This is a genomic window from Actinomyces acetigenes, assembly GCF_031296635.1.
GTDB classification, from domain to species: domain Bacteria; phylum Actinomycetota; class Actinomycetes; order Actinomycetales; family Actinomycetaceae; genus Actinomyces; species Actinomyces acetigenes.
Map to the genome: position 1 here is coordinate 1 of NZ_JASPFC010000002.1, position 57,671 is coordinate 57,671.

The following is a 57,671-nucleotide window of genomic DNA, read 5'->3' on the forward strand; positions in this document are numbered from 1 at the left end:
GTGCTGGCCGGCTCCATGACGACCGCGCCGGGCGCCGACCCGCGCCCCGCCGTCGAGCTGCTGCGCACCAGCGCCCGGGTCGTTGACAGGCCCGGGCGCGTCGGTGAGGTGGCGAGCATTGAGGAGACGAGCCTGCTGGCCGACTGGGTCCTGGACGAGGGCGCCCGCATCGTGGAGGTCGACGGCGACCCCGCGGTGCTCACGTGGCCGATCGGCGCAGCTGCCCGCCACCGCAAGGTCCTGGCCTCGCAGGAGTGACGACGCCGCACGTGAGCAGGTCACCTCCGCGCGGCCGACGCCCGGCTCAGCCCGCGGGGGTGACGGTGCCGCGGCGCGCAGTGAGGGCCTTGGCGACGCCTTCCTGGAGGCTCAGCGGGTCCAGGGGGCGGGGCACGACGACCTCCGCCTTGGCCCAGGCGGCCAGCCAGTCGTCCTGGGGGCGAGCGGTCAGCAGGACGACGGCGGGGCGCTCGTCGAGCTCGATGAACAGCTCGTGGGCCAGCCCCATGCCGCCGAGCTTCTTGGCCTCGGCGTCCAGGACCAGTGCGTCGAAGGGCGGCTGGTCCTCCTTCTCGCGGTCCTTGATGGCCATGCGTACGCCCTCGGCGGTGGCCGCCTCGGTCCAGCTCACCAGTGGCAGACCCTTGGCCGGTCGGCGTCCGACACCGTCGATGACCTCCTGACGCACGGTGGTGTCGTCGGAGAAGACGAGAAGCTCGAGGCGGGCGGAAGCAGCCTGGTCGGTCATAGCGGATCCTTCGTGGACGGGTACGGACGGCAGTGTTTCCGCGGTCAGTGTAATCACACGCAGGCTCACTATCCCTCTTCCAGCGCCGCGTCTAGCATGAACCATGTCCAGGACTTCAGTCCTAACGAGCCCTGTTGAGACGGAACTGAAGCCACCTCCACCCACCGAAAGGCAGTCCTTGATGGCCGTGTACACCCTTCCCGAGCTCCCCTACGACTACGCCGCCCTGGAGCCCCACATCTCCGGCAAGATCATGGAGCTCCACCACGACAAGCACCACGCCGCCTACGTCGCCGGTGCGAACGCCGCCCTGGAGGCCCTGGCCGCCGCCCGTGAGGCCGGCGACCTGGCCGCCATCAACCTGTGGGAGAAGAACCTCGCCTTCAACCTGGGCGGCCACACCAACCACTCCATCTTCTGGAAGAACCTCTCCCCCAACGGCGGGGGCCAGCCCGAGGGCGAGCTCGCCGAGGCCATCAAGGACTCCTTCGGCTCCTTCGAGAAGTTCCAGACGCAGTTCACCGCCACGGCCCTGGGCATTCAGGGCTCGGGCTGGGCCGTGCTCGCCTACGACTCCCTCTCCGGAAAGCTCGTCACCTTCCAGCTCTTCGACCAGCAGGGCAACGTGCCTGTGGGCACCATCCCACTGTTCATTGTGGACATGTGGGAGCACGCCTTCTACCTCGACTACCTCAACGTCAAGGCCGACTACGTCAAGGCCGTCTGGAACATCGCCAACTGGCAGGACGTCTCCGAGCGCCTGGCCGACGCCGTCGCCAAGACCCAGGGCCTCATCGTTCGCTGACACTCAGCCCGGACACGCGCCGCACAGGCTTGTGGCCCGCGCCCCTTCACGGGGTGCGGGCCACAACCATGTCCGGTAGGTGCCGAGCAGTCTTGCTAGAGGACCTTCTCAACGTCCATGACATAGGCCGACGCCGGGACCCCCTGCTGCTGCCCCGTTGCCTGGATCGGAGGCATGAGCACCACGATCCGGGAGCCCTCCGGCACGCCGATCAGTCCCGGCAGGGACTGCTGCGCCTGAGCCATGTTGATCGGCTCGGCGGCGTGCTGCTCCCAGGTATTGGAGGGGTGGGAGCCGTCCCAGTAGTTTCCGGCAATGTTCATCACGGCCGTGGAACTCTCCTTGATGGCCGGACCAGAGCCGCGGGCCAGTACGATGACCTCGGACTTGGTCGGCTGGGTGGCGTCGGCCCCGATGGAGAGCTTCGCCGGTTGGCCGAGCTCCCCACTGACTGTGATGCCGCGCTGACTAACGGCCTCCTCGCCCTCCATCGTGGCCGAGGCCGAACCGCCGGAGATCTTGCCACTGACGCCGTCGACGATCTCGACGACGAACACGAGCGTCCCGGCCGGCTTCTGCTGCCCCTGCTGGGCACCGCCGGCCTGGGCGGCCTGAGCGTCCTGGGCCGCCTTGTTGCCGTAGGCCAGCTCCGGGGGGATCGACATGACGACCCGGTCACCCACGTGGTGGCCGGCCAGGCCGCACTTCCACCCCTGGATCACGTTCCCCAGCGGGAAGGTCACCGGAGCACCGCTCTTGAAGGAGGTGTCGAAGGGATCGGTGCCGCCCCACTGCCAGCCCGTGTAGTTGGCCTTGACCACGCCAGCGGCGTCGATCTCGGCCCCGTTGCCCTTCGTCAGCGTCTTGACAGTGAGGTTCTTAGGCGCCTGCGCACCCTCCTTCCAGGTCACAGTGGGTTGCTTGCCTGCGTCACCACCGATGGTCGGCAGCGACGCGGAGTCGGAGTCGATCGTCACAGTGGAGCAGTCCACGGGCGCTGTGGCCGCCGGCACCGGTGTCTCGGAAGCCGCAGCCCTGGAGGCCGACGACGTGGCAGAGGTGTTCTTGGACGCCCCCGAGCAGCCGGCCAGCGCGAGGCAGGCGGCCGCAGCCAGGGCGGTCAGGGTCAGGGATGTGCGGCGCACATGAGCTCCTTGCGTGAGGGAGGGCCTGCGCGGGAGGGATCAGTGGAAGGACTCGCCGCAGGCGCAGCTTCCGGCGGCGTTGGGGTTGTCGATAGTGAAGCCCTGCTTCTCGATGGTGTCGGCGAAGTCGATGGTGGCGCCCGACAGGTAGGGCACGCTCATGCGGTCGACAACCACCTCAACGCTAGACATCTCGTCACTGCCGGTGGGGAAGGCACGCACGGCGTCGCCGTCCAGGAGACGCTCATCGAAGTAGAGCTGGTAGACCAAACCGGAGCAGCCGCCGGGCTGGACGGCCACGCGCAGGCGCAGGTCGTCGCGCCCCTCCTGGGCCAGGAGGCTGGCGACCTTCGCGGCGGCGGTCTCGGTGAGGATGACCTCGTGCTCGGGGGTCTGGGTGTCAGTGGTGTCGGTCAGGGCGGTCTCTGCCATGGTCATCTCCTGGTCTGGTATGCCTACGTTCGTCTGCGGCGCTCCGGGTGGCACCGCTGAAGGTCCTGCGGCGGCTCTCATGACGGGAGCCCTCAGGATCCACTGGAGCCAACACTCCATCCGGACGCCTTGTTCCTGGTGACAACCCTACGCGGTCCCCACCGCGGAGCCGGGGTGAGGGGACTCACTGTGTCCGACGGCATCGCCCAGGGCCGTGAGGGAGGGTGACGGTCTCACCCTCAGGCCAGGGCCACCAGCTCGAGGTACTCCGGCCCCCACAGGTCCTCGTCGCCGTCGGGCAGCAGGAGGACCCGGTCCGGGTTGAGGGCCTCGACGGCGCCCTCGTCGTGAGTGACCAGGACGACGGCACCGGCGAAGGTGCCCAGCGCCCCGAGGATCTCCTCGCGGCTGGCGGGGTCGAGGTTGTTCGTCGGCTCGTCGAGCAGGAGGACGTTGGCGCTGGAGACCACGAGCATGGCCAGGGCCAGGCGGGTCTTCTCCCCGCCGGACAGGACCCGGGCGGGCTTGTCGGCGTCCGCGCCCGAGAAGAGGAAGGAACCCAGGACGCTACGCACCTGGGTGTCGTCCATGCCGGGGGCGGCGCGGCGCAGGTTCTCCACGACGCTCGCCGCGGTGTCGATGGTCTCGTGCTCCTGGGCGTAGTAGCCGATCTTGAGGCCGTGGCCGGCGATGACCTCACCGGAGTCGGGCTCCTCCACCCCGCCGAGCAGGCGCAGGAGCGTGGTCTTGCCGGCGCCGTTGAGGCCCAGGACCACGACCCGGCTGCCGCGGTCGATGGCCAGGTCCACGCCGGCGAAGACCTCCAGCGAACCGTAGGCCTTGGACAGCCCGGCGGCGCGCAGCGGGGTCTTGCCGCAGGGGGCGGGGTCGGGGAAGCGCAGGTGGGCGACCTTCTCCACGGCGGTCTCGTCCTCTAAGTCGGCCATGAGGCGCTCGGCCCGCTTGAGCATCTGCTGGGCGGCCACGGCCTTGGTGGCCTTGGCCCGCATCTTCTCCCCCTGGGCGCGCAGGGCGGCGGCCTTCTTCTCGGCGTTGGCGCGCTCCCGACGGCGCCGGTGCTCGTCGTCGGCGCGCTGCTTGAGGTAGGCGTCCCAGCCCAGGTGGTAGACGTCGAGGACCCCGCGGCCGGCGTCGAGGTACATGACCTGGTTGACGGTGTCGCGCAGGAGCTCGACGTCGTGGCTGATGACGATGAAGCCCCCGGAGTAGGTGCGCAGGTGGTCGCGCAGCCACAGGATCGAGTCGTGGTCGAGGTGGTTGGTGGGCTCGTCGAGCAGGAGCGTGTCGGGCTGCTGGAACAGGACCCGGGAGAGCTCGACCCGACGGCGCTGACCGCCGGAGAGGGTGCCGATGGGCTGGTCCAGGATGCGGTCGGGCAGGCCCAGGGCGGCGCTGATGCGGGCGGCCTCGGAGGCAGCGGCATAGCCGCCGGCCATGGTGAACTCGTGGTCCAGGCGCGTGTAGCGGTCCAGGGCCTTGGCCTGGGCCTCCCCCTCGGTGACGGCGATGCGCTCCTCGGCCTTGCGGATGCGGGCCAGGAGCGTGTCGATGCCGCGGGCGGAGAGGATCCGGTCCCGGGCGATCTCGCTGAGGTCCCCGACCTTGGTGTCCTGGGGCAGGTAGCCCACCGAGCTCGTGCAGGTGATCGTGCCCTCGTGCTCAACGGCCTCCAGCCCGTGGCGCTCATCGGCGTCGTTGACGGCGCGGCCGGCGCCCTGGGCCACGGAGGCGGCGGCGAGCAGCTTGGTCATGGTGGTCTTGCCGGCGCCGTTACGGCCCACGAGGCCGATGCGCATCCCCTTGTCGACCCGGAAGCCGGCGTGAGCGACGAGCTGGCGGGCACCGATACGCATGGTGAGGTCCTGGACATTGATCACGCGCGCCATGGTACGGGCCCGCCGATGCTGCCCGCCGCAACGGACCTATCAGTCCCACCACATCCACCAGCCGACGGCGCCGCCGGCCCACTCGGGGCGGGTGCGCACGATGTCGTCGGGCACGCACCCGGCGTCGAGCTCGTAGCGCTCCTTGACCCGCTCCCACAGCGCGGAGCACTGGCAGTCCCGGCTGTGCTCGGCGAGGACCTCGTAACCCTGCAGGTCGGCGTCGGCGACCCACAGGGCCTCGACGCTCAGACGCTCGTCCTCCCGCTGGGGACCAATGCCGTATCCGCACAAGCGCACCTGCCCGTCCGCCCCAGCGCAGGCGGTCAGCAACGTCTTGAGGCTCGGGGCGAGGTTCTGATGGTCGCTCAGTGCCGCAGCCGGCAGCCGCAGGAGCAGGTCGGCCGCCGTGGCGGCGTCCATCCCGCGGAAGGGCACGTAGTCGCTCACCGGGGCGCCCAGAGCATCCAGTCGCAGTGGACTCTCCCCCGGCAGGCAGCGCGGGGCGTCGAGCCACGGCTCAAGCAGGCGCCACAGGCCGATACGCACCGTCCACCCCGGCGGGCCATAGAGCCGCGGCGAATCGGGTACGGCGGTCGGGGACGGGGCGGGAGGCGGAGTCGTGGTGGGCGGGCGAACCGGGATGTTCGGTAGGACCGGCAATGCGGGCTGTGCGGCCAGGGAGGTCTGCGCACTCATGTCGAGCTCCTTCGCTTGAGGCGGGGTCGGTGCTCCTCAAGCGTGCAGAACCCGCTCCGCCGATGCACCCACTGCCCTGAGCGCCTGTGCGCACAACCCTCCTCAACTGCGCAAACACCTGGCGGTGGATACCGGGGTCGCGCAGATTCGCGGCCACTGGCCGTCTTGAGAAGGGCAGCGGCACCATCCAGACGGGCTGTTCCCTTTTAGTTCTGAGCCATAAGACAGTACCCTCGTCCTCAACCACCTTCTTCGCGCCCACGTGGCGCAGGAGGTGTCAGATCCCACCACCGAGAGCGAGCTCGTCGGGGACTCGGAGCGCACTGGGGTGCGTTCACCGTCCGCGTCACCCTCGCTCAGTAGGAAAGGGCCCGAATGGCAACCACGACCTCAACCCCTGAGGCAATCCTCGACGCCGTGGGCGGCGCCGACAACATCATCCATTTCACCCACTGCGCCACCCGACTGCGCTTCGAGCTCAAGGACGCCTCCGAAATCGACAAGGCGGCCGTCGAGGCCATCCCGGGCGTCATGGGCGCCGTCCCCCAGTCCGGGGACCGCTACCAGATCGTCATCGGTGGTGCCGTGCAGAGCGTGTACGACGAGATCAACAACCTGCCGGCCATGAAGAGCCAGGGCGGCTCCTCCGGCTCCGGCCAGTCCGACGCCGACGTCAAGGCCGCTGTCCGGGCCAAGGCCCGCGGCAAGAACGCCTACGTCGACGCCTTCTTCGAGTACCTGTCCGACTCCTTCCGCCCCCTGCTGCCGGTGCTGCTGGGCGCCTCCCTCATTATCGCGGGTGAGGCGATCTTTGAGGCCTTCGGCCTCATCAACACCCACGCGGAGAACGCGGACAAGCCGGTCACGCTGCTGTTCGTCGATGCCATGTTCCGCAGCGTCTTCTACTTCCTGCCGATCATGGTGGCCTACAACGCCTCCAAGAAGCTCAAGATCGACCCCTGGGTCGGCACAGCAATCATGGCAGCGCTGCTCACGCCGGAGTACATTTTCCTGAGCGACAAGGTGCTCCAGAAGAAGGGCGTGATTGACTGCGTCCACAACGCCACGTTGGACAAGGACCTGTGTGTCGCGCATGTCGCGGGCATTCCCATGCAGCTCAACGACTACGGCGGTCAGGTCTTCGTCCCCCTCATGATGGTGGCCATCCTGGCCCTGGTCTACAAGGGACTGGTCAAGGTCGTTCCGTCCAACGTGCAGATGGTCTTCGTGCCCTTCCTATCCTTCGTCATCATGATGCCGGTGACGGCCTTCCTCATCGGCCCCCTGGGCGTGTGGATCGGTACCGGCCTGGGCACGGCCCTGTTCTGGCTGAACTCTCACGCCCCGATCATCTTCGCGATCCTCATCCCCATGGTCTACCCCTTCCTGGTGCCGCTGGGCCTGCACTGGCCGCTCAACGCCCTCATGCTGGCCAATATCGCCTCCGAGGCCACGCACCACACCGACTTCATCCAGGGTCCCATGGGCGCCTGGAACTTCGCCTGCTTCGGCGCCACCGCCGCCGTCCTCGTGTGGTCCATCCGCGACAAGGACAACGAGATGCGCCAGACCGCCACCGGTGCTCTCTTCGCCGGTCTGCTCGGCGGTATCTCCGAGCCGAGCCTCTACGGTATCCACCTGCGCTTCAAGCGCATCTACCCGTTCATGCTCGTCGGCTGTGCCGTCGGCGGCCTCGTCGAGGGCATCGGCAGCATGCTGGGAGGCATCGATGGTGTCACGACCACGACCTTCGCCTTCACCTCGCTGCTGACCATCCCGGTCTTCAACCCCATGTGGCTCTACGGCATCGCCGTCGCCGCGGCCTTCGCCACCTCCTTCTTCCTCATCGTCACCTTCGGCTACCGCACCAAGGAGGAGCGGGCCGAGGCACTCGCCGCAGCGGGCACCACCAAGACCGGCAACGCCACTGCCTCCGCTCCGGCCGAGGCCTCTGAGGCACCCAAGGCCGCCGCTGCGGCTGCTGCGCCCGTGGAGGAGGGTGACCGGGCTGCGAAGGCCCCCACACCCAAGCCGGCTCTCGTTCCCGGCGCGGTCACTGAGATCGCCTCACCGCTCAAGGCCACGACCATGGACCTGGACAAGGTCCCCGACCCGGTGTTCTCCTCGGGCGCCGTCGGTCAGGGCGTGGGTCTGGAGCCCCAGGGCGACATCGTCGTCACGGCTCCGGCCGACGGCACCGTCGTCGTGGCCCCGTCCTCGGGGCACGCCTTCGGCATCACCCTGGACAGCGGCGTGGAGATCCTCATCCACGTGGGTCTGGACACCGTCAACCTGGAGGGCAAAGGCTTCGACGTCAAGGTCTCCCAGGGCGACCACGTCAGCGCGGGCCAGGAGCTCGTCCGCGTGGACCGCTCCGTCATCGAGCAGGCCGGTTACCCGCTGACCACGCCGGTGCTCGTCACCAACACCGCCTCCTTCGCCTCGGTCGAGGTCGTCGGCGGCGACTCGGTAGAGCCCGGCGAGGCCCTCATCAAGGTCACCGCGCCCGAGGCCTGAGCCTGACCTGACGCCGCCGACCTGATCGGCTGCTGACACAACCGTGGGGGCCGGATCCGTCAACGGACGGATCCGGCCCCCACCGTGTTTGCTCACCTGCTGCTCGTCCGGCGTTCACCGGCGGCCCCGGACCGCGGGGTCCAGGTCAGGGCAGACGCAGCGCCCAGAAGGCCACGGCGGCCGCTGCCGCCACGTTGAGGGAGTCCACTCCCCCGGCCATGGGGATGCGCACCACCTCGTCGGCTGCGGTGATGGCCCGGTGGGACAGCCCGTCGCCCTCCGTGCCCAGGACGACGGCGACCCGCGAGTCCGGGGCCGTACAGGCCGGTGAGGCCGCGAACTCATCCAGGGTCACGGACGTGTTCGACAGTGCCAGGGCAGCCACGGTGAAGCCCTGCTCGTGGAGCTCGTCCATGGCGGGCCAGTGCTCGATCCGGGTCCAGGGGACCTGGAAGACGGTGCCCATGGAGACGCGCACGCTGCGCCGGTAGAGGGGGTCCGCGCAGCGCGGAGTGACCAGGACGGCGTCGATCCCCAGGGCGGCCGCACTGCGGAAGGCCGCCCCCACGTTCGTGTGGTCCACCAGGTCCTCCAGGATCGCGACCCTCCTGGCCCCCGCTCCCCCGCGGGCGGCCGCGAGGAGCTCGGGAACACCGGCGAGCTCGGGCCGGTTCATGGCGGCCAGCGCACCGCGGTGCAGGTGGAAGCCCGTGATGGACTCCAAGACCTCCTCGGGGGCGACGAATACGGGGACCTCACCGCCGTCGTCGCTGCCCCCGCAGCCGGCCGCGGAGGCGATGACCGGCCGCATCTCATCGAGGTGGCGCGGGGCCATGAGGAAGGAGCGCGGGGCGTGCCCGGCGGCCACGGCGCGCGTGATGACCTTGGAGGACTCGGCCATGTACAGGCCCCGCTGGGTCTCCAGCCGACGGCGCAGCGCCACGTCCGTCAGCCTGGTGTAGTCCGCCAGGCGCTCATCGGCGCCGTCGGACAGCTCAATGATCATCGCTTCGTCACCTTCTGGGGCTTTCCCCGTTCAGTACAGCAGTACGGCGGGAAGAATAGGCCGATCACTGTGGATCGCCCACTCCTCCCGCCGCAGCGAGTGCCCTGGGGCCCCTGTGGTTCCCAACGGGCGTCAAGGAAGCCGGCTCAGGCGCCGTAGGGTCCCTGGGGCGCGCCGGGAGGCGTGCCGTAGCCGGGCTGGGCCTGGATGCCGTAACCACCGCGCGGGGGCACGGAACCGGGCTGGACCTCCTCGGGGTCGGCCACGTGGCTTCCGTGCGCGGTGTGAGCCCCCTCAACGCCGTCGGAGGTCGGGACGCTCACCGTTGCCCCGCCGTCGGCCTTATCCGCGGGAGCCTTCGGGGAGACGCCTGCCTTGGATCCGGGCTCCTCACTGGCCTCCTGGGAGGCCGACTCGACCTCGCCACGGGCCTGGGCGAGGGCCTCCTCGGGGGCCTGGAGACTGGTGCTGGCCAGGTCCGAGGCGATGCCCAGGTCGAGCTCGCTGCCCGAAAGGTCGACACCGGGATGAGCGGCGTCGTCGTCGGAGGCGTTCACACCGCCGCCGGGGCCGCCGTCCTTGCCACCGCCCAGGGCGCCGGCGATGCCGTCGAGCGCCGCCGTGAACTCGGTGGGCACGATCCACATCTTGGAGGAGGAGCCGTTGGCGATCTTGGGCAGGGTCTGGAGGTACTGGTAGGCCAGCAGCTTGGAGTCGGCGTTACCGCGGTGGATGGCGTCGAAGACCTGGAGGATGGCGCGCGACTCACCCTGAGCCTTGAGGATCGCGGACTGCGCCTGGCCCTCGGCGCGCAGGATCGCGGACTGCTTGTCACCCTCGGCCGTGAGGATCTGGGACTGCTTGACACCCTCAGCCGTCAGGATCGCGGCACGGCGGTCACGTTCGGCGCGCATCTGCTGCTCCATGGAGCCCTGAATGGAAGCCGGCGGGTCGATGGACTTCAGCTCCACACTGTTGACGCGGATGCCCCAACGGCCGGTGGCCTGGTCCAGGACGCCACGCAGCTGGCCGTTGATCTGGTCACGGCTGGTCAGCGTCTGCTCCAGGTCCATCGAGCCGACGACGTTGCGCAGCGTGGTGACCGTCAGCTGCTCAATGGCCTGCAGGTAGTTGGAGATCTCGTAGGTGGCGCGCATGGGGTCGGTGATCTGGTAGTAGACCACCGAGTCGATGCTCACGACGAGGTTGTCGGAGGTAATGACCGGCTGAGGCGGGAAAGAGACGACCTGCTCACGCAGGTCCATAATGTTGCGCACCCGGTCGATGAAGGGCACCAGGAAGTGCATTCCAGCGCCGTAAGCCGCCTGGAAGCGCCCCAGGCGCTCAACGATGATCGCAGTGCTCTGCTTGACGATCCGCACCGCCCGGAAGATGACGATGATGACCAGCACGGCCACGAGAAGCAAGATGATGGAGACGAAGGGCACGAGGTTCCTCCTGCAGGGTTGAACGGATGGTCAGAATGGTTGGGGCCGACGCCGGGAACGTCAGGATGCGGGCGCAGCGGCGGAGGCCGTCACCGGGGCGACCACGGCCACGGCCCCGTCGATCTGAGTCACGGTTACACTCACCCCGGCCTCCAGGCGAGGCTCACCCCCTTGGGCGGAGGGAGCCAGACGGGCGCTCCACTCCTCACCGCCCAGGCGCACCCGCCCGCCTTCACGGTCAACAGGAGTAATGGTGACGGCAGACCGACCGATGAGGGCGTCGACGTTGGTCTTCATCTGCGGGGTGGCGGCCGCCAGGCGGCGCTTGGCCCAGGGCCGCACGGCGAACAGAAGCAGGGTGGAGACGCAGGCGAAGACCACGACCTGCGCCCACACGGGCCCGCCGAGGAAGGATGTCAGGCCTCCTCCCAGCGCGCCGCCGGCGATCATGAGGAAGGTGAGGTCGGCTGTCATCGTCTCGATGACGATGAGGAGCAACGCCCCTCCGACCCAGAGCAACCATTCCATGAGAACCTCCTGATGAACGCGGTTGGTGAGTGTGTGATCGTATACCGGGCAGGGCCGATCAGGGATCGATACAGTCCAAGGCGGCCTTCTCGCCCGGAACCGGTGGTCAGCCCCTGGCCTCGGCGACGCGCCTGCCGTGGCCGGCCGGGCGCCCCCTGGCGGAGTAGCGGCCGCGGTCATGGGTAACCTCCAGCTCCATGCCGAAGGTCGTGCTGATCGTGTCCGCGGTGAGGACTTCATTCAGCGGGCCGGCGCCCACGACCTTGCCCTCGCGCAGCGTGAGCGCGTGGGTGAAGCCCTCCGGGATCTCCTCCAGGTGGTGAGTCACCAGGACCATGGAGGGCGAGTCGGGCGAGGAGATGATCTCGGTGAGCGCCGCCAGAAGCTGTTCACGGCCGGCCAGGTCCAGACCCGAGGCCGGCTCGTCCAGGAAGAGCATCTCCGGGTCCGGCATGAGAGCGCGAGCCAGCTCGACGCGCTTGCGCTCCCCCGACGACAGTGTTCCCCACGGCCGGTCGACCAGGTGAGCGCCCCCCAGGGCGCCCAGCAGGGCGTGAGCGCGCTCGACGTCGACGTTGTCGTACTCCTCGCGCCAGCGTCCGATGCGCCCGTAGGAGGCCGACAGGACCACACCGAGCACCTTCTCGCCGCTCTGGACATCGGCGGCCAGGGCCGACGACAACAGGCCGATACGGGGGTGGAGCTCGGAGACGTCCACGCGCCCGAGCCGCTCGGAGAGGATGTCCACCGTGCCGGAGGAGGGGAAGAGCCTGGCCGAGGCGATCCTGGCGATCGTGGTCTTGCCCGCGCCGTTGGACCCCAGCAGCACCCAGTGCTGACCCTCTTCCACGCTCCAGCTGACGTGGCTGAGAATCTGGTGACTGCCGCGGTGCAGCGAGACGTCGTCGAGGTGCAGGACACTGGTCATGGAGTGATCCTATCGTGGCGCCGAGTTCACACCGAGCAGATGCGCGGCAAGAGCCGCGACCCGTCTGCGGCCCGTTCTCCTCCGGGGCCCGCCTCGCTGCCATTCACTATGGTTGGCCCCCATGGATCCCCTCAACCCGCCCGTCAGCATCATGCTGGCCCTGTGGGCACCATCGCCCTCCTCCCACGGCCTGTCACTCGTGGAAGGCCCCGACGGCGCCCATGACGTCATCGACAGCGTCGTCACCGGAGGCTCGGACACGCCGACCGCCGCCGACGATCCAGGACGCGTCAGCCTGGCGCAGTGGCTCACCGCCGCCCGCCCGCTGAGCCGGGTGAGCGCGGTCCTGCCCTCACCAGCCGGCGGCACCTGGGGGCTCCTGCCCGACATCGAGGAGGGCGTCATGCTGGAGGGGGCAGCCGGCCGGGTGCTGCTGGTTCCTGAGGACTCCGGAACCTCGGTGACCTGGCGCGCCGAGCCCATGGCCGGCACGCTGCCCCCGCTGGATGCGGCGCACGCCCGCCGGCAGGTGCACGCCGCCACCGAGGAGGCCATCGAGGCGCTTATCGAGCTCGACCTGGCCCGTGAGCGCCCGGAGCTGGCCGACGCCCTCAATGACCTGCTCACCGCGGTGGTGGATCCGCGGCTCATGCCGCCGTGGCTGAAGCGCCGTGATCGGGAGCTGTTGGAGCGCTCCTTACGGCTGGCGGGGATGTGCGAGCTGGCCCTGGACGACGACGGCGCGGCCACGACCGCCCTTCAGGCGCGGCGGCGAGCCAACATCCTGCGTCCACTGCTGGCGGTGGCGCGTCACGGCGCCGCTGCGGCCACCGAGTGGTGGGCCCGGTAGAGGGGGCGCGCCACTCGGTGGCGTATCGGTGGGGTCACCGAGCGGGAGCCGTTCGGCTCAGCCTTGGGCCAGGACCCAGTTGTAGACGTCCATGGTGCGCTGGGCGATGGCCTCCCAGGCGAAGTGCTCCTCGACGCGGCGTCGAGCGGCCTGCCCCATGGTCCTGGAGGCCTCGGTGTCGGTGACCAGGGTGGTGAGGCGCTCGGCCAGGTCGGCCTCGAAGCGGGCCGGGTCGATGGGGGTGCCGGTGCCGTCCTGGACCTGCTCGATGGGCACCAGGAGGCCGGTCTCACCGTCGACGATAACGTCGGGGATGCCGCCGGTGGCTGATCCGACAACCGGCAGTCCCACGGCCATGGCCTCGAGGTTGACGATGCCCAGGGGCTCGTAGACCGAGGGGCACACGAAGACGTCGGAGGCCGCCAGCACGGCGATGAGCTCGGGGCGCGGCAGCATCTCCTCGATCCAGACCACTCCGGTGCGCTTCTCGCGCAGGCGGGCCACGAGGCCCTCGACCTCGGCCTTGATCTCGGGGGTGTCGGGGGCGCCGGCGCACAGGATGACCTGGACGTCGGCGGGCAGCTGCTCGCAGGCGCGCAGCAGGTGGGGAAGGCCCTTCTGACGGGTGATGCGTCCGACGAAGACGACGGTGGGGCGGTCGGGGTCAATGCCGAGGCGCTTGAGGGTGGCGGAGGCCGCGGCGTCGGCCTCCTGGCCCTGCGGGCGCTTCCAGGCCTCGAGGTCGATGCCGTTGTGGACGACCTTGACGCGCTCGGGGTCAACGGTCGGGTAGCAGCGCAGGATGTCCTCACGCATGCCGTTGGAGACCGCGATGATCCCGGAGGCGGCCTCGTAGGCGGTCTTCTCCGCCCAGGAGGACAGGGCGTAGCCGCCGCCGAGCTGCTCGGCCTTCCAGGGGCGCAGGGGCTCCAGGGAGTGGGCGCTGACGACGTGGGGGACGCCGTGGAGCAGGCCGGCCAGGTGTCCGGCGAGGTTGGCGTACCAGGTGTGGGAGTGGACGAGGTCGGTTCCCTCGGTGCCCTGGGCCATCTCCAGGTCGACTCCGAAGGTGCGCAGGGCGGCGTTGGCGCCGTCGAGCTCGGCGATCTCGGGGTAGCCGGTGACGCCGTCGTCGGCGCCTTCGGTGCCGGGCTCGCGGGGGCCGCCGAAGGCGTGGACGCGGACGTCGGCCAGGGGGCGCAGGACCTTGGCGAGCTCGTTGACGTGGACTCCGGCGCCTCCGTAGATAAAGGGTGGGTACTCCTTGGTCAGCAGGTCGACCCTCATGGGTGTGCCTCTCCTCTGTCTGATGGATGGACTGACCGCGCCTTCCTCGGCGCAGGACGGCCGCCTGCGGTGCGGCGGGCGCCACACCCGACGTTATACGCACATGGGCCCCGGTGGGACCGTTCAGCGCCGGTGGTTTCCACCGATTCGCATGTACGGTCCCGTCAGTTCCCTGAGCGGAGGCATGTGTAGATCAAAGGTCCGGGTTGACTCGGGAGCCGACACGGGAGCGACCCGAATTGTGATCTGTTTGGCCCCATAAGCCTCTCAAGCAACGTAAGGTGGGCCACATGGCTCAACTTCGTGTTCTCGCAATCGTCCTCGCCGGTGGCGAGGGCAAACGCCTCATGCCCCTGACCGTCGACCGCGCCAAGCCGGCCGTGCCCTTCGGCGGTATCTACCGCCTCATCGACTTCTCCCTGTCCAACATGATCAACTCCGGCTTCCTCAAGGTCGTGGTGCTCACCCAGTACAAGTCCCACTCGCTGGACCGTCACATCTCCAAGACGTGGCGCATGTCCGACATGCTGGGCAACTACATCGCGCCGGTGCCGGCCCAGCAGCGCGTGGGCAAGCACTGGTTCCTGGGGAGCGCCGACGCGATCTACCAGTCCCTCAACCTGCTCGACGACGAGCGCCCGGACTATGTGGTCATCACCGGTGCGGACAACATCTACCGCATGGACTTCTCCCAGATGCTGGAGCACCACATCGCCTCCGGTCTGCCCTGCACCGTCGCGGGCATCCGTCAGCCGCGGTCCCTGGCGGACCAGTTCGGCGTCATCGAGACCGACCCGTCCGACCGCGGCAGGATCAAGGCCTTCGTGGAGAAGCCCAAGGAGACCCCCGGTCTGCCGGACTCCCCCGATGAGGTCCTGGCCTCGATGGGCAACTACATCATGAACGCCGACGCGCTCCTGGAGGCCGTGACGGTCGACGCCGCCGATGAGACCTCCAAGCACGACATGGGCGGCAGCATCGTGCCCTGGTTCGTCAACCAGGGGGCGGCCGGCGTCTACGACTTCAAGGACAACGACGTCCCGGGCTCCTCCGAGCGCGACCGCGACTACTGGCGCGACGTGGGTACCGTGGACGCCTTCTTCGAGGCGCACCAGGACCTCATCTCGGTGACCCCCGTGTTCAACCTGTACAACGACCGCTGGCCACTGTTCGCCGGTTACCAGGCCGCAATGCCGCCGGCCAAGTTCGTCTACGGCCACCACGAGCGCCTGGGGCACGCGGTCGACTCGATCGTCTCACCGGGCGTCATCGTCTCCGGTGGTGAGGTGATCTCCTCGGTCCTGTCCCCCGGTGTGCGCGTCAACTCCTGGTCCTCGGTGCGCGAGTCCGTCCTCATGGACGGGGCAGAGGTGGGCCGCAACACCGTGGTCAACCGCGCGATCCTGGACAAGTACGTGAAGGTCGAGGAGGGCGCCATGGTGGGGATCGATCCCGAGCACGACCGCGAGCGGGGCTTCACCGTGACCGAGTCCGGCATCACGGTGGTGGCCAAGGGGCAGGTCGTCACCCGCTGACCGTAGGCTCACCGCCTTTGCAGTGCGAGCCGTCGCCCGAGCTTCCGGGCGACGGCGCAGCCGTACTCGCATGCCGGCTCACCCACTAGCATGGCGCCATGAGCGACACCTCCCGACACCGTGCCGGCGGCTCCGCGGACCTCAGCGGGGCGCTGAGCGAGGGCCCTTTAGTGACTGAGGGCCCCGGCCTGCTGGTCATGGACGTGGACTCCACCCTCATCGAGCAGGAGGTCATTGAGCTCATCGCCGAGCGCGCCGGGACCCGTGTGCGGGTCGCCGAGGTCACGGCCCGGGCGATGCGCGGGGAGCTGGACTTCGCGGCCTCCCTGCGCGAGCGGGTGGCGACGCTGGCCGGAGTCCCCCAGGGAGTCTTCGCAAAGGTCCTCGCCGAGGTGCGCCCCACCATGGGGGCGGCCGAGCTCATTGAGGCGCTGCACGCACGCGGCTGCCGGGTGGGGGTCGTCTCGGGCGGTTTCGAGGAGGTCGTGGCGCCTCTGGCCAAGCGGCTGGGCATCGACCACGTGGCGGCCAACCGCCTGGAGGTGAAGGAGGGCCGTCTCACCGGTCGGGTGCTGGGGCGGATCGTGGACCGTCAGGAGAAGGTCCGCTGCCTGCTCGCCTGGGCCCAGCAGGACGGCGTGCCCATGGAGCGCACCATCGCGGTGGGTGACGGGGCCAACGACCTGGGCATGCTGGAGGCCGCGGGGCTGGGGGTGGCGTTCTGCGCCAAGCCGGTGGTCGTCGAGCAGGCCGATGCGGCCATCCACGTGCGTGACCTGCGTGCCGTCCTGCAGCTGATCGAGGGCTGACCGGCTGCGGTTGTTCGCGGGGCCGGCCTCAGTCGCGCTTGCGGGCGGTGAAGATCTCCCGGATGCGGGCGCTCCTGGGCTCCAGGTCCGCCCAGGTGCCGGGGACGTCGATGATGACGGCGGTGGCCGTGGGCACCCCGAAGGAGATCTGGGAGGCCAGGTCGTCGTCGGTGTCGTGGAGGATGTGGGCCAGTACGGAGATCGTGGGCTCGTGGCCGACGACGACGACCGTCCTGGCCTGCGCACCCTCCTCGGCCAGGACCCTGAGGATGCCGTTGGGGCCCAGGTTGTAGATCTCCTCGCGCACGAGGGTGTCGGTGGGCTCGAGGCGGTCGCGGATGGGGCGGGCGGTCTCGCGGGCCCGGGCCGCCGGGGAGACCAGCAGCAGGTCGGTGGTCTCCAGGCGCTTGCGCAGCTCCTTGGCCAGCAGGTCGGCCAGCGCGGTGCCCTTGGGGGTCAGAGGACGTTCCAGGTCGGTGACGGCGTCGTGAGAGGCCTTGGAGTGTCGGACGAGCACGAGCCGGCGCATGGGATCCGTTGTCACGGCTCTACCCTACGGCACCACGGCACTGCCCGGATACGGTCCCCGACGACGTCTCGCGACCCGCCGTGCGCCTAGCGCCCCATGCCCAGGCCGCCGTCGACGCCGAGGATCGCGCCGGTGACGTAGGCGGCCGCGGGTGAGGCCAGGAAGAGGACGGGGCCGGCAATGTCGGTGACGTCGGCAAAGCGCCCCAGGGGGATCTGCTCGAGGTAGGCGGTGCGGATGCGGTCGGGCAGGGAGGCGGTCATCGCCGTGGTGACGACGCCGGGGGCGACGGCGTTGACGGTGATGCCGCGCGGTGCGAGCTCGCGGGCCAGGGAGCGGGTCAGTCCCTCCACCCCGCCCTTGGCGGCGCCGTAGGCGGACAGGCCCACGCCTCCGCGGGCGGCGATGGCCGAGGAGACCAGGATGATGCGCCCCTTACGGGCTCGCATCATGGCCGGTGTCACGGCGCGCACGGTGTTGAAGGTGCCGGTCAGGTCTGTGGAGATGACCTCGTCCCACATCTGGGAGGAGGTGCGGGCGGCCAGGGACTCCCGGTTGATGCCGGCCGAGGCCACGAGGACCTCGATGGGGCCGTGTGCCTCGGTGGCGGTGGTCAGGGCCTGGGCCAGGGCGTCGGGGTCGGTGACGTCGGCGGCCAGGGCCAGGGCGCCGTCGGGGGCCTCGCCGGAGCGGGACAGGCCCGCCACTCGGTCGCCCTGTGCCAGGAACGCCCTCGCAACCGCCTCCCCGATTCCCCGGGAGGCTCCGGTCACGACGACGGAACGTGATATCGACGGCTCGGTCTCTTCGTTCATCAGCACAAGCACACAAGGTAACGCGCATCAGCACTCGCCATCAGCGATTCGACATACGCCGATACCGATCCGTCCCTGTTACTTCCTTCACAAGTGGTCTATACCTGTGTCTGTTCCGGGCCGCAGGGCGGGGCCGATCACGGCCCTGGCACCCGCCGTGTGTCAGCATGTCGGGGTGACGATGAGTCAGACCTCCCTCCGCCTCCCCGACGCCTGCGCCTCGGGGCGCGCGCCCGCGCCACTGCGCATCGGACCGTTGGTGGTGCCCACACCCGTCGAGCTCGCCCCCATGGCCGGAGTCACCAACGCCTCCTTCCGCCGCCTGTGCCGGGAGATGGCCGAGGCGGCACTGCCGGAGTCGCTGAGGCCCTCCTCCCCCGGCCCGCTGTCCGCGCCCGACGGCGGCATGCTGGCCCCGGCGGGCCTGTACGTCACGGAGATGGTCACCACCCGCGCCCTGGTGGAGCGCAATGAGCGCACCCTGGCGATGGTGCGCACCGACCCGGCCGAGAGGGTGCGTTCCATCCAGCTCTACGGGGTCGACCCGGCCACGGTGGGGGCCGCGGTGCGGATCCTGGTGGAGGAGGATCTGGCCGACCACATCGACTTGAACTTCGGCTGCCCGGTGCCCAAGGTGACCCGCAAGGGCGGCGGGGCGGCGCTGCCGTGGAAGCGCGACCTGCTGGCGGCGATCCTCACCGAGGCGGTGCGCGCCAGTGAGGCCGCCGCCCGCGCCGCCGGGCGGGCGAGGCAGGTGCCGGTGACCATGAAGATGCGTCTGGGCATTGACGAGGAGCACGAGACCTTCCTCGACGCCGCCCGGGCCGCCGACAACGCCGGGATCGCGGCCGTGGCCCTGCACGCCCGCAGCGCGCGCCAGCACTACTCGGGTCAGGCCCGTTGGGAGGAGATCGCCCGCCTCAAGGAGGCCACCGACCTGCCGGTGCTCGGCAACGGGGACATCTGGCTGGGCGACGACGCGGTGCGCATGCTGGAGGCCACCGGCTGCGACGGCGTCGTCGTGGGTCGCGGCTGCCAGGGGCGGCCCTGGCTGTTCGCCGACATCGTGTCGGCCATGCACGGCTCGCCGGCGCGCACCCGACCGGACCTGGACGCCGTCATCGCGGTGATCCGCCGCCACGGGCGCATGCTGGCTGAGGAGATGGGTGAGGACCGGGGGGTGCGTGACCTGCGCAAGCACGTGGGCTGGTACCTCAAGGGCTACCCGGTCGGCGGCGCGGCGCGCGCTGACCTCATGGGGATCCGGACCCTGGACGAGCTCGACGCCGGCCTGGAGCGGATGCGCTCGCGCCTGCCCGAGGTCGTGGACTACCCCGGTGACATCGTCGAGGGTCCCCGGGGGCGGGCCGGCAGCCCCAAGACTCCCCGTCTGCCTGACGGCTGGCTGGACTCCCCCGCCCTGGATGCGGCCCACCGCGAGATGCTCAGCCAGGCCGAGTCCGACGTCTCCGGCGGCTGAGACAGCGGCACCACCGGATCCTTGAGGCCGGTCACCGGTTACTCGTCTACTCGTCGAGGACCGGGGTGACGCGGCACAGGGCCGCCGCGATCGCCGTGGTCGCCGGGATCGCCAGGACCAGGCCGATGGAGGAGATGAGGGTGCGCACGATCTCCTCGGCGATCTCGCCTGAGAGCATGGTGTCCAGCACGGCCCGGTCCATAAGGGCGGCGGCCAGGATGAGCGGCAGCGCCGTGCCGGCGTAGGCGAAGGCCAGGGTGTAGACGGTTGAGGCGATGTGGTCCCGGCCGATCCTCATCCCGCCGGTGAACAGGCGCGTGCGCGACAGCAGCGGGTTGGCGGCGTGCAGCTCCCACACCGAGGAGGCCTGGGTGATGGTGACGTCGTTGAGGACGCCGAGCCCGGCGATGACCATGCCGCAGGTCAGCAGCGTCTGCAGATCGATGTGCGTGCGCGAGGCCAGCAGGCGGGCGGTCTCGTCGACGTCGCCGGTCAGGTGGGCCGCACCGGTCCCCCACAGGGCGAGCAGCACGGTCAGCACGATGCCGGCCATCGTTCCCAGCAGGGCGGTCGTGGTGCGGATGGACACGCCGTGGGCCACGTAGACGGCCGCCAGCATCATCGCCATCGATCCGACCAGGGTCACCGCCAGCGGGTGGGAGCCGGACAGGAGCGCCGGGATCATGAAGAAGGCGAGCACGCCGGTGGCCACCAGCAGGCCCAGGACGCTCAGGACACCCTTGCGCCCGGCCACGGCGACGACGAGCACCAGGTAGACGACCGCCAGGGCGCCGACCGGGAGCTGGCGCTGGTAGTCGATGAAGGAGTAGGGGGAGCCGGACAGGATGGCCTGGGGCGAGTAGAGGACGACGAGCCGGTCGCCGGCGTGGGCGAGCTTGCGGGGCTCGCCCACCAGCTGGACCGGCATCACCAGGCCCTTGCCCTCCCCCTCGGTGATGCGGGCGCACACGTGGCCCTTGGCGAACTCCTCCTGCTTGACGCCGTTGACCTCCGTCAGGGCGCTCACCGAGCTCTGACAGCCCGACAGGTCCGTGGAGGTGATGGTGGCCTTGCCCACCGAGCCGCCCTCGGCGGTGAAGGAGCGCGAGCCGATGAGTGAGCTCTTGCCCGGCCAGAGCACGAACAGTCCGACGACGGTGGCCAGCACCAGGGCACCGACGATGGCGCCAAGCACGATCCGCACCCGGCGGGCCTCCCCCGCATCCAGGTCCAGGGGCCCGGAGTGGGAGTGACTGTGGCCGCTGCGGCTATGACGGCCGTGGCTCCTGCTGTCCCGACCCTCCTCGACCGGCGGCTCGGGAAGGCTCTCGGAGGGGACAGACTCGTTGCTCGGGGAGGTCGAGTTGGTGCTCACCGTCCCATCATGCCCGCCCCGTGTCCCTGACGTGAGCCAGGGACACGGGGCGGGACCCGGATGGTGGCTGGGCCGGCGAGACTTCAGCGAGACTGCCGACCTGTCCGGCGCGGCTCAGCAGCCGATGAGGCGCTCAGCCAGGTAACGCTCGACACCCTCGAGCGGGATGCGCTCCTGGGTCATCGTGTCGCGCTCGCGCACGGTGACCGCCCCGTCCTCAGGCGAGTCGAAGTCGTAGGTCAGGCAGAAGGGCGTGCCGACCTCGTCCTGGCGGCGGTAGCGACGGCCGACCGCGCCGGCGTCGTCGTACTCCACGTTCCAGGAGCGGCGCAGGCGTGCGGCCAGCTCCTTGGCCGGCCCGGTCAGCTCCTCCTTGCGGCTCAGCGGCAGGACGGCGGCCTTGACCGGGGCGATGCGCGCATCGAGCTTGAGCACGATGCGCTTGTCCACCCCTCCCTTGGTGTTGGGGGCCTCGTCCTCAGTGTAGGCCTCTACGAGGAAGGCCATGAGCGAGCGGGTCAGGCCGGCGGAGGGCTCGATGACGTAGGGGGTCCAGCGCTCGGAGCGGGTCTGGTCGAAGTAGGACAGGTCCTTGCCGGAGTGCTCGGCGTGGGTGGACAGGTCGAAGTCGGTGCGGTTGGCGATGCCCTCGAGCTCGCCCCACTCCGAGCCGGCGAAGCCGAAGCGGTACTCCAGGTCCACGGTGCGCTTGGAGTAGTGGGAGAGCTTCTCGGCGGGGTGCTCGTAGAGGCGCAGGTTGTCCTCGCTGATGCCCAGGTCGGTGTACCAGGCCTTGCGGTAGTCGATCCAGTACTGGTGCCACTCCTCGTCGGTGCCCGGCTCGCAGAAGAACTCCAGCTCCATCTGCTCGAACTCGCGGGTGCGGAAGATGAAGTTGCCCGGCGTGATCTCGTTGCGGAAGGACTTGCCCACCTGGCCGATGCCGAAGGGCGGCTTCTTGCGGGCCGCGCTCATGACGTTGGCGAAGTTGATGAAGATGCCCTGGGCGGTCTCGGGGCGCAGGTAGTGCAGGCCGGACTTGTCGTCGACCGGCCCCAGGTAGGTCTTGAGCAGGCCGGAGAACTCGCGCGGCTCGGTCCAGGAGCCCGGCTGGCCGGTGACGGGGTCGGGAACCATGTCGAGGGTGACGGTCTCGGGGTCGAGGCCCTTGCGGGCGGCGTATTCCTCGACGAGCTGGTCGGCGCGGTAGCGCTTGTGGGTGTGCAGGGACTCCACGAGCGGGTCGGTGAAGGCGCCGACGTGACCGGAGGCGACCCAGGTCTCACGCGGCAGGATGACGGAGGAGTCCAGCCCGACGACGTCGTCGCGCGAGCGGACCATGTACTGCCACCACTGGCGCTTGATGTTCTCCTTGAGCTCGACGCCCAGCGGCCCGTAGTCCCAGGCCGAGCGGGTTCCGCCGTAGATCTCGCCGCAGGGGAAGACGAACCCGCGCCGCTTGGCGAGGTTGATGACGGCGTCGAGGCGTGAAGGGGTGGATGCCAACGGATGCTCCTTCAGGAGTGGTCGTGGTCCCGCCTGGTTGGTGGGGACGAGTGGGAACAGTCTAGGCGGACAGGCGCCGAGCGTTGGTGAGGGGCCCGTCGCACCACGGATGCGCGCCCGCGCGCCGGGCAGGCTCGCCGGACCTCCGTTCAAGCCGGCTCTCAGCAGCGCTCACGCGGACTCGCCCCGAGTTTGACGCAGGACCGCCAGAGTATGAGAATGATTCGCATGAATGTTTCACAGGCTCGTTCCCGTCATCTCCACCGCGTCGTGGCGCTCGGAGCCACCCTGATGCTGGCTGCCGGCATGAGCGCGTGCAGCGCCCTGAAGAGCGAGAGCTCCTCGAGTGCCTCGGCACCGCACACGATCGCCCCGGGCAAGACCCTGACGGTCTCCACGTCCTTCTACCCGATCCAGTTCCTGGCCGAGGCCATCGGCGGCAAGCTCGTCAAGGTCTCCACCGTGACCCCCTCCAACGTCGAGCCGCACGACTTCGAGCTCTCCGGCAAGGAGACCGCCGAGCTGGGCAAGGCCGACCTCATCGCCTACGTCCCCGGCTTCCAGCCCTCCCTGGACAAGGCGGTCAAGGAGGTCGGCTCCGGACCCACCGTGGTGGACCTGAGCAAGCCGGCCAACCTCGTCCACCACGAGGGAGTTGAGGAGGAGCACGAGCACGGCGGGGAGGCCGCGGACGGCACCTCCGCCACGGCCAGTGCCGCCGCCACCGCACAGGCCAGCGAGGCGGAGCACGACGAGCACGGCGAGCACAGTCACGATGAGCACGGCCACGCCGAGGGCGATCAGGGGCACGACGGCGACCTCGACCCGCACTTCTGGCTCGACCCGGACCGCATGATCAAGGTAGCCGAGGCCCTTGAGTCCTCCTTCGCCCAGATCGACCCGGCCAACGCCAACGACTACAAGGCGGGCCTGGACAAGCTCAAGACGGCGCTGACCAACCTGGACAACCAGTACAAGCAGGGCCTGACCAGCTGCCAGCACAAGACCTTCATCACCTCCCACGCCGCCTTCGGCTACATGGCCGAGCGCTACGGCCTGACCCAGGCCTCCATCTCCGGCATTGACCCGGAGGCCGAGCCCAGCCCCGCCGAGATGGCCAACATCAAGTCGGTGGTCGAGAAGACGGGGGTCAAGACGATCTTCACCGAGGAGCTGGTCTCCGACACCCCCGCCAAGGCGATCGCTGCGGAGACCGGGGCGGAGACCAGCGTCCTCAGTCCCCTGGAGTCCAAGCCCGAACGGGGCGACTACACCGACGCCATGACCACCAACCTGGACCGGCTCAAGTCCGCCATGGTGTGCAAGTAGCCTCGTGCCCGAGCCGCCGAGCCCGGGATCCCGAGCAGGTGGCGTCCACTCAGATTGGCATGATCACAACCGTATGACCTCATCATCTTCACCTTCACCAGCGTCTGCGACGACGCCGTCCGGCTCACCCCGGGCGGCGTCGTCCGCGCTCGCCATCAGGGTCCGCGAGCTCAGCGTCGTCTTGGGCTCCTCCCTCATCCTGGACGACGTGAGCCTGGCCGTGGGCGGCGGCGAGTCCGTGGCGATCCTGGGCTCCAACGGCTCGGGCAAGTCCACCCTCGTCAAGGCCGTTCTGGGCCTGGTGCCCCTGTCCGGCGGCAGCATCGAGCTCCTGGGCACCCCCACCTCGCACCGCCGCAGGGTCCCCTGGGAGCGCGTCGGCTACGTTCCCCAGCGGATCGGTGCCGGCTCCGGCGTCCCGGCCACCGCCCTGGAGGTGGTGCGCTCCGGGCTTCTGGGGCCGCGCCGTCCCTGGGCCGATCGGGGGCGGAGCGCCAAGCGGAAGGCCATGGCCGCACTCGACGCCGTCGGCCTAGCCCACCGGGCCGCGGACCACGTCCAGGTCTTCTCCGGTGGGCAGGCCCAGCGGGTCCTCATCGCCCGGGCCCTGGTCCGCTCCCCCGAGCTGCTCATCCTTGATGAGCCCCTGGCCGGCATCGACCGCGCCAGCCGCGAGTCCCTGGCCGAGATCCTCCAGGGGCTGCGCGCGCAGGGGCTGACCCTGGTGACGGTCCTGCACGAGATGAGCGAGCTCGCCGACGTCGTCCAGCGGGCGATCCTCCTGCAGGACGGCCGGCTCGTCGCCGACGGCCCGGCCGACGAGGTCGCTCATCTTCGCGACAGCGGGGCCAGCACGCCGCAGGGCGACCCGCACCGCGCTCACAGCGGCACCGGCGGCGATCACCACCACCCGGACGCCGGCGGCCCTCCGGTCCACCACGCCCCCGTCCTCGACCATCGGCTGCCTGAAACGCGCCCTCATCCCGGTAGGAGCACCCGCCCATGATCGAGTTCGTCTCCGACATGCTCGCCAGCCCCCTCATCCAGCGCGCCTTCATCGTGGCGGTCCTGGTGGGGCTGGCCGCCCCGGTGGTGGGCACCTACCTGGTTCAGCGGGGCCTGGCGCTGCTGGGCGACGGGATCGGGCACATCGCCCTGACCGGGATCGCCCTGGGCTGGCTGGCCGGGGCCGCCGCCAACGTCACTCCTCACGACGCCTGGGCCGTGCCCGGGGCGATCATCATCAGCGTGCTGGGAGCCGTGATGATCGAGGTCATTCGCGCCAACGGCCGTACCCGGGGAGACGTGGCCCTGGCGATCCTGTTCTACGGGGGCATTGCCGGGGGTGTCATCCTCATTCGCGTCGCCGGCGGGACGACGACGAATCTCAACTCCTACCTGTTCGGCTCGATCTCCACGGTCTCGGTCTCCGACGCCTGGTTCACCATCGCCCTGGCCACATTGGTGCTCCTGGTGGGGCTGGGGCTGCGCGGCCCGCTGTTCGCGCTGTGCCACGACGAGGAGTTCGCCCACGCCTGCGGGCTGCCCACCGGTGCCCTCAACGTGCTGGTGGCGGTGGTGGCGGCGCTGACGGTCTCCGTGTCCATGCGGGTGGTGGGCGCCCTGCTGGTCTCGGCGGTCATGATCGTGCCGGTGGCCATCGCCCAGCTCGTCTCGCACTCCTTCGCCCGCACCATGTACCTGGCGATGGGGCTGGGCGTGGTGGCCTGTGTGTCAGGTTTGACGATCACCTATCTGGTGGCGGCCTCTCCCGGCGCCATGATCGTGGTACTCCTAGTAGGGGGCTACGCCGTCGTCGCCCTCCTGTCCGGACTGCTGCAGCTCGTCAGCCGCTCCCGACGGCACCGCATCACCTCAGGAGGCAGATCATGAGCGCAAGCAGCACGGCGCAGCGTCCCCGCGCCACGCGCCAGCGCGCCGCCGTTGCCGACATCCTCGCCCGCACCGACGAGTTCCGCTCGGCCCAGCAGATCCACTCCGCCCTGGAGGCTGAGGGCACCAAGGTGGGGCTGGCCACCGTCTACCGCAACCTGCAGACCCTGGCGGAGTCCGGGGTGGTGGACCAGGTGCGCAGCGCTGAGGGCGAGGTCCTCTACCGGGCCTGCGAGAAGCAGGAGCACCACCACCACATCGTGTGTCGCCGCTGCGGCTACACCGTGGAGGTTGCCGGCGGTGAGCTGGAGGAGTGGATTGGGCGGGTCTCGACCCAGCAGGGCTTCACCCAGATGGAGCATACGGCGGAGTTCTTCGGCCTGTGCGCCACCTGCTCGGCCCAGGACACCTCACAGGACTGAACAGGTCTGATCGGCCCGGTGCCCGAGCCGGGTTGTCGCGGACAGCTGCCTACTGACCATCGTGGTGCGGTTCCTCGTCAGCCTTGTCACCTTCCAGGGCCTCATCGCCGGTGGCCCCTTCGTGCAGCACCTTGTCCACGGCCCCGCCGTAGCGGCGCTCGCGCCCGGCGTAGGCCTCGCAGGCCTTCCACAGCTCGGTGCGGTTAAAGTCCGGCCAGGCCAGGGGTGAGAAGTAGAGCTCGGCGTAGGAGGAGGACCACATGAGGAAGTTGGAGGTGCGTTGCTCGTCGCCGGTGCGGATGAACAGGTCCACGTCCCGCATGGTGGGTGAGTAGAGGTAACGCTGGATGGTCTTCTCACTGATGGAGGAGGCCTTGAGGCGGCCGGCGGCAACGTCCTCGGCGATGGCTCGGGTGGCGTCGGCGATCTCGGCCCGCCCGCCGTAGTTGATGCACAGGTTGAGGACCAGACCCGTGTTGTCGGCGGTGACGCGCTCGGCCTCACGCAGCTCACGCAGAACGGACTTCCACAGGCGCGGGGTGCGTCCGACCCAGCGCAGCCTGACGTTCCAGGAGTTGAGGACATCACGCTGGACGCGCAGGACCTTGCGGGCGAAACCCATGATGAAGCGGACCTCGCCGGGTGAGCGCCGCCAGTTCTCGGTGGAGAAGGCGTAGACGCTCAGCTCTTTCACTCCGATCTCGATGGCGCCAGCGGCGACGTCGAGCATATTGGCCTCCCCCACCCGGTGGCCCTCGGTGCGGGGCAGGCCACGGGCGTTGGCCCAGCGCCCGTTGCCGTCCATGACGACGGCGACGTGCTGGGGCAGGGATGCGACCGGCAGCACGGGTGGGGTCAGGCCGGGTCGGTGCAGGGGTGGGGCGGCCTCGACCGTCATGTCTCTGGCGACGTCTGTCATGGTTATGCCCTTTCCACCAGTGCGAGGGAGCGCAGGCGCCGCTCCAGGTACCAGGTCGTGTAGGCCGAGACGAGTCCGGAGGCCTGGGACCGCTCGCGCTGGCCGGAGGCGTCGGCCACGGCCCAGTCGCCGGAGAGCAGGGCGCCCAGGAGCGCCATCGTGGCCGGCTCGACCTCGACGGCGCCGGCCGAGCGGCAGGACTCGCACACCGCGCCACCGGCCTGCACGTGGAAGGCCCGGTGCGGTCCGGGGGCGCCACACCGGGCGCAGTCGTAGCACGAGGGCGCCCAGCCCCCCAGGGCCAGGGCCCGCAGCAGGTAGGAGTCCAGGATGAGTCCGGGGGCGTGGCGCCGGTGGGACATGGCGGCCAGGGCCCCGGCCAGCAGCAGGTACTGCTGGGGGCTGGCCTCGGTGCCCAGGTCACCGTCGTCGGCGCTGAGTCGCTCGGCGGTCTCCACCATGGTCGAGGCGCAGGTGAACATGGCGTAGTCGGCGCTCACGGCCCGCCCGAAGGGGTCGATGATCTCAGCCTGGGTGACGACGTCGAGGCTGCGTCCGGCGTGGAGCTGGACGTCGGTCATGGAGAAGGGCTCCAGGCGGGCACCGAAGCGGGAGGTGGTGCGGCGCACCCCCTTGGCCACGGCGCGCACCTGGCCGTGGTGGCGGGTGAGCATCACGATGATGCGGTCGGCCTCGCCCAGCTTGTAGGTGCGCAGGATGATCGCCTCATCCCGGTACAGCCTGCTCGTCACGGGCGCAGTCTCTCACGCCCCTCAGCGCAGGGCGCGATTGAGGGCGGAGATGACGGCCTTGAAGGAAGAGGTGGTGATGGAGGGGTCGATGCCCACGCCCCACAGGACCTGGCCGTCAACCTCGCACTCGACGTAGCTGGCGGCCTTCGCGTCGCGTCCCTCACTCAGGGCGTGCTCGACGTAGTCGAGGATCCGCACGCTCAGGCCTGTGCTCTCCAGGGCAGTGACGAAGGCGTCCAGGGGGCCGTTGCCGGCGGCGGTCAGGTGCTTCTCCGCTCCGCCGTCGACCAGGGTGACGGTAAGGGTGGAGTCCTCGTCGTCACCGGCGGAGGTCAGGGTGGCGCCGCGCAGCTCGAAGCGGCCCCAGCGGCTGAGATCGGCCTCGGGGGCGGCCGCGGCGGGCAGGTACTCGTCGGCGAAGATCGACCACAGGCGGGCGCCGTCGACCTCGCCGCCGTAGGTGTCGGTGTGGCGCTGGACGATGCGGGAGAACTCGATCTGGAGGCGGCGCGGCAGCTCGAGCTTGCGAGTGGTGCCCAGCAGGTAGGCGACCCCGCCCTTGCCGGACTGGGAGTTGACGCGCACGACGGCCTCGTAGGAGCGGCCCACGTCGTGGGGGTCGATGGGCAGGTAGGGCATGGCCCAGGAGACGGCGATCTCCGCCTCGGCGTCGGTGAGCCCCTCGGCCTTCTTGGCGTTGACCTGAGTGCTGCGCGCGGCGAAGCCCTTCTTGATGGCGTCCTGGTGGGAGCCGGAGAAAGAGGTGTAGACGAGCTCGCCGGCGTAAGGGGTGCGCGGGGGCACGTCCATGCCGGTGGCCCGCTCGACGGTGCGGCGGACCTCGTCGATGTCGGACAGGTCGAGCATGGGGTCGACGCCCTGGCTGAAGAGGTTGAGGGCCAGGGTCACCAGGTCCACGTTGCCGGTGCGCTCGCCGTGGCCGAACAGGCAGCCCTCAACACGGTCGGCACCGGCCATGAGGCCGAACTCGGCGGCTGCCACGCCCGAGCCGCGATCGTTGTGGTTGTGCAGGGACAGGCACACGGACTCGCGCCGAGGCAGGTGGCGGCTCATCCACTCGATCTGGTCGGCGTAGACGTTGGGGGTGGCGCGCTCGACGGTGGCGGGCAGGTTGAGGATGATCTCGCGGTCTCCCTCGGGCTCCCACACGTCCATGACTGCCTGGCAGACCTCCAGGCTGTAGTCGAGCTCGGTGTCCACGAAGATCTCCGGAGAGTACTCGAAGCCGAAGATCGTGTCCTCGTCGAGGACCTTCTCGGCGCGGGCCATGATCTGGCGGGTGCCGTCGACGGCGAGCTCGCGGATCTGGTCACGGTCCATGCGGAAGACGACGTTGCGGAACAGGGGCGACAGGGCGTTGTAGAGGTGGACGGTGGCCCGCGGGATGCCGATGCAGGCGTCCAGGGTGCGGTCGATGAGCTCACCGCGTGACTGGGTGAGCACCGAGATGGTGACGTCCTCGGGGATCGCGCCATCGTCCACCAGGGAGCGCACGAAGTCGTAGTCGGTCTGGGAGGCGGCCGGGAAGCCGATCTCGATCTCCTTGAAGCCCATGGTCACGAGCAAATCGAAGATGGCGCGCTTGGCCTGGGGGCCCATGGGCTCGATGAGGGACTGGTTACCGTCGCGCAGGTCGGTGCTCAGCCAACGGGGGGCGGTGGTGATGCGCTTATCCGGCCAGGTGCGGTCGGGCAGGTCGATGGAGACGACGTCGAGGAAGGGCCGGTACTTGGCAAACGGCATACCTGAGGGCTGCTGGGGGGCGGGGCGGGCGTTGCGCATCGGGTTTCTCCTGGGATCAGATGCTTCGTGGTTCCGACGGCGATTCCGGCAGAGGCTGAGGAGCTCTGAGGGAATCCGGGGGCACGATCAAGGACGTGGCCGAGCAGGACGAGTCAGCCGCGGTCGGGGTGCCGGCCTGTCAGGCCCCGCCGCGGCGACTAAGCAGGAGGCTCGCCCGGTAGCAGGCGTGAGGCCGCAGGGTCGCTCGCACGGCGTAGACCCTACCCCGATGAGGACCCATCGTCAGGTAAGGGGGTCGCATGGGATCGCAGAGTGAGACAGATGACGTAGGGGTCCCCCGCGAGTCATGCCTCTCGTCCTGACGCACACCAACACCATGATGTAGTATACCTACTACATATAGTTGTGGTTCTACTCAGGAGGTTTTGTGCGATGGTTCCAGTCATCACCACGGAGAACCTCGAGTTCTCCTACGCGGACACCCCGGTGCTGCGCGGCATCGACCTGTCGGTGGAGGCCGGAGAGGTCATCTGCCTGCTCGGCCCCAACGGCGTGGGCAAGACGACCCTCGTGGAGAACCTGCTGGGCTCTCTGACCCCGACCAGCGGCAGGGTGCGCGTGCTCGGCACCGATCCACGCCGGGCGGGTGCCGACTTCTGGGCGAGGGTCGGGCTGGTGCAGCAGAGCTGGACCGACCATGCCAAGTGGAAGGTGAGGGACCAGCTGGAGTGGATCCGCTCGTTCCAGCTGACGGCTGCGAGCCGGGTGAGCAACGTTGACGAGGTGCTCGACGCCGTCGGCCTCAGCGAGAAGGCCGACTCCCGGCTGTCGAGGCTCTCCGGCGGGCAGCGACGCACCATCGACTTCGCGGCCGCCCTCATGGCCGCGCCCGAGCTCCTCGTCCTGGACGAGCCCACCACGGGCCTGGACCCGGCCTCGAAGGCGCGCCTGCACGATCTCATCCTGGCCCGGGTCGACGACGACGCCACCATCGTCATGACCACCCACGACCTGGCCGAGGCCGAGCACCTGGCCTCTCGGGTGCTCATCATGAACGAGGGACGGATCCTCGCCGACGGCACGGTCACGGCGCTGCGCGAGCGCCTTGATCGCGGCGCTGAGATCACCTGGGTCCAGGACGGGACCCACCACGTCCACACCACCCATTCCCCCGAGCGCTTCGTCAAGGAACTCGACCTTGACGCCATCACCGGGCTCACCATTACCCGCCCCACCCTGGAGGAGACCTATCTCTCCCTCGTCAGCAGCAAGGAGCCGCAGTCATGAGCACTCACACCTTCCTGGCAGTTCTGCGCGCGGCCCGTCGCCAAGCCGCCATGGACCTGCGAGCAGGCATTGTCGGGTCGAGCGTCGCATTGCTGGCCTCCGTGACCGCCCTCGTGATCGTCAGCAGGAACACCCAAGCGACTGTCGGCCCCATGTTCCTCGCCAGCAGCATCGGCACGATCAGCTGCTTCATCACCTTCCAGATCGCCAGCGAGGCCTACGTCGACCGCATCGGCGGCGCCCTGCTACGGGTGCGCGTCCTGCCCCACGGCCCGCTGACGTGGGCGATCGGTAAGACGATGTCCTCGGTCACTCAAACCCTCGTCTTCCAGGGCACCCTTCTTCTCGGGGGAACCCTGTTCGTTGAGGCGCTGCCCCTGAGCACGTCCCAGGTGCTGGTATGCCTGCCGCTCATGGTGCTGTCGGCCGTTGCAACGGCTCCGCTGGGCTTCCTCGTGGGCGCCTTCGTCCGCGGTGTCTACAGCTTCATGGCCTCCTACCTGCCCATCTTCGCCCTGTTTGGAACGAGCGGCTTCTTCATGCCCATGGACCGCCTCCCGACCTGGGTACAGGCGGTTCAGCTGATGTTGCCGACGTACTGGTCGGGGCACCTGACCCGCTGGGCGCTGGTGGGCGATCCCTCGTGGGAGGTGGGCAGGGCCTTCTCTCCGGCGCTCGCCGTCGGGGTCCTGGCGACCTGGACAGTTCTCGGCTTCGCGGGGGCCTCGTTCATTGTGCGGCGCAGCTTCCGCAAGGAGACCATCGGTAGTCTGGCGCGCATGCAGTCCACCATTCGCTCCCAGTCCGGCCTGTGACCATGTCCGACGACGTCGTCCACAACCGGATCGCGGTCCTGCGCGCCGACCGCAGAGTGAGCCGCCGCGAGCTGGCCGAGGCCCTCGGCGTCCACTACCAGACGGTGGGCTACCTCGAGCGCGGGGAGTACGCCCCCTCGCTGCACCTGGCCCTGCGCATCGCCCGCTACTTCGATGTGCCCGTGGAGTCGGTCTTCTCCCTGGAGGAGTTCCCCCGCCTGACGTAAGACTCCATCACAAGGAGAGATGCAGGATCAGAGCCTCATTGACCAGCTTCATCAGGCCACTGGGTAACCATCCGACAACCTCGCCGACTCTCTCCACAGCAATCGATCGAACTTGCTCCGCCTGAGCCTTTGAGTCCTTGGGCAAGCCGGTTGCCTCCGAGGGGAGGAAAACCTGAAAGGGAAGAACTCGCGAGGTTGAGCTGGTCAATGGGACCACCGTCACAACACCGCGGCCAAGGCGCGCGGCCGCCGCATTGGCATGGTCATTACTTACTATGAGCGCAGGTCGACGCTTGTTCGCCTCACTGCCAACAGAAGGATCAAAATCGACAAGGCGGATTTCACCTCGTAGCACCCCCACCTCCATCAATCCCGTCAGCGACCGCACTATCCCAGACGGTCGCATCCTCGGAGGCATCCCAGGAGGACCAGGCCTCAGCGTAAGCATCCTGAAGATCGGCTTTTCCGAGCAGGCGGATGGCATTCTGAATACCAGCAGACCTCGACGCCAAACCGTCACGCTCCACGCATCGGTCCAGCAGAATGAGGTCACTCTCCGACAAGCTCACGCTTAACTTCATACCTGCATGCTACTCGGGTAGCATCGTCAGGGGCAAGAGAGCAACGAGCCTCATCAGGCCGCTCGAATCCGGGTGGTGCCCTCCCCGGACAGGGAGGGCACCACCCGGTTACTCGGTTCGGCTACGCGTCTGCGTTCCGGCGCCGACCGGCCTACAGGAGGCCCTCGGCCAGGTCCAGCGGGGTGCCGAAGCGGTGGTTGGTGATGGCCACCGCCTGCTCACGCAGGAAAGGCAGCAGCTCGGAGTGCGGGCAGGCCGTCACAGCCCCCGTGTACAGGGCGATGTCGGGGCTCCCGCCGGTCACCCGGCTGGCCTGGCTCCAGCGGGCGGCCGAGGTCTCCTCACGCGGGCCGAGGATGCGCACGCGCGTTCCCAGCCCACCGGAGACGGAGAGCTCAGCCAGGCGAGCGTCCCAGGCACCCTGGTCCTCGACCGCCACCTGGACGCCGGCGGCCAGCAGCGCGTTCTGCAACGGCTGGGGCAGACGGTTGGCCACGGACAGGCTGACGAACCCACCGGCTCGCACACCGGCCGCCATGACGCGCACGACGTCGGCCAGCTCGGTTCCCGCCCCGGCGCGCACGAGGACATCAGCGGGCCGGTAGCGCAGGACGTTGCGCTCGCAGGCCAGAGCCGTGACATCGCGGTTGGCGCCGTAGGCGCTCCTCCAGGCGGAGGCGTCGGCCACCAGGGCACGGCGCAGCCCGGCCAGATCGGCCTCGCCCAGCTGGCCGCTGACGGCATTGCACAGGCTCGCCACGCGCGGATCCAGCGCCGCAGTGTCCTGGCCTACCGGCTCCTTCGCGTCCTGGCCGTCTGCGGGCTCGACGTCCCCCAGTCCCAGCAGGTAGGAGGGGCCGCCAGCCTTCGTCGTCGAGCCGATGGCCGAGCGCTTCCAGCCGCCGAAAGGCTGGCGGCGCACGATGGCCCCGGTGATACCGCGGTTGACGTAGATGTTGCCGGCCTGGATCGAGTCGAGCCAGACGGCCAGCTCGGCCGCATCGAGGGTCTGGAGCCCGGAGGTGAGCCCATAGTCGACGGCGTTGACCGCCTCGATGGCCTCCTGAAGCGTGTCCACCCGCATGACACCAATGACCGGCGCGAAGTACTCGGTGAGGTGGAACTCGCTGCCGGGCACGACCCCGACGCGGATACCCGGGGTCCACAGGCCGTCACCGAGGTAGCGGGGCTTGAGGACCCAGTGCTCACCGGCTCCCAGAGTGGTCAGGCCGCGCACGGCCTTCTCGTCGTCGGGCACGACAACCGGCCCCATCTGGGAGTCCAGCGACAGCGGCAGCTTGACCCGCAGGGAGGCGGTGGCGTCCACGAGCTGGCGGGCGATGCGCTCGGAGTTTCCGGCCGAGGAGACCAGGACCAGCAGGGAGGAGGCCGAGCACTTCTGGCCGGCGTGGGCGAAGGCCGAGTAGACGGCGTCGCGCACGGCGATGTCGGGATCGGCCGAGGGGGTGACGATGATGGCGTTCTTGCCGCTGGTCTCCCCCAGCAGGTGCATGTCCGGCTTCCAGGAGCGGAAGAGGCGGGCCGTGTCATAGGAGCCGGTGAGGACCACGCGGTCAACGTCCTTGTGGGTCACCAGGTGGCGTGAGACCTCCCCGTCCTCCAAGGGAGCGAGCACCACGAGGTCCTCGGGGATCCCGGCGTCGTGGAAGGCACGCACGAGCTCGGCCGCGCAGCGTCGAGCCGGCGGGGCTGGCTTGAGGATGACGGCGCTGCCGGCCGCCAGGGCCGCAGCCACTCCCCCGGTGGGGATGGCCACCGGGAAGTTCCAGGGCGAGGCGACCACGGTGACGCCCACCGGAGCGAAGCGGGCCCCGACCATGTACTCCGGATCGTGCAGGAGCAGCGAGGACTCCGCGTAGTGGTGGCAGAAGTCGATGGCCTCACTGACCTCGGGGTCGGACTGGTCGATGGTCTTGCCGGCCTCGGAGCCGGCAACCTCGATGAGCTCGGCACGCCGGGCGGCCAGGACGTCACCCACACGGTGCAGGGCGGCAGCCCGCTCCTCAGGCTCCAGGGACTGCCAGACGCCCGCTGCCTCAGCCGTCGCGGCCACCAGCGAGTCCACATCGGCGTTGGTAGCCAGGCGGGCGACGCCCGCCTCCACCTCGGCCACGCCCCGCGTGGAGCCCGGGATGGCGGCGGCGATGTCCCGGGCCCACTGGCGGTTGGCGGCCAGGGCCGGGTCGGAGTCGGGCTCGGAGACGAAGGGCCTCCTGGCCCGATCGGCCACCGTCCCGGTCTCCTCAGGAATACCCACCTCCCGTTCGGCGAGCCGGTTCTGGGTGCGGTTGGGCACCGGCACCGGGGCGTCCGGGTCGAGGTCGGACAAGGCCGCCAGGAAGCGGTCGCGCTCGCGGGCGAAGATCTCCTCGTTGCTGGCCAGGTCGAAGACGCCGGACATGAAGTTCTCCGGAGCCGCATTCTCCTCCAGGCGGCGCACCAGGTAGGAGATGGCGACGTCGAACTCGTGGGGGTCGACGACGGGCACGTACAGCAGGAGGTGACCGGTCTCGCGGCGCACGACCTCCTGGATGCCGGTGGCCATGCCGGAGAGCATCTCGAACTCGACGTCGTCCTCGACGCCGCGGGCGGCGCGAAGCTCGAAGGCGAAGGCGATGTCGAAGAGGTTCTGGCCGGCCACGCCCAGGCGGATGTTGCGGGTGCGCTCGGGCGTCATCGCCCAGGAGAGCATGCGCTTGTAGTTGGTGTCAGTGGCCTGCTTGGAGGGCCAGGTGGTCAGCTCCCAGCCGTGGATCTCGGCGTCGACCTTCTCCATGGACAGGTTGGCGCCCTTGACGATGCGGACCTTGATGCGCGAGCCGCCAGAGGCGACACGCTTGGCGGCCCACTCCTGGAGGCGCTGCATGGCGCCCAGAGAGTCGGGCAGGTAGGCCTGCAGGACGATGCCGGCCTCGTAGCCGCGCATGTCCTCCTGGTCAAGGATCGCGGTGAAGACCGCGATGGTCAGGTCGAGGTCCTTGTAGTCCTCCATGTCCAGGTTGAGGAAGGTGCCGTGGTCTCGGGCCAGGCGGTAGAGGGGCAAGAGGGCCTGGACGCCGTGGGCGACAACCTCCTCGAAGCCCCAGGGGTTGTGGGGGCCGGTGACGGCGGAGACCTTGACCGAGACGTAGTCGACGTCCTCACGGGTGACCAGGCGTGAGACCTCGGCCAGTCGGCGGGCTGCCTCCTTCTCCCCCAGGACGGCCTCCCCCAGGAGGTTGACGTTGAGACGGTTGCCGCCCTTGCGCAGGCGGGCGAGGGCAGGCCCGAGTCCCTTGTCGGTGGCGTCGACGACGAGGTCGCCCACAATCTCCCGGAAGACCCTCCGGGCGACCGCGGTGACGGTGCGCGGAGCGAGACGGGAGGCAGTCGAGCCCAGGCCCATGGCTCCGGCCAGGGCGGGCGGCAGGAAGTCAGTTCGTCCTGCCGACAGGCGCTTGAGAGCGCTGCTGGCGACGTCGAGGTCGGTGGGACGCACGACGTCGTCAACGAAGCGGGTGGTGAAGGTCAGGCCCTCGGGGTCGGAAAGGATGCGGGAAAGGAGTTTGGCCGAGCGCGGTACCGGCTCGGATGCCGACTCGTCAGCCCACCGGCGTGCTCGGGCGACGGCTTTCTCGCCCAGTGCCCACAGGTCGTCGGGGCAGCGGCGTCCTGCGTCGGTGCAGGGCTGACTGGGAACGGCGTTGTTCGTCATGCGTGTGGCCTCCAGGTCGATGTGACATCGGACCCTCCAAGTGTGCGTGACAACACCTCTTGTACGCGACCGATTCGAGCCCCGAGTCGGCAGGTGTCGCAAGTTGCCTTGGTCCTAGATGCCGTCCGTAGCGCTGCGCTGACAGCGTGGAGCGGTTCAGAAGCCGAGGCGGGCCAGGGCCTTGGGGTCGGACTGCCAGTCCTTAGCGGTGCGCACGTGCAGGTCGAGATAGACCTTGCGCCCCAGCAGCTTCTCGATGCCCTTGCGGGCGGTGACGCCCACCTCCTTGAGGCGCCGCCCGCCCTTGCCGATGATGATGGCTTTCTGGGAGTCGCGCTCGACGACGAGGCTCACGCGCACCTGGAGGCGGCCTCCGGCGCCCTTGATGCGGCCGACCTCGCGCTCGTCGTCGGGGTCGGCGATCTCGTCGACGACGACGGCCAGGGAGTGGGGCAGCTCGTCGCGCACGCCCTCCAGGGCAGCCTCGCGCACGAGCTCGGCGATCATGACCTGCTGGGGCTCGTCGGTGATCTCACCGGTGGGGTACAGCGGCGGGGACAGGGGCATGTACTTGAGGAGGACCTCCTCGAGGACGTCGATCTGCTCGTTGCGCTGGGCTGAGACCGGGACGATGTCGGCCCACTCCCCCAGCTCGCTGACGGCCAGGAGCTGGGCGGCCAGGGCCTCGCGGGTGACGGTGTCGGCCTTGGTGACCACGGCCACCACGGGGGTGCGCAACTCGGCGAGGTCGCGGGTGATGAAGCGGTCGCCGGGGCCGATCTTCTCGTTGGCGGGGATGCAGAAGACGACGACGTCGACGTCGGTGAGGGTCTCACGCACCAGGTCGTTGAGGCGCTTGCCCAGCAGGGTGCGGGGGCGGTGGAGGCCGGGGGTGTCGACCAGGACGATCTGCGCGTTCTCCTTGTGGATGACGCCTCGCACGTTGTGGCGGGTGGTTTGGGGGCGCCCGGAGGTGATGGCGATCTTGGCGCCGACCATGGCGTTGGTGAGGGTGGATTTGCCGGCGTTGGGGCGGCCCACGATGCAGGCGAAGCCGGCGCGGAAGTCCTCGGGGACGTCGGGGACGACGATCTCGACACGGGCCGAGTCACCAGTGTCGGCAGTGGCGTCGGTGTCGGCACTCTCGCCCGCGTCGTCGTCCTCGTCCAGGATCGGGAAGCCGTCTGCGTCCAGCCGGATGGCGCCAGAGTCATCGGAGCCGTCGGTATCGTCGGAGTCGTCGTCGGGCTCGTCCTCGCCGTCGACGTCCTCGTCGGGGTCGGTGAGCGGGTTGGGGCCGTCCATGAGCTCAGCGTCGGTGGGGAAGCGGAAGCCGGCCGGGGCGGGGCCGGGCGCGGGCATCTCGAGGGGCTCGACCAGGAGCTCCTCGGTGGCCTCCTCGGGGGCCTGGGGCTGGTCGTCCTGGATGGGCTCGGCGGGGTTGTCGGAGCGGTCGGCGGTGTCAGTCATCGGTGTCCTCTTCGGGGGCGGGGGTGCGCGAGGCGAGAATAGTGGAGACCTGGCGGCGGCGGCCGGTGGCCTCCTCGGCCTGGAGGTGGACGCCCTGGGTGTCTCCGGCGGCGCCGGGCAGGGGCACGCGGCCGATGGCCTTGGTGAGCAGGCCGCCGACAGTGTCGACGTCGTCGTCGTCGATCTCGAGGTCGAAGAGCTCGCCGAGCTCGTCCAGGGCGAGTCGGGCGGGGACGCGGTAGGTGCCGGGGGCGACTTCGACGACCTCGGGCAGCTCGGGGTCGTGCTCGTCGGTGAGCTCGCCGACGACCTCCTCCAGGAGGTCCTCCATGGTGACCAGGCCTGCGATACCGCCGTACTCGTCGACGGCCAAGGCCATGTGGAAGCGGCCGGTCTGCATCTCGCGCAGGAGGTCGTCGGCGGGCTTCATCTCGGGGACGTACTCGGCGTCTCGGACGAATCCGGCCACGGCGAGGCCCTCGTGCTCGGGGTGGGCGGCCAGGCGGCGCAGGACGTCCTTGAGGTAGAGGATGCCGCGCACGTCGTCGGCGTCCTCCCCGATGACGGGGACGCGCGAGTATCCGGAGCGGATGAACAGGCGCATGGCGGCGGAGGCGGGCTTATGGGCGTCGATGGTGACCATGTCGGTGCGTGGGACCATGACCTCGCGCACGAGGGTCTGGCCGAGCTCAACGACCGAGCGCATCATCTCGCGGTCCTCGTCCTCGATGGTGTCGGTCTCGCCGATCTCGTCGATCATCTCGCGCAGGTCCTCGTTGACAGCCTCGCGGGTCTCGGCGTCGGTGGGGGCGGACTCGGGGCGGCGGGTGCGAGAGACGAGGCGGCGCTGCGGGGCCGCCAAGACGTCGACCCAGGTGAGCAGGCCGCCCAGGGCGAGCAGGGTGCCGGCGGGGTTGCGTCGGCCGTAGGTGCGTGGGGAGAAGCCGACGACGACGCCCAGCAGGATGATGTTGGCCAGCAGGGCCAGGGCCAGGACCTGCCACCAGGCGCGCACGAGCCCGGAGGCGGCCAGGGTGATGAGGACGGCGGCGAGCATGTCGACGGCGACGCGGGCGATGCTGAGGGCGCCTAGGACCCGGGTGCGGTGCTCGGCGAGGTGGCGGACCCGGGCGGCTCCGCGGCGGCCCTCCTCGATGAGGTCGTCGGCGGCGGCGCGGGTGAAGCGCAGCAGGGCGGACTCGCCGGCCGACAGGAGGGCCCCCAGGGCCAGGACGATCACCGCGCAGGCGATGAGTGCGGCGGTGGGGATGCCGGTCACGCGGGCCTCACTTGCCGCGCTCGGCCAGGAAGGTCAGCAGGAGGCGGCGCTGGAGGTCGAACATCTCCTTCTTCTCCTCGGGCCCGGCGTGGTCGTAGCCCAGGAGGTGGAGGATGCCGTGGACGGTGAGCAGGAGCATCTCCTCGACCGCGGAGTGGCCGGCGGCCAGAGCCTGCTTGGCGGCGACCTGCGGGCACAGGACGATGTCGCCCAGGGTGCCGGCGGGGGTGGGTGAGTCGGCTGAGCCGGGGCGCAGCTCGTCCATGGGGAAGCTCATGACGTCGGTGGGGCCAGGCAGGTCGAGCCAGCGCACGTGGAGCTCTTCCATGGGCTCGGGGTCGATGAACATGATGTTGAGCTCGGCGGCGGGGCTGACGTGCATGGCGGTCAGGACGTGGTCGGCGAGGGCCGCGAACTCGGCGGCGTCGATGACGGTGGTGGTCTCGTTGATGACCTCAGTGGCCATGCGGGTTCCTCTCCGAGTAAGGCCGGGCGGGGCGGTTGCTGCTCCCCCGACGGTACTGGCTGTTGCGGCCGCTGTGGCCAGGCGGTCCGGTGGGTCGGGCGGCGGCGTCCTGGGCGGCGACCTCGGCGTCGTGGCGGGCGTAGGCCTCGATGATGCGGCCCACGAGCCGGTGACGGACGACGTCGGCCGACCCGAGCTCGCAGAAGCTGATGCCGTCGACGCCGGCAAGGATCTTGCGTACGACGATGAGGCCGGACTCGCGTCCGCCGGGCAGGTCGACCTGGGAGATGTCTCCGGTGACGACCATGCGTGAGCCGAAGCCGAGGCGGGTGAGGAACATCTTCATCTGCTCGGGGCTGGTGTTCTGGGCCTCGTCGAGGATGACGAAGGCGTCGTTGAGGGTGCGTCCGCGCATGTAGGCCAGGGGCGCGACCTCAATGGTGCCGGCAGCCATGAGGCGGGGCAGGGCCTCGGGCTCGAGCATGTCGTGGAGGGCGTCGTAGAGGGGGCGCAGGTAGGGGTCGATCTTGTCGGTGAGGCTGCCGGGCAGGAAGCCGAGGTTCTCGCCGGCCTCGACGGCGGGGCGGGTGAGGATGATGCGCGAGACGCGCTTGCGGGCCAGGGCGTCGACGGCCTTGGCCATGGCCAGGTAGGTCTTGCCGGTGCCGGCGGGGCCGATGCCGAAGGTGATGGTGGATTCCTCGATGGCGTCGGTGTAGGCCTTCTGGCCGAGCGACTTGGGGCGGATGGTGCGGCCGTGGGAGGTGAGGATGTCGTCGGTGAGGACCTCGGTGGGGCGAGTGGAGGTCTCCAGCAGGCCGACAGCGCGCTCGACGGCATCCGCGGTCAAGGGCGTGCCGGTGCGGGCGACGTCGATGAGCTCGGAGAGCAGGACGACGACCGTGTCGACGCGGGCAGCGGGGCCGAAGACGGTGACGGCTGTACCGCGCACGTGGATGTCGACGTCAGTGAAGCCCTTCTCGATGGCGCGCAGGACCTCGTCCCGGGCACCCAGGAGAGTCACCGGGGCGACGTCCTCGGGAAGGGTGAGGGTGCGGGTGACGTCCGCCGGTTCGGCGGAGGTGGCCGCACCGGCGGGGCCCGCGGCGCAAGCGGAGTCGACAGTGGCCGGAGAGGTGGTCGCCGCGGTCGCGGCTGCTGGTGTGATGGGCGTATTCGTCATCTCAGGGCCCATGCTACCGGCCAAGGCGCGGCGGACCAGTCGGTGTTGTGGCAACCGGACTCATCTCCACCACTGCGTTCAGGGGAAGTGACATACCGAGGCCGGTCGATGTGGTGCGTTCCAATGGCTCCGTCCGGATCGGCTAGGGTTGCCCCATTGTTCAGCGGCAGCGAAGCACGCGATCAGGAAGTGCGAAGCGGGTGGTGTTGTAGTGACCGGCGATCTCAGCGCCGTAGTGACGACCTCTGAGCCGTACCGGCTGTCCTTCGCGTTGGGCGGTCTCCTGGCGACGGAGGCCATGGTCGCCGCTCCCCTGTATCTGGAACTGTGTGACTGGGCGGCAGTCCGGAAGGCGTTGGATGCCGACAACCTGCTGCATGCACGTACCCGCTCGACGGCGGTCAGGCTCACCCGCGAGCTCATACAGCGGTTGTCTGTGCTCAGCGATACCGAAATAACCTATCTGGTCACCGCTCCAGGGCCGGAACGTCTGCATCTGATGTGGGCAGCGATGTGCCGGCATTATGCGTTCGTGGCGGAGTTCGCTCAGGATGTGGTGCGCGACCACTTCCTGCTGGGGGTCTCGCAGCTGGTTCCGGCCGACTTCGAGCGATTCTGGGACTCTAAGGCCCTGTGGCACGCGGAGTTGGAGGAGACCAAACCCTCAACTCGTAACAAACTGCGCACCAACCTGTTTCTGGCGTTGCGCCAGAGCGGCATGCTCGCCGATGACGCCACAATCATCTCCCCGCTGCTGTCGGCGGAGGTGTCGGCGCTCCTGGATGCGCGCACGCCCAGCGATCGACGTTTCTTCCCTGTAGGAGGCGGCCTGTGAGCAACGATGACATTGATTCTGTTGAGCAGCATGTGCTCGCTGTGCTCTCGTCTGACCGGTTCCTGCGCATGGAGGGGCTGGGCAACGAGGTGCCATTCTTCATCTGGCCCTACCCGCCCGAGCAGGAGCTTGAGGTACAGGCGGCAAACAGCCGTATCGTTGACAGACTGCGTACCACACGCGGTCTGAGCGTCCTCGTGGTGGATCTCTTTGAGCTGGCCGTTGAGCTGCTGGAAGGGCGCGGCGGCAACATGCTGGAACGCCTGGAGCAGATCGAGCCCACCCGCAGCCGCTCCGCCTTCCGCCGGGACTTGCAGCGCATGCTTGATCCGGAGCAGCACATCGTCCCCGCTATCGAGCGTCGTATCGAGGCCGAGGCTGGCGTCGACCTGCTCGTGCTGACCGGAATCGGGCGAGTGTTCCCCTTTATCCGCTCACACAACGTTCTGAACAACCTGCAAGTCGCCGTCCCTGACTTCCCTGTGCTCATGCTTTTTCCAGGCGAATACTCGCAGACGGCGTCATTGGGGTCATCTCTGGTGCTGTTCAACCTCTTGACGGATGACCAGTACTACCGTGCCAAGAACATTCTGGAACAGGAGCCCGCATGAGCCAGATGATGATTGGTGATCTCTTCGCCAAGGACGTCTCCCGCGCCATCGAAGGAGTCATCAAGGCCGACGACGCCAAGCATCTCGCCACCGAGATTGATGAGTACGTCCTCACCGGCGAGACAGCGGCGGCCCTGTCAGAGCTGTTGGAGACCTACACTGATCCCGTATACAACGGCGGCAACGGTGTGTGGATCTCCGGTTTCTTCGGTTCCGGTAAGTCGCACCTGCTCAAGATGCTCGCCTTCCTGCTGGGTGATGTGCCCGGACGGCTCAGCGCCAGGAAGGACGCAACGGACGCCTTCAAGAAGAAGGCCGAGGCAGAGAAGGATGCCTTCCTGCAGGGCAAGCTCACTCAGGTAGAGCACATCCCGGCCACCTCCCTGCTGTTCAACATCGATCAGAAGGCGCCCCTGATCGACAAGAACCAGACCGACGCCCTCCTGCAGGTGTTCGTGAAGGTGTTCAACGAGGCGCGGGGCTACTACGCGGGCGAACCGTCGGTGGCCCGCTTCGAGCGAGATCTGGATCGGCGCGGTCTGCTCGAGGACTTCCAGCAAGTCTTCTCCCAACTCGCCGGCGTCCCGTGGGAACAGGGCCGAGAAGAAGGGATTCTCCAGGAGCACAACGTCACAAGAGCGTTCTCACAGGTGACCGGCGAGCCGGCTTCCGAGAGCATCCTGTCCCGCTATGAGGAGCAGTACTCCCTATCCATTGAGGACTTCGCCGATGAGGTCGCCCAGTGGTTGGAGGCTCAGCCCGAGGGGCATCGCCTGTTGTTCATGGTGGACGAGGTCGGCCAGTTCATCGGCTCCAACACCAAGCTCATGCTGAACCTGCAGACGATCGTGGAGACGCTGAGCACGCGCTGCAACGGGCGCGCATGGGTGTGTGTCACCAGCCAGGAGGACATGGATAGCGTCATCGGGGATCGGACTAGGACCCAGGGCAACGACTTCTCCAAGATCCAGGCCCGCTTCGCCACACGCATGAAGCTGACGAGCCACGACGTGGAGGAGGTGGTCAAGAAGCGTCTGCTCAGTAAGAACGCCGACGCCGAGGCCGCTCTCGATCCGCTGTACGACGAGTTCCACACGAGTTTCCGCGCCCTGTTCGATTTCGTCGATGGCTCCAAGACGTACCGCAACTACGACACTCGGGACAGGTTCACGCAGGTCTACCCGTTCGTGCCCTACCAGTTCCCCTTCTTTCAGGCGGCCTTGGTGGGGCTGTCTGAGCACAACGTGTTCGAGGGCCGGCACGCCTCGGTGGGTGAGCGCTCGATGCTGGGGGTGGTGCAGGACGTCGCCACACACTTGAAGGAGTCCACGGTCGGCGCAGTCGTGTCCTTTGACGCCATGTTCACCGGCATCCGGCAGGCGGTAAAGTCAGCCGCTACTCGCAATATTGCGACGGCAGAGGCGCAGCTTCCGGAGGGGCCGGTGCGCGACGTGGCGGTCCGACTACTCAAGGCACTGTTCCTGGTGAAGTATGTGGGTGACTTCTCCGCCACCCCACGCAACCTGACCGTGCTCCTGTACAACCGTTTCGGCCAGGACCTCACCGAGTTGAACCGCCAGGTTTCCCAGGCACTCGACCTCCTCGAGCAACAGACCTACGTCCAGCGCAATGGCTCGGTCTACGAGTACCTGACCAATGAGGAACAGGACATCGAGAACGAGATCAAGAGCACCGACGTCGACTCCACGGATATCTCCAAGGTCTTGGCCTCCGTCATCAATCAGGACGTGGTCCGAGGTACGTCGTTACGCCATTCAGTGACTGGCGGGGACTTCAAATACCAGCTGCTGCTGGATGAGATCCCCTACAGCCGACCGCAACCGCTTGCGGTGCGTTATATCTCCTCCGCTCTGGGCTTGTCTCGTGAGGCCATTGTGGCCCAGTCCATGGGGCGTGACGAGCTCAGGGTGCTGCTGGCAGACGATGCGCGGATGTATCAGGATCTGCGTTTACTCGTCCAGACGGATAAGTATGTCCGGCTTCGTGCGGGTTCGTCACTGACCGATTCTCAGAACCATATTCTCGATTCCAAGAAGCGGCAAAACAGCAAACGACGCAAGGAGCTGACCGCACGCGTCAAGCAGGCCATCAGCGACGCTGAGCTGATCATCGGTGGGGCGTCGATAGCCGTGTCCGCCTCGGATCCGGTGCAGCGCGTGCAGGAGGGTATGGAACAGCTGATCACGCGCACCTACCCGTATCTGTCGTTGCTCGGTTCCATCCAGTACACAGAGTCGGACATCGCCCGGGTGGCAAGCGATGATCCGGCTCTGCTGGACCGGAGCACGGACACGCTTCAGCCTCTGGCCGAGGAGATCCACACCTGGCTGTCCTCCCAGCGCGCGCTGGGTGTGAGGACCACCGTCAAGCAGGTCGTCTCCTACTTCGAGGGCAAGCCCTATGGGTGGACCTTGCCGAGTATCCTGTGTGCCCTCGCACGCTTGGCCGCTACCTCACGGGTGTCCATGACGCTCGATGGGAGCACTGTGAAGCGCACGGAGCTTCCCGCCGTACTGCCTGTCGGGAAGAAGAAGCACGAGGCAATCGCGGTGGCCCCGCAGCGCAGCTTCGACGCTGCCCGCGTCAGTGGCCTGCGGAGCTTCGCCCGGGAGTTCTTCGCTACTGGTCAGCTTCCGAATGATCCTTTGGAGCTGGCCGACGACGTGAGGACACGGCTCGAGGATGAGTATCGGACGCTGAAACAGCAACAGGACACCTTCGTCAACATTTACCCCTTCCTGGCCGTACTGAATGCGCCGTTGAAGCTGATCCGGGAGGTGATGGGGCGCGATTCCGAGTGGTATCTGGACCAGTTCTCCGCGCACACCGACGATCTGTTGGACGCGAAGCAGGATGTGATCGATCCCGTCACCCAGTTCCTGAACGGCAGTCAGAGGACGATCTACGACGACGCCGTGCACCTGCTATCCGAGCGCAAGGACACTCTCCGCTATCTGAAGACAGATGAGGCGAGCAGAGTCGAGTCGCTGCTGGCCGATCAGAACATCTTCCGAGGGCAGCGGATGAGGCATCTGAAGGACGCCGCCGACGAGCTGCGCGCCGCCACGGACCGGATCCTGGCAGACGAGCGCGCTGAGGCATCCGATCTCATCGGCGAGCGCGCGAACGATCTGCGCCGCAGTGCCGCCTGGGAGCATGCCACTGACGCCACTCGCACGAAGGTTAACCGCAGAATTGACGTGGCCACGCAGCAGGTGGTTGAGGCTGTCTCAGTGCCGGTGATTCGCCAGCTCGCCCGTGAGTTTGACGAGGAGAGCTATGACGAGCTGCTAGCAGCTCTGGAGGCAGACCGCCGCACAGCGGAGAACAATGCTGAGGCCAGCACACCAACTCCCCCAGCACCGATAGTGGTTCCGCTCAGGCAGTTACCCCATCCACGCAAGCGCATACTGCGCACCCCCGCCGATGTTGATGCCTACATCGATGAGTTGCGGGGCATCCTCCTCCAAGCGGTCGACTCTGGAAAGCAGGTGTCCCTGTGATTGATACCCGGACCTTGGAGGCCTTCGCCGCCTCAGCCCGGTCCCAGCTCATGGCGGAGGTTGAGGCTCGCCTCACGGCGGTACTCTCCCCAGCATCGACGGCACGCGAGGAGTTCCCAAGTGCAATCAAGGCCTTGGAGAAGCGCATCCGTCATCACGGCGGTGACGCGGCCGGCCGACGGTGGGTCGTGGAGGAACAGGCTTATGTCTGGTTCAACCGGATTGTTGCGCTGCGGTTCATGGATGCCAACGGCTACACGTCCCCAGCGTTGGTTTCCCCGGACGGCGGGGCGACGGTAGGCCAGCCGGCGGTGCTTGCCGCCGCCAAGCGGGGCGAGTTCGATCAGCAGGTCTTCGGCTCGACTGAGCGCATCACCGGCCTACTGAACGGAACGATCACGAGTCCAGCTCCGCAGGAGGAGGCCTATGGGCTGCTTCTGCGCGCATACTGCGCCGACTGGAACCGGACGATGCCGTTCATGTTCGCCCCCGACGGTGACTACACCACCTTGCTCATGCCCGCGGACATGCTGGCCGACAGCTCTGTGCGCGCGCAGGCGGTCAGGGCACTGACCGCGGAGATGTGCCGGGACGTGGAGGTGATTGGCTGGCTGTACCAGTTCTACATCGCTGAGCGTAAGGCCGAGGTCTTCGCCGGCTTCCGGAAGAATCAGAAGGCCGGCGCGGCTGAGATTCCAGCGGCGACACAGCTGTTCACCCCGGACTGGATCGTGCGTTATCTGGTGGAGAACTCGCTCGGCCGCCTGTGGATGCTGAACCATCCGACCTCTCGTCTCATCGAGAAGATGGACTACTACGTTGAGCCGACTGGTAGCAAGACCGACTTCCTACGGATCACCGAACCGGAGCAACTGACGGTCATGGACCCTTGCTGCGGCTCAGGTCACATGCTCACCTATGCCTTCGATCTTCTCTACGCCATCTATGAAGAAGAGGGCTACGCACCCTCGGAGATTCCCACACAGATCCTCACGCACAACGTGTACGGCACGGAGATTGACCCACGCGCTGCAGCTCTGGCCGCCTTCGCACTGATGATGAAAGCTCGGGCACGTCAGCGTCGCTTCCTACGCGACCCTGCGCTGCCGAACATCCAGGTCATCGAGCCAGTGGAGTTCAACGCAACGGAACTCGACCAACTTGCTGGCACCGAAGCCGATACTCAGGCAGGCCGGTACCTCTGGCAGAGTTTCATTCACGCCGATGTGCTGGGCTCCCTCATCGCCCCCGACGCCGCAGCGCTGCCCGGCGCAAAAGAGCGACTAGCGTCGATCACGTCTGACACCCTGGACATCTCGGGTCTGCACTCTCGCGCTGAGCAGGTAGTGGCGCAGGCAGAGTACCTGAGCCGTTCCTACGCGGTGGTTGCGACGAATCCGCCGTACATGGGCAGCAGCAACATGGGGCAGCTGCTGTCCTCCTGGGTGAAGAAGCACCATCCGCAGGCGAAGTCCGATCTGTTCGCCGCCTTCATCGAGCGGTGTTTGAAACTCGCCGACGCCGAGCATGGCCTGGTCTCCATGATCACCATGCAGGCATGGATGTTCCTCGGCTCTTTTGAGAAGCTGCGCCGTCACATCCTGCGTGACATCCCGCCGGTGACCATGCTGCATCTGGGCGAGCGGGCCTTCGACTCGATCGGCGGGGAGGTTGTCTCCACGACGGCCTTCGTTCTGGAGCACGGGCGCAGTACTGAGGAGCTCTGCCTGTACTTCCGTACAGTGCCCGGCAACTCCGAGGCCGAGAAAGAACACCTGCTGAGGGACGCCCTGACCGGCGCTTCCGACCTGTGTTTCTCCGCCCGCCCTCACACACTGCTTGCGCTCCCAGGAGCGCGACTCGCCTACTGGATGTCGCCCGCTATGACGCGAGCCTTCACCGTGGGCAAGCCGCTTGGCGAGATTGCCGCGCCTAAACAGGGCTTGGCTACCGCCGACAATGCGCGCTTTCTGCGACAGTGGTTCGAGGTCTCCCGCTCACGTACCTGCTTCAATGCCGACTCCCGCGAGACGGCCGCCACAAGCGGCGCCAAGTGGTTTCCCTACAACAAGGGAGGAGAATACCGTAAGTGGTGGGGAAACCAAGAGCACGTAGTCAATTGGAGCAACGACGGGACAGAGATACAGGACTTCCGTGACACAGCTGGCAAGCAAAAGTCACGCCCGCAGAATATGGACTCTTACTTCAGGCCCGCCACCTCTTGGTCTAAAGTAAGTAGCGGTTCGCCAGCATTCAGGTATTACCCAACGGGGTTCATATATGACGTCGCCGGTACATCCATTTTCACTAAAAATCGATCTCGCACACTAGAAATACTAGGGTTCACCAACTCACATATTTGCGAACTAATGCTAAAGGCAGTTGCCCCTACCCTGAATTTCGAAGTCGGGCAGATCGCCAGCCTTCCGGTAGCAGACAACCTTAACGGCAATGCAGTCACTCTAGCAGACAATTTAGTCTACCTCTCTCGTAACGACTGGAATACTTACGAGACCTCGTGGAACTTTCAAACCTCACCACTCATTCGGCGCTCCCTTCCAGCGGAGTCGTTACACGACTCTCTAGAGCGCTGGTGGCAGGACTCCATCCGCGCAGCTCGTGACGCTCAGGAGTTGGAGACTGAGAATAATCGCTCTTGGGCTGAGGTTTACGGTCTTCAAAATGAGGTTCCCATTGAGGTCCCACTCAGTCGAGTTTCACTGACGTCCAACCCCTACTTCCGCTATGCGCCCAGCAAGGGCGCGGCTCGCACAGACGAGGAGTATCGCCGCCTCTTCGTGGCGGATGCGGTGCGTGACCTGATCTCCTACGGTGTCGGCTGCCTGTTCGGCCGCTATAGCCTCGATACGCCCGGCCTCATCCTCGCCGATCAGGGCAGCAGCATTCAGGACTTCCTGAATGTCGTCCCCCAACCGACCTTCAGTCCAGACGAGGATGGCGTCATCCCTATCACATCCGGCGAGTGGTTCACGGACGACATTGTCACTCGGTTCCGATCCTTCCTCGCAGCCGTCTTCGGCAAGGAGCACCTTGAGGCAAACCTGCGTCTGATTGAAGACTCGTTGGGCAAGTCTCTGCGAAACTACTTTGTGAAAGACTTCTATAAAGACCATTGTCGTCGTTACTCCAACCGGCCGATCTACTGGATGGTCTCCTCCCGACCCGACAGTAAGGCCTCCTTCCAGGCTCTGATCTACCTGCACCGTTATACGCCGGACACGCTGAACACGGTGCTCGGTGACTACCTGAGGGAGTTCCAGGCAAAGCTACGTAGTGAGGTCGGCCACCTGGAGCGGTCCAAGACGGTCGCCGATCAGAAGCGCGCCGACACCTACCGCAAGGCACTGACCGAGTGCGAGGACTATGAGAGGGATATCCTGTTCCCCCTCGCATCTCGTCGTCTGCCTATCGATCTTGATGACGGTGTCTTGGTCAACTACCTCCGCTTCGGTCAAGTGCTCCAGAAGATCCCCGCCATCGAGAAGAAACGACGCGACGTGCAAACCTGGACCTGGCCAACCCACCAGCTCACCTCTGAGGATGGCGTCAAATGACCAAAGCCCTGATCCACAAAATCAACAAGGTCGACAACTACCGCATCTTTCAGAACTGGAAGCCAGACGGTGGCGTCGAGTTTGCCAGAGTTAATCTCATCTACGGCCAGAACGGTAGCGGCAAAAGCACCCTTGCTAACCTTCTGGCAGGCTGTGCTGCGAACGCATGTTCCGAATCCGAGTCTCGTGACGGCAACAATGACGAAGCCAGTTCCGGTTTGCAGCTACTTGCAACCCAGGGCGCAGGGCTTTCTTCTTTCCCGATCGACTTGGACGATCGCGAATTTTGGGGTCGAGTACGAGTATTCAATAAGGATTTTGTTCGCAAAAATCTTCGGTTCGAGGAAGCGAACGGGCCACAACCCGCAGCGCTGCTCACCATAGGCGAGCGCCTTGCGGACGCCGAGGAGCAACTGAGAATTTTACACCCCCAACGGGACGAGGTGAAAAATAGCATTCATGCACTCGAGAAGCGGGTCACATCATCCGAGAATGCTATTGGGAAGCGAATGACCGCGGTGGCAAAGCAGATTGTTGACGATCTCAGAAGCTCACCGATTTCCCGATACAGAGCAACAAATATTTACTCGAAACGACAGGTTCGAGAATTACTGGAGAACAATCCGTCGTCGTTGACCGACGCCTCAACAGACCTCGCTGCTGATCGCGAACGTGCGACGGGGCAGGCGATGAATTCCGTTAACCTTCCGCCACGAGGTATTTTAATGGAGCAGGATGCACTCAACGAAGTGCGCCAGTTACTGGCGACAAGTGTGCTGGGTAACACACCAATCAGTGAACTGGTGGGACACCCTGGCCGATCCATGTGGGTGCAGGAAGGTATCTCTCTTCACCAGGACCTCGAGGAGTGCTTGTTCTGCGGACAGGAACTACCCGCCGACCGACTCAAAGCTCTTAATGCGCACTTTGACGAGTCTTTCAAGAAGATCCAGGCCGATATCGACAGTTTCATAAACCGCCTGAGAAGATCGGAAGCAACATCAAGAAGCTACCTGGACTCTTTTCCTGGCCGATCTGACGTATATGAAGACTTGCAGGAGGAGCTACAGAACTCCCACACCATCTACGAATCCGAACATAATACCTACGCCGCGACAATTCAAAGCATTGTGTTGGCGTTGAAGGAAAAGAGAGAGAATCCTTTCAGCACTCCGAAACTCAGTTCTAATCTCACGCTCACAGCTCCTGCCATTGACAGCATCAAGTCGGTCGTTGACAAACATCAGGAAAAGATTAATCTCCACGACACGGAGGCGGCGAAGGCTGCTCAACGCGTCGAATACTTCCATATTGCGAATTTCCTCGATGAGTACGTGAACCTCAAGAAAGACCTTGAGGCACTTAAGGAAGAACAAAACAGCCAAAAGACTGATCTCGAGGATCTCGATCGGGAGATCGCTATACTGGAGAGTGTAGATGGTGACCCTGCACCGGGAGCCAACGAGCTCACCAATGGACTGTGCGGCCTCTTGGGCCGCAATGAGCTGACATTTAGCACCCAAGATTCCAAACACTACGTTATCAAACGGGCTGGCGCGCCGGCCACCCACCTCAGCGAGGGGGAGCAGACTGCCATTGCGCTACTGTACTTCCTCTCAAGTGTCAGGGAAAATAAGATTGCGGGGGATCCTCCGATCGTCGTCATCGACGACCCGGTCTCCAGCCTCGACCACGGCATTCTTTTCGGTGCCTCTGCTCACATCTGGTCGGAGCTAGTTGTCAATACCTATGCCAGTCAGGTTTTTCTTTTGACCCACAACTTCGAGTTCTTCCGCCAATGGCTTATCCAGATGGAAGCCGTGCCAAAGAGCCGACGTGAGGGAGGGTACAAGGCTTATCGGGTTTGCGCTCACGTAGACGGCCACGGTTGTCGTAAACCGAAACTCGAGGTTTGGAAGCTGGACGATGATCGACGGAAAAGACTGCGTTCTCAGTATCACTTTTTCTTCGACCAGGTCGCAACCTGCCTTAAAGAATATGACAAAGACTTCGACTTGATCGCCCAGATGGAAGCAGCCGCCCTGGTGCCCAACACGGCCCGTAAGCTGTTGGAAGGCTTTTTGAGTTTCCGCACACCCGCAAACATGGGAAAACTGCACAACTCCGTACGTGCCGCCCTAGATGCACATCCAGGACTGGATGACTCGGTGCGCACGATGGTTGTGCGGTACGCTCACGCAAACTCGCACCTAGAGGAGGCAGACCCGACGAAGCCGCTTGAACCGAGTGAGTCAGTGCCTTTTCTGCATGCACTGTTCACTTTTATGGACCATGTGGACAGTGAGCATTTCACTTCAATGTGCCAAGCACTCGGACATGATCCGGAGGTATTGCTGGGCACTTCGTTTTCGACGGCAGAAGAAGTTCCGGCATGAGAGAATATTTTACGCTCGGAGCAGATGGGCGCCTTGCAGACCACGAGAGTAAGACCCTCGAGTTCAAACGCGATCTGTCGTCGCCCGATGGTCCACTGCGGACGCTTGTTGCCTTTGCGAACTCGGCGGGTGGGCGGCTCGTCATCGGGGTCACAGACGACGGCACGGTCGTCGGCGTCGATGACCCGCTTGCTGAGGAGGAACGCATCGCCAGCCTCATCGACGACCGAATTTCGCCCCAGCTGGTGCCTGCTATCGACCTAGTGACGTTGAGAGACAAGACGGTCCTCATTGTCGACGTGCCGCTCAGCACTCGTCGCCCTCACCACATCACCCGTCTGGGACCGGAAGCCGGTGTCTACGTGCGGCTCGGTTCGACCACACGGCAGGCGGACTCGGCACTCGTCGCCGAGCTCGAGCGCAATGCCCGCGGCATCGCCTTCGAAGACCTGCGCGAGCCACGCGCCGCATTAGAAGACCTGGATCTCGAGGTCCTTTCCAAGCTGCGCGGACGCAGCACATCCGTAGCCGACCTGCTGGCACGTGGCCTCGCCGTCAAGCAGGGAGACCAGATCGTCCCCACCAATGCGGGCATTCTCGCATCCTGCCCCGATCCCACACGCTTTCTCCCCTCCGCCTGGGTCCAGTGCGGCCGCTTGCGCGGGCCGCACGGCACCGACATCTTCGACCAGACCGAGATTCACGGCCCCATGCCGCTCGCAGTCGACCGTGCCGTGGAGTTCTTGCTCAAGCACGCTTACAAGACCGCGGTGTTCGGCCAGGTGCGGCGCCGAGATATCTACTCGATCCCCATTGAGCCTATCCGCGAAGTGATCGTCAACGCCCTCGTGCACGCCTCCTACGCCGAACGCGGCACGCCCATCAGAATCGGTTTCTACGACGATCGCATTCAGGTGGATAGCCCAGGGTTGCTGCTGCCGGGCATGACCATCGACACGATGCGACGCGTATCTCGCCTGCGCAACCCCGCCCTCGCGCGCATCTTCCGTGAGGCCGGGATCATGGAGCAGTGGGGCACCGGCGTCCAGCGCGTTTTTGAGCAAGTGGCCGAAGCCGGTCTACCCGAACCCGTCATCGAAGAGGTGCAGGACCGAGTACGGGTGACGATCTACGTGCCCAGCCACGACCCGCAGCATGCCGATGCGCACGGTAGTCGAGCACCGGAGAGCGAGGAGCAGAGGTCAGAGGATCATAACCACCCAGAACATACCTACACGCATAGCAATGATGGTAGGTATGATGTGGTTATGATGTGGGCGGCCGCTCAGGGGCCGGTTCACCGAAACATTCTCCTGGAAGCCGCTGGTCTGAAGCCCCTGTCACAGAACTACACGCGTCATGTGGTTCCACTGGTGAACCGAGGGCTGCTCGCAATGACGGTACCGGACAAGCCCCGCAGCAAAGCACAGCGGTACATCCTGACAGACGAGGGCCGAGCCTACCTGCGCCACCTCACGGAAGACTCCGAATGAACACCATGACAGCCATCCTGCGCCAGCTCAGCGAGCGCTTCGAGCGTCCCGGCGAACCCGGGCGGATCGTCATCTGGTCGGACCCCGAAGGCAGATACACCGACTCGCTGGAAGCCCTCTCCCTCCCGGACGTCACCGTGCTGCGGGTGGAGGACAACGAGTTCGCCCTGAAGCGCCGGGTCCTGCTGACCGAGCCGAAGCGCAAGTTCCTGCTCTACCGCTTCCGCGAGCCAGACACCCCGGAGACAGTCACCGACAACTGGCTCAAGGACATGGAGCTCGCTTACGGGACCTTCACCGCGGACCACACCTCGCTTCTGGTGCAGGAGCTCGGGGGCGGATTGGCGCTGCGTAGCGTCGTCGCTCAGTACCCGCTCTTCTTCGACAGCGCACAGCGCCGCGACAAGCTCAAGGCCCGTCTGCGTCCGGATGACGACGCTTCTGCCATCACCGCTTCCATGGTCGCCGTTGTGCTGGGCACTGAGGAGCGCTCGCTGGAGGCGCTCTGGCGGGCGCTGCTGATGGAGAACGCGGACGGGGAGTCCACCGGCATCGGTACGATCACTCGCTTGGGACTCGCCGATTTTCACTGGAAAGGGACGCGCAACATCTACGGATACGCCCCCGAGGAAGAGCCCAGCGTCAACGACTTCGTGGGGTGGTTGTTCAACCGGGCGTGGGAGGAGTTTGCCCCCACCCATGCGGACTTGGGCGCCGAACAGTACGCCAACATCCGCCGTGACTTCAGCACGTGGCACAACGACTTCCGGTTCGCCGATTCCTACCGGTTGCTGGCTCGTCGTGCGGCAGAGCTGCTAGGCATTGCGGAGCGTGTCGCCGACTTCGACCTGCCCGAGCTGCTGAGCCGGCGAACATTCCCCCTGGTGGACCAGGAAATCGTCCGGCGTCTGGCGCAGCGGGTGCAAGAGCGCAGCTTGACGGACAAGGAAGTACAGGAGGCCGTGCAGAGTCGTGCTGCGTTGCCGTGGCACAGCAAGTTCAAGGCCGGTTATGAGGCCGTCAGCGCGGCGTCAACCCTGCTGACTCGTATCGACGCCGGGTCCTGGAACATGTCCTCCCTCCAGGATGGCTTCGAGCGCTACACCCAGCACTGGTTCTCCATTGACCAAGCCTACCGGCGGTTCAACCAGAACCTCAACCTCTACGAGCCGGACTCCGCCCTCGACACACTGAAAACAGCGGTAGAAGCAGCTTACATCAGAGACTTCCTCACGCCGCTCGGGCAGGAGTGGCGCAGGTACATCGAGGGCTTGGAACGGTGGGAGATCAATTCGGTTCCTTCTGCCATGTCTTTCTTCACTGATCACGTCAGCAGGCCTTGGCTGGACAAGGGCAAGAAGATCGTCGTCATCGTCTCTGACGCGCTGCGCTACGAGGTGGGCGAGGAGCTGGCACGACGTATCAGCCAAGAGGACCGCTTCACGGCGAGGCCATCAGCCATGCTTTCGGTGCTGCCTTCCTACACCCAGCTCGGCATGGCAGCACTGCTGCCGCACAAGTCCCTTGCTTTTGCCAATGACGGGTTAGTGGAGGTGGACGGTAATCCCAGTGCGGGAACCGAGAACCGCAGCAGGGTACTCACGTCCGCAGGGGGCACTGCGATCCAGGCCAATGAGCTCCTCGACATGAAGCCAATCGAAGCCAGAGAGTTAGTCAAGAACCACCAGCTGCTCTACGTCTACCACAACCAGATCGACAACACCGGGGACAAGCAGGCTACCGAGTCAGACACCTTCCGCGCCTGCGAGGTCGCCATCAAGGAGCTGGTCCGGCTGGTAAAGAAGCTGGCGAACGCCAACGTTAACAACGTCCTCATCACCGCCGATCACGGTTTCCTCTATCAGGACAGCCGCTTGGAGGATCAGGACTATCTATCTGTCAAACCGCACGGCGACACCCTGCTGCATGTGAACCATCGCTTCGCGCTGGGCCACGGCCTCAAGCGAGACCCCGCATTCATCACCTTCTCATCCCAGCAGCTTCAGATGGCTGGAGACATCGAGGCTCAAGTGCCCGCCTCCATCCACCGAATCCGCACCACCGGCTCCGGTACGCGTTTCGTGCACGGTGGCGCTTCTCTGCAGGAGGTCGTGGTACCTGTCATCGCCGTCAACAAGGGGCGTTCCTCGGACATTCACAAAACCCCCGTCAAGATCGTTACCGAAACTGACAAGATCACCACCGGGCAGATCACCATCATGCTGTTCCAACAAGAGCCGGTCAGAGAAAAGGTCAAGGCGCGCCGCCTGGTCGCCGGACTGTATGCAGGCAACACACTGATCTCCGACGAGGTCACAGTGGACTGCTCACAGACCTCACCAGAAGCCAGGGACCGGTTCTTCCCGCTCACGCTGACGCTGAGTAGAGATGCAGACGCTTTCAACGGCAAGACCATCGAGCTGCGGCTGCACGAACCGGTCGGTTCGCAACGCCGCCCCTATAGCGAAAAAGCTCATTTCACCCTCTCACGAACCTTCACCAGCGACTTTGGTGCGGACTTCGACTTCTAGGATGCAACTATGACAACCCCGGAACCCACCGAGCTCGAACTGGCCGACCAGCTACAGCACCTCTCCCCCACCCCGCTGGACCGCAAGATCGCAGCGGCCTTCCCCGGCGTCGTCGTCCGCAAGGACCTTGTCAAGACCGTCAAGGGCAACGCCATCGTGCCCACCTACGTCCTGGAGTACCTGCTAGGCCAGTACGCGGCCACGGACGATGAGGCCACTATCCGTTCCGGCATCGAGCACGTCCGAACCATCCTCCGGGACCACTACGTGCACCGAGGGGAGAACCGACTCATCCAGTCGCGTATCCGGGAGAAGGGCCGCCACCGCATCATTGACAAGGTCTCCGTCGCCCTCAATGAGAGGCTGGACATCTATGAGGCCGAGTTCTCCAACCTGGGCATCAGCAGGGTGGAGGTCAGTGCGGAGACGGTACGCAACCATCCCAAGCTCCTGACCGGTGGAGTCTGGTGCATCTGCGACATCGTCTACGCCTACTCGGGCAACTCAAAAGACGTTCCCTGGCGGTTGCACTCGCTCAAGCCCATCCAGCTCTCGCGCCTGAATCTGGAGTCCTATACCCGCACCCGAGAACAGTTCAGTACCGAAGAGTGGATCGACCTACTCATTCAGTCCATCGGTTTCAACCCCGCCATGTTCGGCCCCCGAGCTAAGCTCCTTCACCTAGTGCGGCTGATTCCTTTCGTTGAGCGCAACTACAACTTGGTGGAGCTCGGCCCCAAGGGGACCGGCAAGTCGCACATCTACTCCGAGTTCTCACCTCACGGCATGTTGATCTCCGGGGGCGAGGTGACCGTCCCGAAGCTCTTCGTGAACAACGCCTCCGGGAGAATCGGGCTGGTCGGCTACTGGGACTGCGTTGCCTTTGACGAGTTCGCCGGAAAGAAGAAACGTGCCGACCGCGCACTCGTTGACATCATGAAAAACTACATGGCCAACAAGTCCTTCTCCCGGGGTGTCGAGACGCTCGGTGCGGAAGCATCCATGGTGTTCGTTGGCAACACCTCCCATACTGTGCCCTATATGCTCAAGAACTCCGACCTGTTCGAGGAGCTTCCCGAGCAGTACCATGATCCTGCTTTCCTGGACCGCATCCACTGCTACGTGCCCGGCTGGGAGTTCGAGCAGATTCGTGGCGAGATGTTCTCCAGCGGCTACGGCTTCGTCGTCGACTACCTGGCCGAAGTCCTTCGCTCCTTGCGCGACATCGACTACTCGCACCACTATGAACGCTATTTCGCGCTATCCGACGACCTATCCACTCGTGATCAAGATGGCATCCACAAGACCTTCTCCGGACTCATGAAACTCATCCATCCCTCCGGGCAGGCCAACCACGATGAGATCGGTGCCCAACTTCGGATCGCGCTCGAAGGGCGTAAACGCGTCAAGGACCAGCTCATCCGCATCGATGGCACCATGACGGCGGTCAACTTCGAATACACCCACGCGGGACATATCTATAAGGTGACCACTCTGGAGGAAGACGAGTATCCGGAGCTGTACCATCCGGGTACCGAAGCAGGCGAGGCTCGCTCCGAATCCGCAGGCAAGACCGCTCCCACCAACGATGCCAACAGCACCGGTGAAGTGACCCCCAGGAAGAAACACTCGGGATCAGAACTGAAAGAACAGCGTCTCGAGCTCGCCGAAGGTAGGCGCGGCTTCACTTTCGACCGGTACATTGGCCCGTACGTGCGCGGAGCCACCCGCATTGACGTCGTTGACCCGTATATCCGCCAGCCCTACCAGGCGCGCAACCTGATGGAGCTCATTGAGACCATCGCCAAGTACACCGATACCACAAAGGAAATCACCGTCCACCTGACCACCAAACGCGATAAAGATCCCACCTACGCGACCAAGCAGCAGGAGAAACTAGAGACAATCCGCACCAACTCGGCCGTCGCCGGCATCAAATTCGAGTATTCATTCAACGACACTATCCATGACCGCTCGATCACTACCGACACGGACTGGATCATCATGTTGGGACGCGGACTGGACGTATTCCAGCCCTTCGACACCGACTGGCTCGATCTGCGCCTGCGTCAACAGTACTTCCGCCAGGTCAAGGAGTTCACCATCGCATACATACGCAAGCAGTAGAGCCCAGTACTCCACCCATGCCAGCTGCCTGAAACCCGCTGCGGGCACAGTGACGACGGTGCCAGTCATCGTCCAACAGCTGGCGCCCTCAACGGATCAGCATCACCAAGACCCCAACAACGAGCAGGGCC

The 57,671-nt window shown here is 66.7% G+C and carries 45 protein-coding genes and 1 pseudogene (1 of these 46 running past the window's edge); 22 read left to right on the top strand and 24 right to left on the bottom strand.

Annotated features, from left to right (window positions below; translation table 11 throughout):
- Positions 1–258 (top strand): annotated as a pseudogene (locus RIV14_RS01015) (DEDD exonuclease domain-containing protein); the annotation flags it as partial.
- Positions 259–304: 46 nt separating this feature from the next.
- On the opposite strand, the gene RIV14_RS01020 reads toward RIV14_RS01015, so the two are convergent.
- On the bottom strand, positions 305–748 hold the full coding sequence (locus RIV14_RS01020; protein ID WP_075371879.1) for a hypothetical protein: 444 nt from the start codon (positions 746–748) through the stop codon (positions 305–307).
- A gap of 181 nt (positions 749–929) precedes the next feature.
- Here RIV14_RS01020 and RIV14_RS01025 point away from each other — a divergent pair, with 181 nt between their 5' ends.
- On the top strand, positions 930–1,553 hold the full coding sequence (locus RIV14_RS01025) for a superoxide dismutase (protein WP_075371878.1): 624 nt from the start codon (positions 930–932) through the stop codon (positions 1,551–1,553).
- 95 nt (positions 1,554–1,648) lie between these two features.
- Here RIV14_RS01025 and RIV14_RS01030 read toward each other — a convergent pair whose 3' ends face one another.
- From RIV14_RS01030 to RIV14_RS01045, 4 genes are all read right to left on the bottom strand, one after another.
- The gene (locus tag RIV14_RS01030; protein ID WP_075371877.1) at positions 1,649–2,698 is read right to left on the bottom strand and encodes an FKBP-type peptidyl-prolyl cis-trans isomerase; all 1,050 of its coding nucleotides are present in this window, start codon (positions 2,696–2,698) and stop codon (positions 1,649–1,651) included.
- 39 nt (positions 2,699–2,737) lie between these two features.
- On the bottom strand, positions 2,738–3,130 hold the full coding sequence (locus RIV14_RS01035) for a HesB/IscA family protein (protein WP_075371914.1): 393 nt from the start codon (positions 3,128–3,130) through the stop codon (positions 2,738–2,740).
- 239 nt (positions 3,131–3,369) lie between these two features.
- Positions 3,370–5,028, bottom strand: a complete 1,659-nt coding sequence (locus RIV14_RS01040) for an ABC-F family ATP-binding cassette domain-containing protein (protein WP_178387831.1) — start codon at positions 5,026–5,028, stop codon at positions 3,370–3,372.
- Between the two features lie 48 nt (positions 5,029–5,076).
- On the bottom strand, positions 5,077–5,733 hold the full coding sequence (locus RIV14_RS01045) for a hypothetical protein (RefSeq protein ID WP_075371875.1): 657 nt from the start codon (positions 5,731–5,733) through the stop codon (positions 5,077–5,079).
- A gap of 375 nt (positions 5,734–6,108) precedes the next feature.
- On the opposite strand from RIV14_RS01045, the gene RIV14_RS01050 reads away from it, so the two are divergent.
- Positions 6,109–8,250 (top strand): glucose PTS transporter subunit IIA, encoded by a 2,142-nt coding sequence (locus tag RIV14_RS01050; RefSeq protein ID WP_075371874.1) that lies wholly within the window; start codon positions 6,109–6,111, stop codon positions 8,248–8,250.
- 145 nt (positions 8,251–8,395) lie between these two features.
- Here RIV14_RS01050 and RIV14_RS01055 read toward each other — a convergent pair whose 3' ends face one another.
- The 4 genes from RIV14_RS01055 to RIV14_RS01070 all read right to left on the bottom strand — a co-directional run bounded on the left by RIV14_RS01055 (position 8,396) and on the right by RIV14_RS01070 (position 12,160).
- Positions 8,396–9,256, bottom strand: a complete 861-nt coding sequence (locus RIV14_RS01055; RefSeq protein ID WP_075371873.1) for a TrmH family RNA methyltransferase — start codon at positions 9,254–9,256, stop codon at positions 8,396–8,398.
- Positions 9,257–9,402: 146 nt separating this feature from the next.
- Complete coding sequence (locus tag RIV14_RS01060) at positions 9,403–10,704, bottom strand: SPFH domain-containing protein (protein WP_075371872.1); 1,302 nt, start codon at positions 10,702–10,704, stop codon at positions 9,403–9,405.
- A 60-nt stretch (positions 10,705–10,764) separates the two neighbouring features.
- On the bottom strand, positions 10,765–11,232 hold the full coding sequence (locus RIV14_RS01065) for an NfeD family protein (protein WP_075371871.1): 468 nt from the start codon (positions 11,230–11,232) through the stop codon (positions 10,765–10,767).
- 106 nt (positions 11,233–11,338) lie between these two features.
- Positions 11,339–12,160 (bottom strand): ABC transporter ATP-binding protein, encoded by an 822-nt coding sequence (locus RIV14_RS01070; RefSeq protein WP_075371870.1) that lies wholly within the window; start codon positions 12,158–12,160, stop codon positions 11,339–11,341.
- A gap of 121 nt (positions 12,161–12,281) precedes the next feature.
- Between RIV14_RS01070 and RIV14_RS01075 the strand changes: the two genes are divergently transcribed.
- Positions 12,282–13,010, top strand: coding sequence for a hypothetical protein (locus RIV14_RS01075; RefSeq protein ID WP_075371869.1), 729 nt, complete (start codon positions 12,282–12,284; stop codon positions 13,008–13,010).
- 57 nt (positions 13,011–13,067) lie between these two features.
- Here RIV14_RS01075 and glgA read toward each other — a convergent pair whose 3' ends face one another.
- The gene (glgA, locus tag RIV14_RS01080; RefSeq protein WP_075371868.1) at positions 13,068–14,297 is read right to left on the bottom strand and encodes a glycogen synthase; all 1,230 of its coding nucleotides are present in this window, start codon (positions 14,295–14,297) and stop codon (positions 13,068–13,070) included.
- 290 nt (positions 14,298–14,587) lie between these two features.
- Here glgA and glgC point away from each other — a divergent pair, with 290 nt between their 5' ends.
- Entirely contained in the window at positions 14,588–15,832 is a 1,245-nt protein-coding gene (gene glgC, locus RIV14_RS01085; RefSeq protein WP_075371867.1) for a glucose-1-phosphate adenylyltransferase, read from the top strand.
- Between the two features lie 98 nt (positions 15,833–15,930).
- On the top strand, positions 15,931–16,641 hold the full coding sequence (gene serB, locus RIV14_RS01090; RefSeq protein ID WP_075371866.1) for a phosphoserine phosphatase SerB: 711 nt from the start codon (positions 15,931–15,933) through the stop codon (positions 16,639–16,641).
- Between the two features lie 28 nt (positions 16,642–16,669).
- Here the strand turns inward: serB and RIV14_RS01095 are convergent, their stop codons facing one another.
- A complete protein-coding gene (locus RIV14_RS01095; protein WP_081379549.1) occupies positions 16,670–17,170 on the bottom strand; it encodes a SixA phosphatase family protein in 501 nt (166 codons plus the stop codon).
- 86 nt (positions 17,171–17,256) lie between these two features.
- Positions 17,257–17,985, bottom strand: coding sequence for an SDR family oxidoreductase (locus RIV14_RS01100; protein ID WP_178387830.1), 729 nt, complete (start codon positions 17,983–17,985; stop codon positions 17,257–17,259).
- Positions 17,986–18,166: 181 nt separating this feature from the next.
- Here RIV14_RS01100 and dusB point away from each other — a divergent pair, with 181 nt between their 5' ends.
- Positions 18,167–19,465, top strand: coding sequence for a tRNA dihydrouridine synthase DusB (gene dusB, locus RIV14_RS01105; RefSeq protein WP_075371864.1), 1,299 nt, complete (start codon positions 18,167–18,169; stop codon positions 19,463–19,465).
- 46 nt (positions 19,466–19,511) lie between these two features.
- Here the strand turns inward: dusB and RIV14_RS01110 are convergent, their stop codons facing one another.
- Positions 19,512–20,840: a YibE/F family protein gene (locus tag RIV14_RS01110; protein ID WP_075371863.1), complete on the bottom strand. Its 1,329-nt coding sequence runs from the start codon at positions 20,838–20,840 to the stop codon at positions 19,512–19,514.
- Positions 20,841–20,954: 114 nt separating this feature from the next.
- Entirely contained in the window at positions 20,955–22,346 is a 1,392-nt protein-coding gene (locus tag RIV14_RS01115) for a glycine--tRNA ligase (RefSeq protein WP_075371862.1), read from the bottom strand.
- A gap of 228 nt (positions 22,347–22,574) precedes the next feature.
- Between RIV14_RS01115 and RIV14_RS01120 the strand changes: the two genes are divergently transcribed.
- The 4 genes from RIV14_RS01120 (at position 22,575) to RIV14_RS01135 (ending at position 25,990) form a co-directional block, all read left to right on the top strand.
- Entirely contained in the window at positions 22,575–23,675 is a 1,101-nt protein-coding gene (locus RIV14_RS01120) for a metal ABC transporter substrate-binding protein (RefSeq protein ID WP_075371861.1), read from the top strand.
- Between the two features lie 73 nt (positions 23,676–23,748).
- The gene (locus RIV14_RS01125; RefSeq protein ID WP_075371860.1) at positions 23,749–24,681 is read left to right on the top strand and encodes a metal ABC transporter ATP-binding protein; all 933 of its coding nucleotides are present in this window, start codon (positions 23,749–23,751) and stop codon (positions 24,679–24,681) included.
- Positions 24,678–25,568 carry a metal ABC transporter permease gene (locus RIV14_RS01130; RefSeq protein ID WP_070660578.1) on the top strand — a complete coding sequence of 297 codons (891 nt, stop codon included), beginning with the start codon at positions 24,678–24,680 and terminating at the stop codon, positions 25,566–25,568. The genes RIV14_RS01125 and RIV14_RS01130 overlap by 4 nt, the downstream gene beginning before the upstream one ends.
- A complete protein-coding gene (locus tag RIV14_RS01135) occupies positions 25,565–25,990 on the top strand; it encodes a Fur family transcriptional regulator (protein WP_075371859.1) in 426 nt (141 codons plus the stop codon). The genes RIV14_RS01130 and RIV14_RS01135 overlap by 4 nt, the downstream gene beginning before the upstream one ends.
- 49 nt (positions 25,991–26,039) lie before the next feature.
- On the opposite strand, the gene uppS is transcribed toward RIV14_RS01135, so the two are convergent.
- The 3 genes from uppS to leuA are packed head-to-tail and all read right to left on the bottom strand — an operon-like array spanning position 26,040 to position 29,464.
- Entirely contained in the window at positions 26,040–26,909 is an 870-nt protein-coding gene (uppS, locus tag RIV14_RS01140; RefSeq protein WP_075371858.1) for a polyprenyl diphosphate synthase, read from the bottom strand.
- Positions 26,910–26,911: 2 nt separating this feature from the next.
- On the bottom strand, positions 26,912–27,661 hold the full coding sequence (gene recO, locus RIV14_RS01145) for a DNA repair protein RecO (RefSeq protein WP_075371857.1): 750 nt from the start codon (positions 27,659–27,661) through the stop codon (positions 26,912–26,914).
- 21 nt (positions 27,662–27,682) lie between these two features.
- The gene (gene leuA / locus RIV14_RS01150) at positions 27,683–29,464 is read right to left on the bottom strand and encodes a 2-isopropylmalate synthase (RefSeq protein WP_075371856.1); all 1,782 of its coding nucleotides are present in this window, start codon (positions 29,462–29,464) and stop codon (positions 27,683–27,685) included.
- Between the two features lie 393 nt (positions 29,465–29,857).
- On the opposite strand from leuA, the gene RIV14_RS01155 reads away from it, so the two are divergent.
- The 3 genes from RIV14_RS01155 to RIV14_RS01165 are packed head-to-tail and all read left to right on the top strand — an operon-like array spanning position 29,858 to position 31,754.
- Positions 29,858–30,712 carry an ABC transporter ATP-binding protein gene (locus RIV14_RS01155; RefSeq protein WP_075371855.1) on the top strand — a complete coding sequence of 285 codons (855 nt, stop codon included), beginning with the start codon at positions 29,858–29,860 and terminating at the stop codon, positions 30,710–30,712.
- Positions 30,709–31,527, top strand: coding sequence for an ABC transporter permease (locus RIV14_RS01160; RefSeq protein ID WP_075371854.1), 819 nt, complete (start codon positions 30,709–30,711; stop codon positions 31,525–31,527). The genes RIV14_RS01155 and RIV14_RS01160 overlap by 4 nt, the downstream gene beginning before the upstream one ends.
- A 2-nt stretch (positions 31,528–31,529) precedes the next feature.
- The gene (locus RIV14_RS01165) at positions 31,530–31,754 is read left to right on the top strand and encodes a helix-turn-helix transcriptional regulator (RefSeq protein WP_020991564.1); all 225 of its coding nucleotides are present in this window, start codon (positions 31,530–31,532) and stop codon (positions 31,752–31,754) included.
- 7 nt (positions 31,755–31,761) lie between these two features.
- Here the strand turns inward: RIV14_RS01165 and RIV14_RS01170 are convergent, their stop codons facing one another.
- From RIV14_RS01170 to RIV14_RS01195, 6 genes are all read right to left on the bottom strand, one after another.
- Positions 31,762–32,142 (bottom strand): type II toxin-antitoxin system PemK/MazF family toxin, encoded by a 381-nt coding sequence (locus tag RIV14_RS01170; protein ID WP_275531666.1) that lies wholly within the window; start codon positions 32,140–32,142, stop codon positions 31,762–31,764.
- A 344-nt stretch (positions 32,143–32,486) separates the two neighbouring features.
- Positions 32,487–36,050 (bottom strand): proline dehydrogenase family protein, encoded by a 3,564-nt coding sequence (locus RIV14_RS01175; protein ID WP_075371851.1) that lies wholly within the window; start codon positions 36,048–36,050, stop codon positions 32,487–32,489.
- Between the two features lie 156 nt (positions 36,051–36,206).
- Positions 36,207–37,520, bottom strand: coding sequence for a GTPase Era (era, locus tag RIV14_RS01180; protein WP_075371850.1), 1,314 nt, complete (start codon positions 37,518–37,520; stop codon positions 36,207–36,209).
- Complete coding sequence (locus RIV14_RS01185) at positions 37,513–38,799, bottom strand: hemolysin family protein (RefSeq protein WP_075371849.1); 1,287 nt, start codon at positions 38,797–38,799, stop codon at positions 37,513–37,515. Before RIV14_RS01185 ends, era begins: the two co-directional genes overlap by 8 nt.
- 7 nt (positions 38,800–38,806) lie before the next feature.
- The gene (ybeY, locus tag RIV14_RS01190) at positions 38,807–39,265 is read right to left on the bottom strand and encodes an rRNA maturation RNase YbeY (protein ID WP_075371848.1); all 459 of its coding nucleotides are present in this window, start codon (positions 39,263–39,265) and stop codon (positions 38,807–38,809) included.
- Complete coding sequence (locus tag RIV14_RS01195; RefSeq protein ID WP_178387829.1) at positions 39,255–40,448, bottom strand: PhoH family protein; 1,194 nt, start codon at positions 40,446–40,448, stop codon at positions 39,255–39,257. Before RIV14_RS01195 ends, ybeY begins: the two co-directional genes overlap by 11 nt.
- A gap of 211 nt (positions 40,449–40,659) precedes the next feature.
- Between RIV14_RS01195 and RIV14_RS01200 the strand changes: the two genes are divergently transcribed.
- Genes RIV14_RS01200 through brxL form a run of 8 tightly spaced genes read left to right on the top strand, consistent with a single transcriptional unit; the run spans position 40,660 to position 57,540 of the window.
- On the top strand, positions 40,660–41,283 hold the full coding sequence (locus RIV14_RS01200; RefSeq protein ID WP_256699056.1) for a DUF1819 family protein: 624 nt from the start codon (positions 40,660–40,662) through the stop codon (positions 41,281–41,283).
- Positions 41,280–41,894 (top strand): DUF1788 domain-containing protein, encoded by a 615-nt coding sequence (locus RIV14_RS01205; RefSeq protein WP_075371847.1) that lies wholly within the window; start codon positions 41,280–41,282, stop codon positions 41,892–41,894. Before RIV14_RS01200 ends, RIV14_RS01205 begins: the two co-directional genes overlap by 4 nt.
- Complete coding sequence (gene brxC, locus RIV14_RS01210; protein WP_256699054.1) at positions 41,891–45,418, top strand: BREX system P-loop protein BrxC; 3,528 nt, start codon at positions 41,891–41,893, stop codon at positions 45,416–45,418. Before RIV14_RS01205 ends, brxC begins: the two co-directional genes overlap by 4 nt.
- Complete coding sequence (pglX, locus tag RIV14_RS01215) at positions 45,415–48,993, top strand: BREX-1 system adenine-specific DNA-methyltransferase PglX (RefSeq protein WP_218638380.1); 3,579 nt, start codon at positions 45,415–45,417, stop codon at positions 48,991–48,993. The genes brxC and pglX overlap by 4 nt, the downstream gene beginning before the upstream one ends.
- Positions 48,990–51,389, top strand: a complete 2,400-nt coding sequence (locus RIV14_RS01220; RefSeq protein WP_075371846.1) for an AAA family ATPase — start codon at positions 48,990–48,992, stop codon at positions 51,387–51,389. Before pglX ends, RIV14_RS01220 begins: the two co-directional genes overlap by 4 nt.
- Complete coding sequence (locus RIV14_RS01225; RefSeq protein WP_075371845.1) at positions 51,386–52,882, top strand: AlbA family DNA-binding domain-containing protein; 1,497 nt, start codon at positions 51,386–51,388, stop codon at positions 52,880–52,882. Before RIV14_RS01220 ends, RIV14_RS01225 begins: the two co-directional genes overlap by 4 nt.
- A 5-nt stretch (positions 52,883–52,887) precedes the next feature.
- Complete coding sequence (gene pglZ / locus RIV14_RS01230) at positions 52,888–55,413, top strand: BREX-1 system phosphatase PglZ type A (RefSeq protein ID WP_075371909.1); 2,526 nt, start codon at positions 52,888–52,890, stop codon at positions 55,411–55,413.
- A gap of 9 nt (positions 55,414–55,422) precedes the next feature.
- Positions 55,423–57,540 carry a BREX system Lon protease-like protein BrxL gene (gene brxL, locus RIV14_RS01235; protein WP_081381789.1) on the top strand — a complete coding sequence of 706 codons (2,118 nt, stop codon included), beginning with the start codon at positions 55,423–55,425 and terminating at the stop codon, positions 57,538–57,540.
- An 88-nt stretch (positions 57,541–57,628) separates the two neighbouring features.
- On the opposite strand, the gene RIV14_RS01240 is transcribed toward brxL, so the two are convergent.
- On the bottom strand, positions 57,629–57,671 hold the end of the coding sequence (locus RIV14_RS01240) for an EamA family transporter (protein WP_075371844.1). It continues 830 nt past the right edge of the window; 43 of the gene's 873 nt are visible here — the last part of the coding sequence; the start codon falls outside the window, past its right edge; the stop codon is at positions 57,629–57,631.

What these genes read in the sequence shown, in the direction of transcription:
- RIV14_RS01020 (WP_075371879.1), bottom strand. Translation starts at nt 748, where the DNA reads ATGACCGACCAGGCTGCTTCCGCCCGCCTCGAGCTTCTCGTCTTCTCC.
- RIV14_RS01025 (WP_075371878.1), top strand. Translation starts at nt 930, where the DNA reads ATGGCCGTGTACACCCTTCCCGAGCTCCCCTACGACTACGCCGCCCTG.
- RIV14_RS01035 (WP_075371914.1), bottom strand. Translation starts at nt 3,130, where the DNA reads ATGGCAGAGACCGCCCTGACCGACACCACTGACACCCAGACCCCCGAG.
- RIV14_RS01045 (WP_075371875.1), bottom strand. Translation starts at nt 5,733, where the DNA reads ATGAGTGCGCAGACCTCCCTGGCCGCACAGCCCGCATTGCCGGTCCTA.
- RIV14_RS01050 (WP_075371874.1), top strand. Translation starts at nt 6,109, where the DNA reads ATGGCAACCACGACCTCAACCCCTGAGGCAATCCTCGACGCCGTGGGC.
- RIV14_RS01055 (WP_075371873.1), bottom strand. Translation starts at nt 9,256, where the DNA reads ATGATCATTGAGCTGTCCGACGGCGCCGATGAGCGCCTGGCGGACTAC.
- RIV14_RS01065 (WP_075371871.1), bottom strand. Translation starts at nt 11,232, where the DNA reads ATGGAATGGTTGCTCTGGGTCGGAGGGGCGTTGCTCCTCATCGTCATC.
- RIV14_RS01070 (WP_075371870.1), bottom strand. Translation starts at nt 12,160, where the DNA reads ATGACCAGTGTCCTGCACCTCGACGACGTCTCGCTGCACCGCGGCAGT.
- RIV14_RS01075 (WP_075371869.1), top strand. Translation starts at nt 12,282, where the DNA reads ATGGATCCCCTCAACCCGCCCGTCAGCATCATGCTGGCCCTGTGGGCA.
- glgA (WP_075371868.1), bottom strand. Translation starts at nt 14,297, where the DNA reads ATGAGGGTCGACCTGCTGACCAAGGAGTACCCACCCTTTATCTACGGA.
- glgC (WP_075371867.1), top strand. Translation starts at nt 14,588, where the DNA reads ATGGCTCAACTTCGTGTTCTCGCAATCGTCCTCGCCGGTGGCGAGGGC.
- serB (WP_075371866.1), top strand. Translation starts at nt 15,931, where the DNA reads ATGAGCGACACCTCCCGACACCGTGCCGGCGGCTCCGCGGACCTCAGC.
- RIV14_RS01095 (WP_081379549.1), bottom strand. Translation starts at nt 17,170, where the DNA reads ATGCGCCGGCTCGTGCTCGTCCGACACTCCAAGGCCTCTCACGACGCC.
- RIV14_RS01100 (WP_178387830.1), bottom strand. Translation starts at nt 17,985, where the DNA reads ATGAACGAAGAGACCGAGCCGTCGATATCACGTTCCGTCGTCGTGACC.
- dusB (WP_075371864.1), top strand. Translation starts at nt 18,167, where the DNA reads ATGAGTCAGACCTCCCTCCGCCTCCCCGACGCCTGCGCCTCGGGGCGC.
- RIV14_RS01120 (WP_075371861.1), top strand. Translation starts at nt 22,575, where the DNA reads ATGAATGTTTCACAGGCTCGTTCCCGTCATCTCCACCGCGTCGTGGCG.
- RIV14_RS01125 (WP_075371860.1), top strand. Translation starts at nt 23,749, where the DNA reads ATGACCTCATCATCTTCACCTTCACCAGCGTCTGCGACGACGCCGTCC.
- RIV14_RS01130 (WP_070660578.1), top strand. Translation starts at nt 24,678, where the DNA reads ATGATCGAGTTCGTCTCCGACATGCTCGCCAGCCCCCTCATCCAGCGC.
- RIV14_RS01135 (WP_075371859.1), top strand. Translation starts at nt 25,565, where the DNA reads ATGAGCGCAAGCAGCACGGCGCAGCGTCCCCGCGCCACGCGCCAGCGC.
- uppS (WP_075371858.1), bottom strand. Translation starts at nt 26,909, where the DNA reads ATGACAGACGTCGCCAGAGACATGACGGTCGAGGCCGCCCCACCCCTG.
- leuA (WP_075371856.1), bottom strand. Translation starts at nt 29,464, where the DNA reads ATGCGCAACGCCCGCCCCGCCCCCCAGCAGCCCTCAGGTATGCCGTTT.
- RIV14_RS01155 (WP_075371855.1), top strand. Translation starts at nt 29,858, where the DNA reads ATGGTTCCAGTCATCACCACGGAGAACCTCGAGTTCTCCTACGCGGAC.
- RIV14_RS01160 (WP_075371854.1), top strand. Translation starts at nt 30,709, where the DNA reads ATGAGCACTCACACCTTCCTGGCAGTTCTGCGCGCGGCCCGTCGCCAA.
- RIV14_RS01165 (WP_020991564.1), top strand. Translation starts at nt 31,530, where the DNA reads ATGTCCGACGACGTCGTCCACAACCGGATCGCGGTCCTGCGCGCCGAC.
- RIV14_RS01175 (WP_075371851.1), bottom strand. Translation starts at nt 36,050, where the DNA reads ATGACGAACAACGCCGTTCCCAGTCAGCCCTGCACCGACGCAGGACGC.
- era (WP_075371850.1), bottom strand. Translation starts at nt 37,520, where the DNA reads ATGACTGACACCGCCGACCGCTCCGACAACCCCGCCGAGCCCATCCAG.
- ybeY (WP_075371848.1), bottom strand. Translation starts at nt 39,265, where the DNA reads ATGGCCACTGAGGTCATCAACGAGACCACCACCGTCATCGACGCCGCC.
- RIV14_RS01195 (WP_178387829.1), bottom strand. Translation starts at nt 40,448, where the DNA reads ATGACGAATACGCCCATCACACCAGCAGCCGCGACCGCGGCGACCACC.
- brxC (WP_256699054.1), top strand. Translation starts at nt 41,891, where the DNA reads ATGAGCCAGATGATGATTGGTGATCTCTTCGCCAAGGACGTCTCCCGC.
- RIV14_RS01220 (WP_075371846.1), top strand. Translation starts at nt 48,990, where the DNA reads ATGACCAAAGCCCTGATCCACAAAATCAACAAGGTCGACAACTACCGC.
- RIV14_RS01225 (WP_075371845.1), top strand. Translation starts at nt 51,386, where the DNA reads ATGAGAGAATATTTTACGCTCGGAGCAGATGGGCGCCTTGCAGACCAC.
- pglZ (WP_075371909.1), top strand. Translation starts at nt 52,888, where the DNA reads ATGACAGCCATCCTGCGCCAGCTCAGCGAGCGCTTCGAGCGTCCCGGC.
- brxL (WP_081381789.1), top strand. Translation starts at nt 55,423, where the DNA reads ATGACAACCCCGGAACCCACCGAGCTCGAACTGGCCGACCAGCTACAG.